Source organism: Streptomyces sp. NPDC001941, from assembly GCF_040296945.1.
Lineage (GTDB): Bacteria > Actinomycetota > Actinomycetes > Streptomycetales > Streptomycetaceae > Streptomyces.
Genome location: NZ_JBEOYE010000063.1, coordinates 1 through 56434, shown reverse-complemented (window position 1 = coordinate 56434; position 56434 = coordinate 1). Strand labels below are relative to the sequence as shown.

The window sequence follows — 56434 nt, the reverse complement described above, 5'->3', positions numbered from 1 at the left end:
CGGGGCCTGCGCGGCGGGGGCGGCGGCCGGGGCCGGAGCGGCGGCCGGGGCCTGCGGGGCGGCCTGGGCCGCTGCGGGGGTCGTGGTCACCGGTGTGCCTTCGGTCGCGGGCTTCTTCTCTGCGGTGCCGGTCGCCTGGGCGCCCGGCTTGTAATCGGCGAAGAAGTCCCACCAGGCTCGGTCGACCGAGTTCGGGTCCTGGAGGTACTGCTGGTAGATCTCGTCGACGAGCCACTCATTGGGACCGAAAGCGGCGGCAGGGGACTTTCCCTGCCCCTCTTGGTCGGTCGAGATGCTCGAGTTACTGGGGGACTGAGACGACACGGCGGCAACCGCCCTCTTCCGCTTCACAAGGTGATGGACAGCGGAAATAAAGGCTACGCCTCCCCGGCCGAGAGGTGCAGGCCGGGCATGCCATCGTCGCGCAAGTCACACTTGAAGGCGTGTTTCGGCGTAAGAATTGGCGGGAAACAAGCGTGGTTCCGCTCCGTTTGGGTACGCGGCACCGCGGCTACGGCGCCCCCGCGCCGCACCCCTGACCCCGTTCCACGTACGTACACGCAGAACGGGCGCTTCCGGTTCGAACCCTACGTCAACCGCGAGCTTGGGGAATCCCCGGAAGGGTGACCTGGATCCGGCAGCCGCGAGCCGATTCGGCCACCCCGATCCGGCCGCCGTGCAGATCCACCGCCCAGCGGGCGATCGCCAGGCCGAGCCCGGTCCCGCCGTCGCTGCCCGGACCGTGCGGGGAGGACTTCACGCCCCGGTTGAAGCGCTCGAAGACCTTGTGGCGCTCCTGCTCCGGGATGCCGGGGCCCTCGTCGCGCACCTCCAGGTCCAGCGACTCCGGCTGCGGGCCGCGCCGGGCCCGCACGGTGACCCGGCCGTGCGGCGGCGAGTGCTTCACCGCGTTGTCGATCAGGTTGGCGACCACCTGGTGCAGCCGCTCCACGTCCGCGTGCGCGGTCAGCTCCGGCGGCGACACGTCCAGGTGCAGGTGCACGTCGGTCCGGGTGTGGTGGCCCGAGCCCGAGGTCAGGCCGCGCTGCGAGGCCGCCAGGTTGGCCTCCTTCAGCACCCCCGACAGATAGGGCCACACCTCGAAGCGGCGCGCCTTGAGCGGTACGACGCCGTTGTCCAGGCGCGACAGGTCCAGCAGCGTCTCCACCAGCCGGCCCAGCCGCTCGGTCTGCTTCAGGGCGGTGCGCATGGTCTCGGGGTCGGCGGCCGACACCCCGTCCACCACGTTCTCCAGCACGGCGCGCAGCGCGGCGATCGGGGTGCGCAGCTCGTGCGAGACGTTGGCGACCAGTTCCTTGCGGTGGTGGTCGACGGCCTCCAGGTCGTCCGCCATGCGGTTGATCGTGGAGGCCAGGTCGCCCAGCTCGTCACGGCGGTCGGCGCCGCGCACCCGGCGGGTGTAGTCGCCGTGCGAGATGGACTTCGCGACGGTGTTCATCTCGTCCAGCGGCGCGGTCAGGCCGTGCGCCACGAACTGGGTGATCAGCAGGGTGGCGATCACCGAGAAGACCGTGATGAAGCGCAGTTCCGTCTCGGTGCGCAGGGCGACCATCAGCAGCCCCGTCGTGATGAACACCGAGACCACGACCAGCGTGCCCAGCTTCGTCTTGATCGAGATCGTGAGCGACCTCCTCAGCCGGGACCGGGGTGACGCCGACGACCTGCTCATGGCGCGGGGGTCTCCAGCGCGTAGCCGACGCCGTGGACCGTGCGGATGCGCTCGGCGCCGATCTTGCGGCGCAGCGCCTTGATGTGGCTGTCGACGGTGCGGGTGCCCGAGGCGTCCGCCCAGTCCCACACCTCCGCGAGCAGCTGCTCGCGGGAGAGGACCGCGCGCGGGGTGTTCGCCAGGCAGACCAGCAGGTCGAACTCGGTCGGGGTGAGGTGGACGTCCTCGCCGCGCACCCGCACCCGGCGCTGCGCGTGGTCGATCTCCAGCTCGCCGAGGCGCAGGATGCCGCTGCGCGGCGTCACGGCCGCCAGCGCGGCGCGCTCGACCCGGCGCAGCAGCACGTGCACCCGGGCGGCGAGCTCGCGCATCGAGAAGGGCTTGGTCATGTAGTCGTCGGCGCCGACGCCCAGGCCGACCAGCATGTCGGTCTCGTCGTCACGCGCCGTGAGCATCAGCACCGGCACCGGGCGCTGGGCCTGGACCCGGCGGCAGACCTCCAGGCCGTCGAAGCCGGGCAGCATCACGTCCAGGACCATCAGGTCCGGCTGCCAGGCCTCGGCCGCGTCGACCGCGGCCGGGCCGTCCGTCGCCGTCTGGACGAGGAAGCCCTCCGCCCGCAGCCGTGCCGAGATGGCCTCGACGATGGTCGCGTCGTCCTCGACGACCAGCACCCGGCGCTGGGCACTGGCCGCCGGGTACTGCGCGGCACCGTTGTGGCTGGTGTGTGTCTGCTCCATCGCCCCGCCCCTGTCGCGCGTGTTGATTCCCGCGTCGCTTCCCGCACCGCGCGCGAACCGCGTCCGTAGATCGTGGTGTCCGGTCAGCAGCGTAAGGGCAGTGGAGGAGTTACGGCTACGCAGGGCGAACGCCGAGATGGACCACGTCGGGAACTCCCCGGGCAACCCGCACCTCTTCGGTCCTTACCCCGGTGAATCCGGCATTCCGCAATGACTCTTCGAATTCCCCGGAGGGCTGTGCGGACCACACCGCGAGCACCCCTCCGGGCGTCAACCGCGCGGCGCAGCACGCCAGTCCGACGGGTGAGTAGAGCGACCCGTTGTCCTCGGTGACGGTCCAGTCGGGGCCGTTGTCGATGTCGAGGCAGAGCGCGTCGTATGTGTCCGACGCCTCACGCACGTACCGCACCAGGTCGGTGTGGAGGACCTCGGCGCGCGGGTCGGCGAGCGCCGCCGCGGACAACTCGGCGAGCGGGCCGGTGCGGTGCCACTCGATGATCGCCGACTCCCTTTCCACCACGGCGATCCGGCCCCAGCGCGGCTCGGCCGCGGCGTGCGCGAGCGAGAAGCCGACCCCGAGTCCGCCGATCAGCACGGTGGGGGCGGGCCGGTCGTCCAGGGCGGCCAGCGCCGCGTCGACGAGCAGCCGCTCGGAGCGCCCGTCGGAGGTGTCCATCAGGAAGGTGCCGTTGGCGATGATCTCGTAGTGCGGGCCGTTGCGCCGCAGCACCACTTCGCCGTGCGGTCCCTCGCGGCGGTCGAGTGTCGTAGCCATGACGGCAACGTAGCCGGGTCCGGCGGGCCGGCGCGCCGCCTTTTCCCCGGGGGTGCCGGTGCCGGGGGGAGCCCCGTTGACGTGTGCGCGACGCGCGCGGCCGTGCGATGGTTGCTCCGGGTGGTCGCGGTGTGACGCAGGTCATGGCCGATCCCGGTGATCGTCACGTGGGGCGTGGGGCAGGGTGGTCCGGGGGGCTTGCACAACGGTACGGACGTAAGGAGCCTCGGCGTGGCACAGACGCAGTCGTACGAGCAGTCGTACGCGACGGCGGCCGGGGGTGTCCGCCTGCTCGACGCCATCCCCGCACAGCGCGGCGCCACCCTCCCGGCGTCCCTCGCCACCCCCTGGTGGCGACACGCGCTGCGCCTCCTGCCCACGCCCAAGGGCACCCCGTTCACCTTCGGCTACGCCCTCGTCCTGATCGGCACGTCCCTGTACGCCCAGTACGGCGACCCGGACACGGTCGACTCGCTGCTGCGCGGCTCCAGCACCGACGTGGCGCACCTGGTGAGCAGCCCGCTCACCGTGCTGCTCGGCAGCGCGCTGTGGATCGCTGGCGGGCTGACCTCGCCCTTCGCGCTGGCCTTCCTCTTCGTCCTGACGGCGCTGGAGCGCCGGGTCGGGGCGTGGCGCACGGCCGCGCTGTTCGCCCTGGGGCACGTGGTGGCGACCCTGGCGACGGAGGTGCCGGTGGGCCTGTCCGTGGTGGCCGGCCACCTCCCGGCCAGCTCGCTGCACCGCCTCGACTACGGGATCAGCTTCGGCCTGATGGCCAGCCTGGGGGCGCTGGCGGGCCTGCTGCGCCCGCTGGCCCGCACCGCCGTCCTCGCGGTGGTCTCGCTGATGGTGCTCCAGGACCTGCTGGCCTTCTCCGACCCGCTCTCGGACTGGGGCCACCTGCTGGCCCTGCTGATCGGCGTCGCGAGCTGGCCGCTGGCCCGCCGCTGGGTCGGGGCGTACGGATCCGCCGCGGCCTGAGTCGCGTACGAGGAAGGGCCCCGGAGCGCCGCTCCGGGGCCCTTCGCCGTTGGCCCGGCCCGCGCCCCTGACCTGCGCTTCCCCCTGATCGCTCAGAGCGAACAGCCGTCGGGGAACACTGGGCGGCTCATGTGCATTGAGTCCGTACAGCTCAACTTGACTGCCGAAGGGGAGATCATGGCTTCCACGTCCGCACCGCTCACCCTGCCTGTCCTGCCCCTGGACGACGAGGTCGTCCTGCCCGGCATGGTGGTGCCGCTCGACCTGTCCGACACCGAGGTGCGCGCCGCCGTCGAGGCCGCCCAGGCCGCCGCCCGCGCCGGCGGCAAGCCCCAGGTGCTGCTCGTCTCGCGCGTCGACGGCACCTACGCGGGCACCGGCGTGCTCGGCACCGTCGAGCAGGTGGGCCGGCTCTCCGACGGCGACCCCGGCGCCCTGATCCGGGCCCGCCGCCGGGTCCGCATCGGCGCCGGCACCACCGGACCCGGCGCCGCCCTGTGGGTGGAGGGCACGGCCGTCGAGGAGGACGTCCCCGACCCGCTGCCCGGCCAGGTGGCCGAGCTGGTCAAGGAGTACAAGGCCCTCGCCACCAGCTGGCTGAAGAAGCGCGGCGCCTGGCAGGTCGTGGACCGCGTCCAGCAGATCGACGGCGTCGGCGCGCTGGCCGACAACTCCGGCTACTCGCCGTTCCTGACCACCGCCCAGAAGATCGCGCTCCTGGAGACCGAGGACCCGGTCGCCCGCCTCAAGCTCGCCGCCGACCAGCTGCGCGAGCACCTGGCCGAGCAGGACGTGGCCGAGTCCATCGCCAAGGACGTCCAGGAGGGCGTCGACAAGCAGCAGCGCGAGTTCCTGCTGCGCCGCCAGCTGGAGGCCGTCCGCAAGGAGCTGCGCGAGCTGAACGGCGAGTCCGAGGGCGAGGAGTCCGACGACTACCGGGCCCGCGTGGAGGCCGCCGACCTGCCGTCCCACGTCCGCGAGGCGGCCCTGAAGGAGGTCGAGAAGCTGGAGCGCTCCAGCGACCAGTCCCCGGAGGGCTCCTGGATCCGCACCTGGCTGGACACCGTCCTGGAGATCCCCTGGAACGAGCGGACCGAGGACGCGTACGACATCCGGGGCGCCCAGGCCGTGCTGGACGCCGAGCACGCGGGCCTGGAGGACGTGAAGGAGCGGATCACCGAGTACCTGGCCGTGCGCAAGCGCCGCACCGACCGGGGCCTGGGCGTCGTCGGCGGGCGGCGCGGCGGCGCGGTCCTGGCGCTGGTCGGCCCGCCCGGCGTCGGCAAGACCTCGCTGGGCGAGTCCGTGGCGCACGCGATGGGCCGCAAGTTCGTGCGGGTCGCCCTCGGCGGCGTGCGCGACGAGGCGGAGATCCGCGGCCACCGGCGCACCTACGTGGGCGCGCTGCCCGGCCGGATCGTCCGGGCCGTCAAGGAGGCCGGGTCGATGAACCCGGTGGTCCTGCTCGACGAGATCGACAAGGTCGGCTCCGACTTCCGCGGCGACCCGGCGGCGGCCCTCCTGGAGGTCCTGGACCCGGCGCAGAACCACACCTTCAGGGACCACTACCTGGAGGTCGAGCTCGACCTGTCCGACGTGGTCTTCCTGGCCACCGCCAACGTCCTCGAAGCCATCCCGGAGGCCCTGCTCGACCGCATGGAGCTGGTCCGCCTCGACGGCTACACCGAGGACGAGAAGGTCGTCATCGCCCGGGACCACCTGCTCCCGCGCCAGCTGGAGCGGGCCGGCATCGAGCCCGGCGAGGTGACCCTGGACGAGGGCGCCCTGCGCAAGCTGGCCGGCGAGTACACGCGCGAGGCCGGCGTGCGCAACCTGGAGCGCGCCGTGGCCCGGCTGCTGCGCAAGGTGGCCGCCCAGCACGAGCTGGGGCAGCGGGAGCTGCCGTTCACCGTCACCGACGGCGACCTGCGCGGGCTGATCGGGCGCCCGCACCACGTGCCCGAGTCCGCCCAGGACCCGGCCGAGCGGCGCACCTCGGTGCCCGGCGTGGCCACCGGCCTCGCGGTCACCGGAGCCGGCGGCGACGTGCTGTACGTCGAGGCGTCGCTGGCCGACCCGGAGACGGGCGCGGCGGGGCTGACCCTGACCGGCCAGCTCGGCGACGTGATGAAGGAGTCCGCGCAGATCGCGCTGAGCTTCCTGCGCTCGCACGGCGCGGAGCTGGAGCTGCCGGTGGGCGACCTGAAGGACCGGGGCGTGCACGTGCACTTCCCGGCGGGCGCGGTCCCCAAGGACGGCCCGAGCGCCGGCATCACGCTGGTCACGGCGCTGTCCTCGCTGCTCAGCGGGCGCCTGGTCCGCCCGGACGTGGCGATGACCGGTGAGGTCTCGCTGACCGGCCGGGTGCTGCCGATCGGCGGCCTGAAGCAGAAGCTGCTGGCCGCGCACCGGGCGGGCGTCACCACCGTGGTGATCCCCAAGCGCAACGAGCCCGACCTGGACGACGTCCCGGCCGAGATCCTGGAGAAGCTGGAGGTCCACCCGGTGACGGACGTGCGCCAGGTCCTGGAGATCGCGCTGGCCCCGGCGGAGGTGCCGGTCCCGGCCGCGGCCTGACCCGTACGCGTAGTGAGTGGGTAAGAGGGGAGGGGCCGCGCACACCGCGCGGCCCCTCCCCTCTTGTCCGTACGTACCAGGCGCGCGTCTTGTCCGTACGCCCTAGGCGCGCGCCGCCTTCTCGTACAGCGCCTTCGCCGCGTCGTCGAAGACCACCGCCGTCGTCTCCGCGTCGGTGTCGCCGCCGCTGGTCACGCCGATGATCCGGCCCCGGTGGCCGGCGTCCCGGTAGTCCGCCAGCCAGGGGCCGCCGCTGGTGCCGTCGAAGAAGCCGCCGCACTCCATCAGCATCGACCCGTCCAGGTCGGGGTCCTTGGTGGTGTCGGTGGTGCAGGCGATCGGGTGGTTGTCCGGGTTGTGCTCGGCGTTGGGGTAGCCGAAGACGGTGACCCGGCGCTCGGCCTTCGAGTTCCAGTCCGGCACCTCGGCCCCCACCACCTGCTGCACCTGGCGGCCCTTGGCGTCGGGATCCAGGGTCAGGAAGGCGAAGTCGGTGCTGTCCGCCGCGGTCTGCGCCGCGTCGGAGTCGTCCTGGTCGGAGGAGTCGTCGGAGTCGTCCGGCGGCGGCCACGCGCCGCCCACCTGGACGGCCCGCACCTTCCAGGTGCCCTCGGGCGCCGTCCCCTTGTCCTTGCCGTGGAAGCCGGGCGCGAAGGAGAAGTCCTTCATCGGCGCGCCCTCGTCGTCGAAGACGCAGTGCGCGGCGGTCACCACCACGTTGCCCTTGGGGCTGTCCACGACGCTGGCGCTGCACCAGTGGCCGCCCCCGTCGAGCAGGACGCCCATCGAGGGCAGCCTGGTCTCGGCCGGGACGGCCGACTTCTGGGGCTGGGGCAGCGCGGGCCTCGCCTGGGTGCCGGTGCCGTCCGGATCGACCGCCGCACCGGCGGCGGAGCAGGCGGCGAGCGTGGTGGCCAGGGCGGCGCACCACAGGGCCGCGGCCCCGCGGCGACCCGCGGGCCACGGGCCCGTCCGGCGGGACTGCGTGTTCCGGTCCATGGCACCATCCTCGCTCACCCGCTCCGCTTTCCCCTAGAGAGCGCCGGGTAACACGCGGGTCCTACTGTCCGCCGCCCCGCGGGTGCTACCGCTCCTCGGCGCGGCGGCGGGTGCGGAACATCACCAGGCCCGCCGCGAAGGTCAGGGCCGCCGCGCCGCCCGCGAGGGCCGGGGCCGCCGCGGAGCCGGCCGGGGAGGTCGCTCCGGCCGGGGCGATGGCCTCGCCGCCGCCGTGGCCGTGGTGGCTGACGGTGGACTTCGACGCGCCGGAGGCGATGGTCCGCTCGCTGGGGGCCGCCGCGGCGGCGGCGCCGGAGCCGTAGACCACGTCGGAGCAGCTGTAGAAGGCCTCGGGGCTGTCGTTGCGCTGCCAGACCTTGTAGACGACGTGGCGTCCGGTGCGGGCGGGCAGGGTGCCGGTGAAGTTGTAGTAGCCGTTGTCCGCGGTGCGCGAGGTCGCGTACGTGGCGACGGGCGTGGTGTCCAGGTCGGACCACTTCAGCGGCTTGGTGGGGTCGAAGCCCTGCTTGGTGATGTAGACGGTCATGGTGCCCGAGTGGGCGGCCGTGGCCCGGAACCTGAAGCCGAACGCGCCCGCCTTGACGCTGGTGGCCGGCCAGTCGGTGCGGGCCCAGTCCAGCGCGCGGTACTTCTCGCGGTTGGCCGAGCAGAGCTTGCCGTCCGGGATGAGCAGCTGGTGTTTGCCGTCGGCGTTGGCGATGTTGACCTCGTTCCAGTCGTACAGCGGCTGGGTGCCCGAGTCGGCGACGAGGTCCTTGCAGACCTGGGACTTGGGGGTCTCCGGGCCCTCCGCGTAGCACGCGGCGATCCGGCTGACCGGGTTGAACACCGCGCCGTGGGCGCTCGCCGTGCCGGGGGTGAGGACGACGAGCGCGGTGGCGGCCGCGGCGCCGAGGGCACCGGCCGTTCGGTAGGCGGACATGCGTAACTCTCCCTGGGCGTGGGGGTGTTGGCGTCCCGGAGAGCGTTGCATTGGTCTGGACCAACAGGCAAGAGGTCTGGACCGATCCGTTCACCCCGAGGACACCCCGGCGCCGCTCACGCCGGGGTGTCCTCTGCTGGGGTGGGTGCCGCGGCGTCAGCCGTTGGCCAGCGCCTGGACCCGGTCCAGCGCGCCGTTGAACCGGTTGTGGTCGCCGACGCCGGGGCCCGTGGAGGTGTACTGCCACATGGTGTGGAAGCCCCAGCCGGCCGGGAGTTCGCCCACGGTCGTGTTGTAGCGGGCGACCCACAGCGGGTAGGTCGCGCCGAAGGCGGCGGAGTTGCCGGTGCACTGCTTCCACCAGCTGGTCGCCGTGTAGATCACCGCGTCGCGCCCGGTGCGCGCCCGGTACTGGTTCAGGAAGTCCCGGATCCAGGTCACCATCGACGCCGCGCTCTTGCCGTAGCACGCGTCGCCGTAGGGGTTCCACTCGATGTCCAGCGCGCCCGGCAGGGTGCGGCCGTCGCGGGACCAGCCGCCGCCGTTGTCGACGAAGTAGTCGGCCTGCGCGGCGCCGCCCGTGGTGTCGGGGGTGGCGAAGTGGTAGGCCCCGCGGATCATCCCGACGTTGTACGACCCGTTGTACTGCTGCGCGAAGTACGGGTTCTTGTAGTACGTGCCCTCGGTGGCCTTCACGTAGGCCCACTTCACGCCGCTGTTCCACAGGCCCGCCCAGTCGACGTTGCCCTGGTGGCTGGAGACGTCGACGCCCTCGGTCTGGGCGGCGCGGTCCTGGCGCGGCAGGCCGCCGACGCCGTCGTGGGAGGGGACGCCCATGCCGAGGTGGGCGGAGCCGCGGGCGGGGCGGTCGGCCGCGCCGGCGCCGCCGGGCAGGGCGAGCAGCAGGGCGAGGGCCGCGAGCAGGGCGGCGGCCAGGGTGGCGCGGGTGCGGATGGTGCCGGGTCTGTGCGCGGGCATGGGGTGCCTCCGAACAGCATCGGTGGGGGGACTGGGGACCTGCCCTAGCGTGGACATGTCAGTCTTGAAGCTACGCACGTAGAACCCCGCGGTGGAAGGGCCCCGGGGTGCTGCCGTTGGTCTACTCCTGCGAAATACTTGCCCAGCTGCGGCGATGGGCGCCGCCGGAAGAAACTTTCAGTCTCGTAAGACGCGGCGAAGGGTGCTGACGTGCACGGAAGCGGTACGGGAAGTGAACCGGGGCCGACCGGCGGACCGTCCGGGCAAACTGGTGTGGACCACGAATTCCTGGCACTGGAGCGGGAGTTGGGGGTCTTCCTGCGACGCGCCCGGGCCTCCTCGGGGGAGATGGCCCGCGAGGTCCACCCCGATCTCGAACCCGCCGCCTACGGCCTGCTGGCCCGGCTGGAGGAGGCGGGCCGCCAGCGCGCCACCGAACTCGCCGGTTACTTCGGCGTCGGCAAGGCGACCATGAGCCGCCAGCTGCGCGCCCTGGAGGACCTCGGCCTGGTCGCCCGCGACCCCGACCCCGCCGACGGCCGCGCCTGGCTCGTCGGGCTGACCGAGGAGGGCCGGGCCCGCTTCATCCGGGTCCGCGACGCCCGCCGCGACACCTACGTGCGCAAGCTGGCCGGCTGGGACCGCGGCGAGGTCGCCGAACTGGCGCGGCTGCTGCACCAGTTGAACGCCCGCGCGGGCGAGCAGTAGGACGGGCCGACGGGGCCCGCCGCCCGGACCGGCGGCCCCATGAGGTCCTACGGCTCCACGAAGACGGCCGTCGCGTCGTCGTGCCGCTTCCAGCGCGGGGCCTGGCCGCGCTCCTCGGCCTCCGCGTCCTCCAGCGCCCGCACCCGCTCCACCAGGCCGCGCGGGCCCTCCTTGCGGAGCACCCCGAAGCAGTCCGCCCAGTCGCCCGCCGCGAACAGCTCCACCCAGCGCGAGGCCCCGTCGGTGAGCGCCGCCAGCGCCCGTACGTCGGCGCGCGGCGTCGTCCCCGTCACCGCGCGGGCCGCCACCGACGGGTCGGCCGCCGCGGTGAAGAAGCCGCCCTCGGCGTTGCGCAGCCGGTCGGTGGCCTCCAGGGAGCGCAGCACCTCGCGCGGGACCCGGTCGAGCCGGTCGTCGAGCACCGCCGTCACCCGGGCGTCGGGGGACTCCAGGAGCAGCGCCGAGTCGGAGAGGACCAGGTGCTCGACCGCCTCCTCGTCCCAGCGCACCAGGACCGCCGTCGCCTGGGGCGTACGGACGTGAGAAAGGTCACAGGTGCCGCGGTGGGCGTCGGCGGTGCGCCGGATTGCCTCGGCGAGGATATCGGCCAGGGTCATGTCACGCCGCGAACCGGACAGTTCGGTCAGCGCCCCGCCGAGCCGGGCGGTGAACCAGGGCACCGAGTGCACGCACCCGTCGTCGCCGCGCGGCGGTGTCACCCCGTCGAGCAGGACGACCGTCCCGCCCCGGCCGGAGGCGGGCAGTGCCACCGCCGCCCAGTCCTCGTTGGGGCGTTCGGGCAGGCCGGGGACCGTCACCAGTTCGCTGTGCATGATCCCCAGTCTGCAGGACTCCTTCACATCGCCCGCAAAGCGGCCGAAATTGGCCTGTACCAAGGGGCGGGGGCGTGGTCGGGGCCCGGAATCGAAGGCTCCGTGGAGCTGCGGGCGGGCATCCTGCCAAAGCCGCGACGGAAGTTCCAGCCCGCGTCCCACGGCGCCCCACGGGCCGCTCACCGGTGAGTTGTTCGCCAACTCCGGAGTGATGTTCACTCGTTCAGGTGGCGGAGCAGCCGATTCGCGCCTCCCTCCCAAATCCGCTGGAATGGTCTGAAGCCGTATCAGGGGCAGGCGGCTGGAGGTGCTTTCGTCAGTGACGTGTGTGACTGCGTGAGTGACCGGTCGTCACCTCTGCCTCCAGGGCGGACGAGTCGAGATTGCGAGCACCGGTGCAGAAGCGCAGTGACACTCCCGGCGACCCTCAGGCTCCGGGGGGCCGCAGCGTGCGGGTCCGCAGCCGGCTCGTCGTGGGCGTCGCCCTCGTCGGGCTGACCGTGGTGGCCGCGGGCGCGCCCGCCGTGCTCGCCGCCTCCGCCGAACTCAACGACGCCCAGAACCTGGTCACGCTCGCCGAGCTCGACCGGCAGGCCGTCTCCCTCGCGCACTCCCTCGCCGACGAGCGCGACACCGTCGTGCGGTACGTGGCCTCCGGCCGTACCGGCAAGGGTCTCGACGCCTCCGCCACCGCGCGCGTGGACCGCCAGGTCGAGGAGGTCCGCGCCGCCGCCCCCGACGCCCTGCGCCGCGAGCTGGCCAAGGTGCCCACCCTGCGCCGCACCGCCCTGACCGGCGAGGGCTCGGCCCTGGAGGCGCACCGCGCGTACTCCGCCGTCATCGTCGCCCTCCAGGCCGTCGCCGCCGACCTCGCCGAGCGCAACCCGGCGGGCGTCGCCGAGTCCGGCCGCGCCCCCGCCGCCCTCGGCATCGCCGTCGAACAGGCCTCCGCCACCCGCGGACTGCTCCTCGCCGCGCTCAGCGCCCGCTCCGGCGACGACGGCGGCCAGGACGGTTCCGGGCAGGAGGGTTCCGGGCAGGACGGGGCTGGGCAGGACGGTTCCGGGCAGAACGGTTCCGGGCAGGACGGCGAGGTCCGCGGGTCCAGCCCCGGCCGGCTCCGCGACGCCGCCACCGCCCTCGCCCAGCAGACCCGGGTGCGCGAGCTCGCCGCCCTCGCCGACTTCGACCAGGCCGCCTCCCCGGCGGCCCGCTCCTCGCTCTCCGGCACGCTCAGCGGGCCCGAGATCAAGACCGCCGAGGGGTACCTGGCCAGGCTCACCGACCAGCCCCGGCTCAGCTCCGGCGAGCGCGACACCGACCCGGCCCGGCTCAACACCGCGCTCTCCGCCCGCATCGAGCAGATGCGCGGCGTCGAGGCCGCCCTCGCCTCCGGCCAGGTCACCCAGGCCGCCAAGCTCCGCGACGACGACGTCACCGGCCTGGAGCTGCGCATCGCCCTGCTCGGCGGCTGCCTGCTCGTGGCCATCGGCGTCTCCACCGCCGTCGCCCGCACCCTCACCCGCCCGCTCGCCGTGCTCCGGCTCGGCGCCGCCCGGCTCGCCGCGGAGCCCGAGGCCGAGGAGCCGGTGCGCTTCACCGGCCGCAACGACGAGTTCGCCCAGGTCGTACGGTCCCTCAACACGCTGCACGGCAAGCTGCGCGACCTGTCGGCCCGGGCCGAGAGCCTCGACGCCGATCGCGACGACCAGGCCGGGGCCCGCGAGGCGCTCGCCGCCGAACTCGCCGAGCAGGCACGGCAGGCGCGCGAACGCACCGGGCAACTGGCCACCGAGGTGGAGCGGCTGCGGCACACCGTCCACCACACCTTCGTCAACCTCTCGCTGCGCACCCTCGGCCTGGTCGAGCGCCAGCTGGGCGTCATCGAGCGGCTGGAGGAGAAGGAGCAGGACCCGGAGCGCCTGGCCACCCTCTTCAAGCTCGACCACCTGGCCACCGTCATGCGCCGCCACAGCGAGAACCTGCTCGTCCTGGCCGGCCACGAGCACGTGCACGGCCACCCCGGGCCCGTACCGCTGGTCGACGTGCTGCGCGCCGCCGTCAGCGAGATCGAGCGGTACGAGCGGGTGGCCATCGAGTCGCTGCCGCCGCACGCCCACGTGGCCGGGTTCGCCGCCGACGACCTGAGCCACCTGATCGCCGAACTCCTGGAGAACGCCACCTCGTTCTCCCCGCCCGACTCCAAGGTCCGCATCTCCGGCTGGCTCCTGGAGGGCGGCGAGGTGATGGTCACGCTGGCCGACGACGGCATAGGGATGGCCGCCGAGCGGCTGGCCGAGCTCAACGCCCGGCTCGCCGACCCCGACCCGGACGACCACGGGGGCGAGGGCCTGGGCATCCGGGTCACCGCCCTGCTCGCCGCGCGCCACGGGGTCCGGGTGCAGCTGAGGGAGCAGCAGCAGGGCGGCGTGGCCGCCGTGCTCGTCCTGCCCAAGGCGCTGCTCCCGGCCGCCCCGCCCACCACGCTGCTGCCGCCGGTCGTCACGGTGCCGGGCGCGCCGCCCGCGCTGAACCTGCCGGGGTCGGTCGCCGAGGCCAACTCCAACGCGCTGCCCGCCCGTACGCGCGGCGAGTCGGAGAGCGAGACCACGCTCCAGTTCCGTTTCCCGGCGCCGTCCGCCGAGGAGCGGCCCGCACCCGCGCCGGAGCCCGAGCCGTCGGCCGTACGGGACGAGCCCGGGTCCGTACGGGACGAGCCCGCGCCCGCACCCGTACCGGAAGAGCCCGCGGGCCACGGACCCGTACGCGACGAACTCGTACGCGATGAACTCGTACGCGACGAATCCGTACGCCACGAACCCGTGGGCGACGAACCCGTACGGGAAGAGGCCGCTTCCGTGGCCGAGCCCGTGCACGAGCGGCCCGCCGAACCCGGGCAGGAGCCGCCGCGCACCACCGACAAGGGGCTGCCCAAGCGCACCCCGAAGAACGTCCGGCCCGCCGCCGCCCCCGTACAGAGGCGCGGGGGCGTCGACGCCGAGGCCCTGCGCCGCAAGCTCGGCGGCTTCCAGCGGGGCGCCGAGGACGGCCGCCGCGTCGCCGAGCGCGAAGCGGGGAACACGCGGTCCGGGGGATCCACCACCACTCAGACGTCGGGGGAGACAGCCGAGGAGGCACGCAGTTGACTGCGACCGGCACATTCGGACTGAGCAGCGAGGCCCGCAACCTCCACTGGCTGCTGGGGAACCTCGTGGAGGAGGTGCCCGGCGTCGTCTCGGTGGCCGTGGTCTCCTCCGACGGGCTGCTCCTGCTGTCCTCGGACCCCGAGCGGCGCGTCGGCCCGGCCGACGGCCGCCCCGACGGGCCGCGCGGCTCCAGCGCCGACCTCGCCACCATCGTCTCGGGCATCGCCAGCCTGACCATCGGCGCCGCCCGGCTGATGGACGGCGGCGAGGTCAAGCAGACCATGGTCGCGATGGAGCAGGGCAGCGTCTTCGTCACGTCCATCAGCGACGGCTCGCTGCTCGGCGTGCACGCCGCCCCCGACTGCGACATGAGCGTCATCGCCTACCACATGGCGCTCTTCGTGGGCCGGGCCGGACACGTTCTGACCCCCGAACTCCGCAGCGAGCTGCGCAAGTCGATGGAGGGGAACGACCGGTGACGTCCGCCACCCACAGGCTCCCGGTGCGCGGCGAGGGCCGCAGGCCCGCCCGGGTCCGTCCGTACTCCCTGACCGGCGGCCGCACCCGGTTCGGCCACGTGCTGCTCGTCGAGACGTTCGTCTCCAGCGCGCCCGCCCTCGAAGCACCGCCCGAGCGGCGCGAGCTGACCGGCGGCGCGCTCGCCTCCCGGGTGATGCCCGAACTGCGCGCCATCGTCGAGCTCTGCCGCCGCATGCGCACCGTCGCCGAGATCTCGGCGCTGCTGCGCATGCCGCTCGGCGTGGTCCGGGTGCTGCTCAGCGACCTGGCCGACCAGGGGAAGATCCGCGTCTACGGGACCGGCCACGGAGAGGGCCGCCCCGACCGCGCACTGCTCGAAAGGGTGCTCAGTGGACTCCGCCGTCTCTGACGTCTCCGACCCCGGCCTCCGCGACCCCCGCGCCGCGGACCCGCTCGGCGCCGCCGTACCGGCCCAGCCCGGGGCCGCCACCCAGGAGGTCCTGCAGCCCTGGGAGCTGGACCACACCCGGGCGCCGGTGGCCACCAAGGTCGTCGTCGCGGGCGGCTTCGGCGTCGGCAAGACGACCTTCGTCGGCGCCGTCTCGGAGATCGCGCCGCTGCGCACCGAGGCGCTGATGACGCAGGCCAGCGAGGACAGCGACGACCTGTCGGGCACGCCCGACAAGCTGACCACCACCGTCGCCATGGACTTCGGTCGGCTCACGCTCGACGACGACCTGGTGCTGTACGTCTTCGGCACGCCCGGCCAGCAGCGGTTCTGGTTCATGTGGGACGACCTGGTGCGCGGGGCGATCGGCGCGGTCGTGATGGCCGACACCCGGCGCCTGGCCGACTGCTTCCCGGCCCTGGACTACTTCGAGAGCTGCGGACTGCCGTACGTCGTCGCGGTCAACCACTTCGAGGGCACCGAGCGCTTCGAGGCCGAGGACGTGCGCGAGGCGCTGTCCGTGGCCCCGGACGTACCGGTGGTGATCATGGACGCGCGCAAGCGGTTCACCGTGGTGGAGACCTTGCTGTCCCTGGTGGGGCACGCGCTGGACGCCACGCCGGAATAGCGGCCGCCCCGGAAGATCGGCGCCCCCCCCCGCACAGCCGGCCAGGCGGGCGCCGGGCCACCCCCACTCCCGGCCACCCCCCACCCCCGTCCCCGCACACCTCACCGAAAGACACCACCGCCATGCGGAAGATACTCATCGTGGGGGCCGGCCAGTCCGGCCTCCAGCTCGCCCTCGGCCTCCAGGCGCGCGGCTACGAGGTCACCCTGATGTCCAACCGCACCGCGGACGAGATCCGGTCCGGCCGGGTCATGTCGACGCAGTGCATGTTCCACACCGCGCTCCAGCACGAGCGCGACCTCGGCATCAACTTCTGGGAGACCCAGGCCCCGCGCATCGAAGGCGTCGGCGTCTCGATCGCCGGGCCCGACTCCTCGCGGCCCATCGACTGGGTGGGGCGGCTGCGCGGGTACGCGCAGTCCGTCGACCAGCGGGTGAAGATGGCGGGCTGGATGGAGACCTTCGCGCAGCGCGGCGGCCAGCTCGTCATCCACGGCGCCGCCGTCTCCGACCTCGACTACTTCGCCCGCGCCTACGACCTGGTGCTCGTGGCCGCGGGCAAGGGCGAGCTGGTGTCGATGTTCGGCCGCGACGCGAGCCGCTCGGTGCACACCGAGCCGCAGCGCGCGCTGGCGGTCGCGTACGTGCACGGCATGGGCCCGCGCCCGGAGCACCCGGAGTTCGACGCGGTGCGGTGCAACGTGGTGCCGGGGGTGGGCGAGCTGTTCGTCATGCCGACGCTCACCACCTCGGGCCGGGCCGACATCCTGTTCTGGGAGGGTGTGCCGGGCGGCCCGCTCGACGCGTTCCGCGGGATCAAGGACCCGGCCGAGCACCTGTCGCTGACCCTGGAACTGATGGAGCGCTTCACGCCCTGGGAGTACGCGCGCGCCACCCGGGTCGAACTCACCGACGCGGGCGGCACCCTGGCGGGCCGCTACGCGCCCACGGTCCGCAACCCGATCGGCCGGCTGCCCGGCGGCGGCGCGGTGCTCGGCGTCGCCGACGTGGTCGTCGCCAACGACCCGATCACGGGCCAGGGCTCCAACTCGGCGGCCAAGTGCGCGGCTTCCTACCTGGACTCGATCGTCGAACGCGGCGACAAGCCGTTCGACGAGGAGTGGATGGGGGCCACGTTCGAGCGCTACTGGGACACAGCACGCCACGTCACCAAGTGGACGACGGCGATGCTGGGCGCCCCGCCGGAGCACGTGCTGAACCTGTTCGGCGCGGCGGGGGAGGTCCCGGCGGTGGCGGACCGCATCGCGAACGGCTTCGACGACCCGTCGGACTTCGAGGGGTTCTTCTACGACCCGGAGAAGGCGGGGGCGTACTTGGCGGGGTTGGGGGACTGAGACGGGCGGGCTCGGGTTCGGGCTCGGGCTGGAGGCTGGGGGGCTTGCGCCGGGCCTGGGTTTGCACTGGGGCCGAGGGCCGAGAGGCTTGCGCGGCCCGGAGCCTGGGCTGGCGGCCGGGTGGTTTGCGGGGGGCCAGGAGGCTTGGGCTTGGCCTGGGCTGAGGGCCGGGTGGTTTGTACTGGGCCCGATGGCCTCACCCGGCGTGCCTCGTGCGGGGTGAGCCTGCGGGGTGGTGAAGGGCTGTGCGGCGGTGCTGCCGCAGTGCGCCTGGGACCGGCCAGGCGTGCCTCGTCCAGGGCTTGTTGGTCAGGTAGTCGCGGGGTGCGGGGGCGGCAGCCCCGCTGGGGGTGCTGGGGGCGAAGCCCCCGCGGGGCGGTGCTCTTCGCGGCCAGTTCTTCGCGTGTGCGTTGTGGGCCTGTGGTCGTGGGGCGGGCCGGATCGAGGGTTGCGGTTCCGCTGGGTGCTCGCGGCCGCGACGGACCGGGCCCGTGTGGCGGCCAAGGCTGGGGCAGGCCCTTTCCCGCCCTTTCCCCAAAACCTCCGGCAGTTGGGGTGGATGCTGCTGTGCCCTCCGCAGGACCGGTGTACCTCGTGTGGGGTGCCGGGGCGAAGCCCCGCTGGTTCGCTGCCCGCACCAGCTGCGCCGTTCCCCCCGCCGCCGGAGGCTTTCGGGAAGTGGCGGGGCGGGGACTGCCTGGCCTCGGGTGGTGGAGCGGCGCCGCGACTGCCGGGACCACGAGTTCTACCCGACTACGCCAATATTGGCGTCGGCGCATGGACGCCCAACTGCCCCGGCTCGTAACGTCCTCGCGACCGGTCCGCAGCAGGCCGGACCGAGGGGCATCATGGCTCGTGAGGAACTGATCCGCCTTACCGGCAGCGGAACCGGCCTCTGACGGACAAGGACTCGTCGAGATCTCCGAGGAGACGTTGAAGGAGGCGCTCCGTGCTCTTGGCTGGTGAGGAGTGGGCCGCGCGCTTCGAGAGCTTCACCCGTGAAGCGTGGCGACTTGAGACCCTGCCGCAGTACCTCATGCCGCAGGAGGCCGAAGAGATCCAGGCTTGGCGCGACGGCGCACGAGTCGACCCCCGCACCGTAGCGAACGAGTACACCGAACGGTTGCGACGGCAGGCGTCGGAGGGACGTGTGCAAGGGCGCGTTCACATCGTCACGCGCCCGCTTTCCGAGTACCTGCGTTTCGAATTCCACCAGTATTACTTCGCCCATGCTCTGGCCGGTGAAGACATCCGCATCATGGACGTGACCGGCAGACCCAATCCGCTGGAAGGCGTCGGGGACTTCTGGATGTTCGACCACTCCGAGGTGGTCCACATGAACTACCACCCCGACGGAAGGCAGATCAGTCGGGAAGTCCATGAGGGTGACGTTGCACCGTTCGTGGAATACCAGCGAATCGCCGTAGCCGGGTCCGTGCCCTTCGAGGAGTACGTGAAGGATCTTGACACTTGAGCCTGAGCGGCTGGGACAGTCCAGATCCGACCTGGCCGAAGCGTTGCGTACGGAGCGCAAGCGAGCCGGTCTCAGCCAGACCGCGCTCGCTCGGCGCTGCAACATGTCGCAAACCAAGATCAGCAACATCGAGAGCCGGAAGCTCACTCCGAACATTGTCGACGTCGAGATCATCCTAGAAGCGCTGCGGACCAGTCGTGAGCTCGCTCAGGAAATACTGGCCATCGTTCGCTCGGCCAATACCGCATGGGAAGACGACTGGTCGTCCCGCAAGCGCGGTCTCGACAAGAAGCAGTAACAACAGAGTTCAGGTTCTTCCTGCCCACCATGGTGACGGGACTGCTCGCCACACCCGAGTACGTCCGGGCCAGCCTTTCCCGCAACAGCGGCGAGGTCCGCAGCGGGCCGGAACGAGGGGGTTTGATCATGGCTCGTGAGGAACTGACCCGCCTTACCGGCAGTGGTACCGGCAACTGCGACAACAAAGACTGCCCCAACGTGTACAGGTCCCCTGACGGCTCCATCGTTGTCCAGGGCGACAGCGACACAACGTTCCAGCCGCCAGCTGGCGAGGCCCTCGTCTGTATTCCCGAGAGCGTTCTGAAGGAGGCCGTTCGTGCTCTTGGATGGTGACGAATGGGGCCGGTACTTCGACTCCTTCACTCACGACGCGTGGCGCTTCGAAGCCCAGCCCACCTACACCATGCCGTCCGAGCAGGAGAACATCGCGCGGTTCCTCCGGGGCGAGCCGAAGCCGGAGGCGCACAATGCCGGCTGGCACCGGGACGTACGCACGTACAAGGCCACCGGGCGCACCATCGGGCGCGTGCGCATCGTGCGGCAGCCGTTGACGGACTACCAGCGCTACCAGTTCGCCTGGGGCATCCCCGGGAACATCGCGGCCGGGGAGGACATCCGCGTCCTCGACGTCACGCACGACGACCACGGCCTTCCGCTCACCGGCCGGGACTGGTGGATGTTCGACGACGCCAGGCTCGTACACCTGAACTTCCGGCCGGACGGGACGCAGATCGACCGCGCGACGTTCGACGGTGACCTGGCCCCGTACCGGGAGTGGAGGCGCGTCGCCGTCGAGCGGTCCGTGTCCTTCGCGGAGTACGTGAAGGACCTTGGCGCCTGAGCAGGAGCGGCGGGGCCCCGGGCGCCACGCCCTACACCGCGTCGAACCCCGCGTCGTCCCCCGGAGCCGTCCTCGGGAGCGTCGGGAGCGCCGGGGCCCGGTAGGACGACAGTGGGCCCGCCGTCGGGTCCGGGCGGACCGCGCCCAGCAGGGGGTTCGCCGCGATCGGGGAGACCTTCACGCGGGAGCCCGGGCGCGGCGCCTGCACCACCATTCCGTCGCCCAGGTACATCGCCACGTGCGTGGCCTTCGGGTAGTAGACGACCAGGTCCCCGGGGCGCAGTGAGCGCAGCGGCACGTGGGGGAGCGTCGCCCACTGCTCCTGGCTGGTGCGCGGGATCGCCCGGCCCGCGCGCTGCCAGGCCCGTGACGTCAGCCCGGAGCAGTCGTACGCCTGCGGGCCCTCGGCCCCCCACACGTACGGCTTGCCGACCTGCTCCAGCGCGTACCGCAGTGCCGCGCCGCCCTCCTGCGACGGGTTGCGGACGCCGTCCAGGACCCCGGAGGAGAGCAGCTGGTCCTGGGCGCGCGCCGTGTCCTTGCGCTCCAGCGCCGCCACCTGCGACAGCTCCTGCGTCGAGAGCGAGGCCAGGAGCTGTTCGACCCGCCGCAGCCGCTGCTGCACGGCGTCCCGGCGCACCCGCTCCTTCGCGGCCAGGTTCTGGGTGCGGTCCAGCGCCTTGCGGGACGTGGACGCCAGCTGGTCCGCCCGCTTCTCGCCGCGCTCCAGGCGGGCCAGCGCGGCCAGCCGCTCCCGGGACTCACGGTCCATCAGGTGCCGCTGGTCCATGGCGCTCTGCGGGTCGTGCGCCAGCAGCACCCGCAGCACCGAGGAGAACTCCGTGCGCCCCTGGTACTGCTCCCGGGCCAGCCGGCCGACCGCCCCCCGGCTGCGCTCCAGCGCCGTGCGGGCCCGGTTCAGCTGCCCGTTGGCCTTGTGCGTCTGTGCCGTCTGCTTCTTCAGCTCCTGGGCCGCCGCGTTGTACGCCTCCGTCGCCTCCTCCGCCTCCTGGAAGAGGGTGCGCAGCGCCGTCAGCATCTCGGGGACCGTGGTGGGCTCGGGGAGCGGCGTTTCCAGGGCCGCCGCCGGGTCCGGTGCGGCAGCCGAGGGGGCCGTCCCCACCGCCGCTGCCGGGTCCGGTAGGGCCGCTGCCGGGTCCGTCCCCGCCGTCGCCCACGGATCTGTTCCCGCCGTCGCCGCCGGGTCCGGTACCGGCTCGGCCGCGGCCGGGACCGCGGCCACCGTCGTCACGGCGACCAGGGCCGCCGTACACACCGTACGCAGCAACCTTCCTGACACTCCATCACCTCCGCCTGGGGCGGGCCGGGCGCGGCCCACGGCGCCGATGATGGGGCGGTCCCGGTACGACCACCTGACGAGTGGTCGGTTCGGCCCAAGGCTTCCACCCGTGCGGGCGGAGCGCTTCCCTCCGCCCGCGCGGCGCCGTCAGCCCAGCGGCAGCGCGTAGTACGCGGCGCCCCGGCCGACCACGGCCGTGGCCTTCGTGGCCAGCACCCGGTACGGCTCCGGGGCCGTCTCCGCCCGCCCCGCGTCCCGTACGCCCGCGTCCTGGAACTTCCACAGCCGCTTGCCGTCGGCCGCGCCGAACGCCGTGACCTGCGTGGTGTCCGCCACGAACAGCGTCGCGCCGCCCGGGGCGAGGGCCAGCGAGGCGGCCGGGGCGCCCGTCGGCGCGGGCGGCGCCTCGGTGGTCCGCTTCCAGCGCAGCGCGCCGCCCGCCGACTCCACGGCGTACAGCGTCTGCCCGCCGTGCAGCGCGTACAGCGCGGGCCCCGCCACCAGCGGGCGCCCGAACGGCGCGGTGGTGCTGCTCGGCTGGCGCCAGGTCTGCGCCGCGGTGGTGGTGGCGAAGGCGTACAGGTCGCCGCCCGCCGCCGCGTACAGCCGCCCCTCGGCGTCCCCGGCCGCCGGCGCGGTGGGGGAGACGGTGCCGAACTGGCGGGTCCACAGGACCTTCCCCGAGCTGCGGTCGAACGCCTGGAACACCCCGCGCCCCTTGGCCGCCGCGACCTGCGCGGGCGCCAGGGTGCCCGCGTCCTGGCGCAGCACCACGTCGGCGGCGCGCACCGCGACCAGCTCGTACGTGCCCCGGGGCACCGCGGCCCGCCACAGCTCCTTGCCCCGCGCGGTGTCGTACGCGATGAGCACGCCCGGGGCCGAGCACCACACGACCGGGCCCGCCTGCCCCGCCACCCCCGTCACGCCCGGGTTCGGCGCCCGGCGCACCACCTTGCCGCCGGCCGGCGAGAGCCAGAGGAACTCCCGCTCGCCCACCACGAACACCGAGCCGTCGCCCGCGGGCAGCGCCGCGTACGCGGACGCCGCGTCCCGCTGTGCCCAGGTCCGGCGGCCCGAGCCGAGGTCCACGCCGGAGGTGCCCGAGGAGTCGGTGAGCACCAGCAGCCGGTCGCCCACCAGGGCCGCCGCGGCGGGCCCGGGGTGCCGGTAGACCCAGGAGGGCGCCGGGGCGAGCCCCGCCACCGGCTTCGGCGCCGGGGCCTTGGGCGCTGCCTTGGGCGCGGGCGCGTCGCCGTCGGGGGCCAGGGCGAAGCCGAGCACCCCGCCGACGAGCAGCGCGACCCCGCCGCCCACGAGCAGTGAACGCCGGTCCAGGGCCGGGGACTTGGTGGCCGGGGCGGGTGCGGGGGAGGGGCCCGGGGGCAGTGCGGGCAGCGCCACCGAGGTGACCGGCGGCGCGGGCCGTCGCGGCTCCTCGGGGGGCAGGACGAGCTGCGTGGTGGTGCGGTCGCCGCCGCTGAGCGCGCTCTTGATCCGGGCCAGCCGGGTGGTGCGGTGGTCGTCGGCCCCGGTGGGCCCCGCGGGCCCGGTGCCGAACTGGGTGGTGGCGCGGTCGGGTCCGGGGGGCGTGATCGTTCCCGTGCTCGCGCCCGCGCCCGCGCCCATGCCCGCGTCCGTGCTCGCGACCACGGGGAGCGGCGCGTCCGAGGGTGCCGCCTCCGCCCTCGCCGCCGGGAGTGCCGCCGGGGGGAGTGCTGCTGCGGCAACAGGCGCCGGGGGAAGCGGAGTTGCCGGGGCATCGGCAACGCCCTGGGGCCCCCGCGCCCCGGGCGCCGCACCGCCACCCGCGACCGCCGCGACCGCCGCCAGCGCCGCCCTCGCCTGCGCCTCCTCCCGGGCCAGCTCCTTCAGCACCGGCTCCGGCAGCCAGCCGTCGCGGGCCAGGGCCGCCGCGCCCTCCAGCGCCAGGTCCGCCGCCGCCGTGCCCGCGGACGGGCGGGCCGCCGGGTCCTTGGACAGGCAGCGGGCCACCAGGGGGCGCAACCCCTTGGGCACGGAGGCGAGTTCGGGCTCGTCGTGGGCGATGGACGCCTCGTCGCCCAGCGGGGCCGTGCCCGTCGCCGCGTGCGCCAGCAGCAGCCCGAGCACGAACAGGTCCGAGGCGGTGCCCGGCCGCTCGCCCGCCACCTGCTCCGGCGTGAGGTAGCCCAGCCGCACCGACAGCTGCCCGTCCGGGCCCGCCTGGGCGGAGGCCGCCGCGCCCAGTGCCCCGAACGCCGTCAACCGCGGTCCGTCGGCGGCCAGTTCCACGGTCTGCGGGGTCAGCCCGTGCAGCACCGCGCCCGTCGCGTGGAGCCGGGAGAGGATCTCGGCGAGGCCGGCGCCCAGTATCCGTACCGCCCGCTCGGGCAGCGGCCCGGCCAGCGCGACGGCCCGGTCCAGCGGCACCGAGGGGGTGTAGGGGTACGCCGTCCACTCCGGGCGCGAGGCGAGCGGGGCCGGCACCCAGCCGCCCGCGAGGCGTTCGGCGGTGCGGGCCTCGGCCTGGAAGCGCCGCCGGAAGGCGGGCAGGGACGCCAGCTCGGGCCGGGGCACGGTGAGCACCGCGGGGTTGCCGCGCGCGTCGCGGGCGAGGTAGCGCACGGCGCTCGCCGTCTCGCGCAGCCGCGCGACGGCCGTGTACGGCCCGATCTCACGCGGGTCTGACTGCTCCAGCGGCCCCATGGGTCCCCCTCGGTATCCCCCGGCACGGTCGTGACCGTCGATCTTATGGGGTCGGCTTCGGCTTGGACCAGGGCCACCGGATCTCGCGCCGCTCCCTGCCGCCGGGCGCGTACTCGTACGTCCAGCCGCGCTGGATGCCCAGGCGCCTGGAGTGTCCGGCCGGGACGCGCTGGTACGCGTACACGGTCGGCGGGCCCCCGTCGGCGGCGGGCACCGGCACCGTGTACCACTTGGGCGGGTGCCCGGTCGGGCCGGTCAGGACGGGCAGCACGCGGCCGTCCAGCGGGCCGCCGCGGAAGGGGGTGTTCTCGCTCCTCATGCGTCCAGTCTCATATGAGGTGGGCGGCCTCGCTCACGAGGGGGATCACCTGGCGGGCCAGCCGGCCCACCGGACCGTCCGGCCGCTCCTGCGCGATCAGCGCCCGCACCGCCCGCGCGGTCTGCTCGTCGGTCGCCGAGGTGGCGGTCAGCAGCGCCGTCAGGTGGTCCACCAGCCAGTCCCGCAGCTCCTCGGCGGGCGGCTGCTTGGCGCCGCCCTCGCTCTCGTCCAGCCAGATCAGCGAGGCGGCCTCGACGGCGGCGATCCAGGTGCGCACCATCATCCGCATCCGGGGTCCCGGCTCGCCGACGCCCAGGTGCACCAGGATCTGCTCGGCGCCCGCCCGGCGCACCTCGTCGACGATGGCGCTGGTGCGGGAGGTCCCGGCGACGCTGCCGCCGCGCAGCAGCGCCGAGAACCCGGCGTCGTGCTCGTCCACGAAGCGCAGGTAGCGGTCGATGACCCGGCCGAGGCGCTCGGTGGGCGCCCCGGCGGCCGGTTCGGCGAAGCAGACCTCCAGCTGGTCGGCCGCCGAGCGCAGCGCGGCCTCGTACAACTGCTGCTTGCCGCCCGGGAAGTAGCGGTACACCAGCGGCCGCGACACCCCGGCGGCCTCGGCGACGTCGTCCAGCGAGACCTCTTCCGGGGCCCGGTGCGCGAAGAGCGTGAGCGCCGCGGCCAGGAGCTGGGCGCGGCGCTCGGCGACGCTGAGCCTGCGGTAGGCGGGAGTGGTCATGCCCGCAGCGTAACCCCGTGCTCACCGGGGCGTACCGGACCGGTGCGGGTCCTCCGGCGGGGGCGCGGGGCGGCGGCTCAGGCGAGCAGGCCCGAGGAGCGCCACAGCCGCCGGCCGGGGCCGCGCAGCACGCCGATGTCGTCGAGGAAGTCGGTCAGCCGCCGGGCGCCGGACTGCATCACCTCGCGCCGGTGGCCGCTCTCCCTGACCTGGGCGACGGCCTCGCGGCGGTCCAGGCCCACGTTCTCGTACACCCTGGGGTTGACGAAGCAGTCGGCGAAGACGCGGGCGGCCTGGCCGCAGCTGATCCGGGTGAACTCCTGCTCCCAGCGCGGCGCGGTGACCATCTGGCGGCGCAGCTCCTCGCGGGCGTAGCGCACGTGGCGGGCCTCCTCCACGACGTGGATGCGGGTCACTCCGCGCACCAGCGTCTGCACCCGCTCGTCGGGGAAGGTGAGCCGCTGCATCCAGTCCAGGACCTCCTCGCCGAGCAGCGTCGCGGCGAAGGAGCCGGGGGTGGTGGAGACGGTCTTCAGGACGCGCGCGAGGTTGTGGTAGACGCGCGGTACGGGGTAGGTGGGCGCCCCGCCCTTCTGGATCATCCGCGCGAACATCATGGAGTGGCGGCACTCGTCGGCGATCTCGGTGAGCGCGTAGCGGACGTGCTGGCTGGTCACGGACTTGTCGTAGACGTGGCGCACCAGCAGCTGCATCAGGATGATCTCGAACCAGATGCCCAGCGAGGCGAGCGAGGCGGCCTCGTGCCGGGCCAGATCCATGCGCTGCTCCTCGGACATCCGCCGCCACAGCGGGGTGTCGTAGAGGGAGACCAGCTCCGGCGGCCAGTACCACTTGCCCTCCTCCTCGGGGGCGTCCCAGTCCAGCTCCTCGTCCGGGTCGAAGGAGTGCTTGGCGGAGGACTCCAGCAGCCGGAGCGCGACCTGCTCGCGGTCGCGGAGGGGGCCGAGGGCGTCACGCAGCGCCGTGAAGTCGGGCTCGGTCAGGGTGGTCATGCGGGGCACCTCGTCAGTGAGTTACCGGCGGTCACTTCTCCTGTCCCTTATGAGACTGCCTGTCAGCAAGGCCGTCAATCCCCCGCGCGCGACTTGTTGACGGGCGTTATACCAACGTGTGAGCCTGCCAATTACCGTCCCCGCATGGGACTTTCGGGGACCCACGTGACGCGCCCGAGGTTTGAAGGAGCCGCCGGTGTCCACGCACGACCTCTACTCGCAGCCGCCCTCCGAGCCCATCTGGCAGGTGCCCGCCACCGGCGCGGCCCGCTTCAACTGGGACTACGACGACGGGCGCGACCGTCTCCTCGCCCTCTACCAGAAGGGCAAGGACAAGCAGTGGGACGGGGCCAAGCGGATCGACTGGGACCTGGAAGTGGACCCGTACGACCCGCTGGGCACGCCCGACGACGTGCTCACCCTCTACGGCACCCGCCACTGGGCGAAGATGACCGAGAAGGACAAGGCCGACCTGCGCAGGCACTACGCCTCCTGGCAGTTCAGCCAGTTCCTGCACGGCGAGCAGGGGGCGATGATCTGCGCCGCCCGGATCGTGGAGTCGGTGCCCGACCTGGACGCCAAGTTCTACTCCGCGACCCAGACCATGGACGAGGCCCGGCACGCCGAGGTCTACGGGCGGTTCCTGCACGAGAAGATCGGGATGCTCTACCCGATCAACGACAACCTCCAGGGCCTGCTCGGCGACACCCTGCGCGACTCCCGCTGGGACATGCCCTACCTGGGCATGCAGGTCCTCATCGAGGGCCTGGCGCTGGCCGCCTTCGGCATGATCCGCGACACCACCGACAAGCCGCTGCCCAAGCAGATCCTGGCGTACGTGATGCAGGACGAGGCCCGGCACGTGGCCTTCGGGCGGATGGCCCTGCGCGACTACTACAAGCAGCTGACCGACGCCGAACTGCGCGAGCGCGAGGAGTTCGTGATCGAGGGCTGCTACCTGATGCGCGACCGGCTGCGCGGCATCGAGGTCCTGGAGAACTTCGGCATCCCGAGGAAGGAGGCGGAGGAGTACTCGGAGCAGTCCGAGTTCCTGCACCTCTTCCGCAAGCTGCTGTTCAGCCGGATCGTGCCGTGCGTCAAGGACATCGGCCTGTGGGGCGAGCGCCTGCAGAAGGCCTACGTCGACATGGGCGTCTTCGACCTCGGCGACTCCAACCTGGACCTGCTGATGACCCAGGACGAGGAGATCGCCGAGCAGCTCGACCGCGACCGCTTCGCGGCCGAGGAGGCGGCCCGGGTCGCCGAGGTCGAGGAAACCATCGCCCAGGCCTGAAGCCCGGGCCTGAGCCCGAGGGCCCCTCCGGTCACCCCCGGAGGGCTGCTTCCATGACCGCGCGGGCGATCGGGGCCGCGTTGCCGCCGCCGCTGACGTCCGCGCGGTTCGCCTCGGCGTCCTCCACCACCACCGCGACCGCGACCGCCGGCAGCGGGGAGCCGTCGGCCTGGGCGTAGGCGATGAACCAGGCGTACGGCGTACCGGCGTTGCCCACGCCGTTCTGCGCGGTCCCGGTCTTGCCGCCGACCGTGGCGCCGTCGATCCGGGCGTTCTTGCCGGTGCCCTCCTCCACCACCTTCACCATCATCTGCTGGAGCTGCTGCGCCGTCGCCGGGTTCATCGCCTGCTGGTAGGAGGTCTGGTGGGCGCTCTCCAGGGTCTCGCCGCCCTTGGTGGTCGTGCGGTCCACCAGGTAGGGGTAGCGCAGGTCGCCGCCGTTGGCGACGGCCGCCGCGACCATCGCCATCTGCAGCGGCGTCGCCGTGGTGTCGAACTGCCCGATGGAGGACATCGCCACCTGGTCGGGGCTCATCCGGGTGTCGAAGTTGGACTTCACCACCCGGGACGGGATGCGCAGCCCGGTGTCGTTCCAGCCGAACCGGCCGACCGCGTCCAGCATGCCGTGCAGCCCCACCCGCACCCCGAGCTTGGCCATCACGGTGTTGCAGGACCACTGGATCGCGTACGCGAGGGAGGCGTTCTCGCAGCCCGTCGCCTCGTTGGGCAGGGTCCGCAGGGTGCCCGGCAGCGGATAGGGGTCCGGGGTGTCGGTGGGCGCCTCCGGGTCGGTGACCACCCCGGCGTCCAGAGCCGCCGCCGCGGTGACGACCTTGAAGGTGGAGCCGGGCGGATAGGTCTGGCGGATCGCCCGGTTGAGCATCGGCTGCGCGTCGGAGGCGTTCAGCCGCCTCCAGGCGTCGGTGACGGACGCGCCGTTGCCGGAGAGCACCCCGGGGTCGTACGAGGGGCTGGAGACCAGGGCCAGCACCTTGCCGGTCGCGGGCTCGATCGCGGCGACCGCGCCCCGCTTGCCCGCCAGGCCCTCGAACGCGGCCTCCTGCATCGAGGAGTTCACCGTGGTGACCGCGTGCCCGCCGGGCCGGCGGGCCCGGCTGAGCTCGGTCCAGAACGGGATCGCGGACAGCAGCGGGCTGGTCCCGGCGAGCACCGCGTCCTCGGCGTCCTCCAGCAGCGTGGTGCCGTACACCTGCGAGGAGAACCCGGTCACCGGCGCGTACAGCGGGCCCCGGGTGTAGGTGCGTTCGTAGCGCAGCTGCTGGCCGGTGTCCTTGGAGCCGGTCACCGCCTTGCCCGACACCAGGACGTCGCCGCGCGGCTGGGCGTAGCGCGCGATCACCCCGCGCCGGTTGGCCGGGTTGTCGTCGAGCGAGGGCGCCTGGACGACCTGCACGCGCGCCGCGTTGACCAGCAGCGCGGCCAGCAGGAGCAGGCAGCAGGCGGCGGCGCGGCGGATGTAGCGGGTCACGGCGCGTCCTTCCGTACCAGGGCGGTCCGCCCGGTCTCCGCGGTGTCGGGCAGCGGGGCGCGGGCGGAGTCGCTCATCCGGATGAGCAGCGCCACGATGATCCAGTTGGTGACGACGGACGAGCCGCCCTGGGCCAGGAAGGGCATCGCCATGCCGGTCAGCGGGATCAGCCCCATCACCCCGCCCGCGATCACGAAGACCTGGAGCGCCAGGATCGACGCCAGGCCGATCGCGAGCAGCCGCCCGAAGGGGTCGCGCAGCGCGAGGCCGGTCCGGAAGCCGCGCTCCACCAGCAGCGCGTACAGCAGGAAGATCGCGGTGAGCCCGGTCAGGCCCAGCTCCTCGCCCGCCGTCGCCAGGATGAAGTCGGACTTGGCGGCGAACCCGATCAGCACCGAGTGGCCGAGTCCGAGGCCGGTGCCGAGCATCCCGCCCGCCGCGAACGCGAACAGCGACTGCACCAGCTGGCTGGGCCCGAGCCCCCGGTCGATGGTGTCGAAGGGGTTCAGCCAGTCCACCACCCGGCCGTGCACGTGCGGCTCCAGCGAGCCGACGGCGAACGCGCCGACCCCGGCGAGCAGCAGGCCCACCGCGATCCAGCCGGTCCGCCCGGTCGCCACGTACAGCATGATCACGAAGAGGCCGAAGAACAGCAGCGAGGTGCCCAGGTCCCGCTCCAGGACCAGCACCCCCACGCTGACCAGCCAGATCGCCACGATCGGGCCGAGCACCCGGCCCGCGGGCAGCTGCAGCCGCCAGATCCGGCGGCCGGTGTGGGCCAGCGCGTTGCGGTTGGCGGCCAGGTAGGCGGCGAAGAAGACGGCGAGCAGGATCTTGGCGAACTCACCGGGCTGGAACGAGAAGCCGCCGAGCCGGATCCAGATCTTCGCGCCGTTCACCGCGGGGAAGAAGATCGGCAGGATCATCAGGCCGAGCGCCGCGGCCACGCAGACGTACGCGTACCGCTGGAGCAGCCGGTGGTCGCGCAGCAGCACCACCGCGGCCGTGAACAGCGCCACCCCGAGCGAGGACCAGATCAGCTGGGTGGAGGCCGCCTGGTCGTCGGGGCTCTCCAGGTCGAGCCGGTAGATGAGCACCAGGCCGAGGCCGTTGAGCAGTACGGCGATGGGCAGCAGCAGCGGGTCGGCGAACGGGGCCCGCAGGCGCACCGCCAGATGGGCCATCAGGGCCAGCAGGCCCAGGCCGGTGCCGTAGCGGCTGGCGTCGTGCGGCACCGCGCCGGTCCTGGCGAGGCCGACCGCCGCGTAGCCGTACACGGAGATCAGGACGGCGCAGACCAGCAGCGACAGCTCGACGCCGCGCCGCCGGGGCAGGCGCACGCCGGGCGGGGGAGCGTCGGCGGGCGGCTTCGTGGTCATGCTGCAACGTAGCAACCGGGGACGGAAACTCCCCGTACATCCGCTTATGCAACGTATGACCCGCCGCTCGGGCCGACGCCTCCCGGCTCCGGGCCGTCAGCACCAGCGGGGCGCGGCCCCCAGGTTGGCGATGTAGGCGGCCGAGCCCCAGGCCCAGGTGCCGTCCGTCAGCTGGTACCAGCGGTCGTTGCCGTCGACGCTCTGGCCGCGGGTCTTGCAGAAGATGTGCACCACCTTGCCGTACGGCTCGGTGCGCACCACCCGGCTGCTCCGGGTCGGGTTGTCCCGCAGCAGCAGACCGCTGCGCGCGGTCACCTTGCCCAGGTAGTCGTGGTGGACCGCCTCCGCGGCGAGCGCCGAGGGCGCGGCGGCCAGCGTCGCGGTCAGGGATATCGCGGCGGTGGCGAGGGCGAGGGAACGCGGTGACATGGCGCCTCCGGAGTGGGGGGAGCCCGGCGGGCTCCGGCGTGGGGGGTCGACCGACCGCGGTGACCGACCACGGTCAGGTCTGCTTCACCGTAAGATCGCCACTCGGTGATCGCAAAGGGTCACTCCGCGTGAAGGGTCACTCCGCGTGAGCGGCGTCCGGGTCCCCGTCGTGGTCGTCCTCGGTGAACTCCGTGAGCGTCAGCCGCGCCCTGGCCCCGCCGTCGGGCGCGTTGTCGAAGCCCAGGGAGGCGCCGATGACCGCCGCCTGGCCCACCGCGATGGTCAGCCCCAGGCCGTGCCCCTTGCTGCCGCTCTCGGTGCGGAACCGCTGCGGGCCGTGCTCCAGGAGGTACTCCGGGAAGCCCTCGCCGTGGTCCCGCACCGTCACCACCGGGCCGTCCACCACCACCCACACCGGCTGCCCGCCGTGCTTGTGGGCGTTGGCGATCAGATTGCCCAGCACCCGCTCCAGGCGGCGCCGGTCGGTCTCCACCCGGGCGTCGCGCAGCACCAGCACCTCGGTGGCCGTCCCCGACGCCCGCACCACCCGCTCGGCGAGCCGCGCCAGGTCCAGGACGTCCATGTCGACGGTCTCGTTGCGCGCGTCCAGCCGGGAGATCTCCAGCAGGTCCTCGGTCAGCGCCCGCATCGCCCGCACCCGGTCCTGGACCAGCTCCGCCGGGCGGCCCTCCGGGAGCAGCTCTGCCGCCGCCGACAGGCCGGTCAGCGGGGTGCGCAGCTCGTGCGCCACGTCCGCGGTGAAGCGCTGCTCGCTCAGCAGCTTGCCCTGGAGCGAGGAGGCCATGGTGTCCAGCGCCCCGGAGACCGTGGCCACCTCGTCCTGCGGGCGCGTGGGGTCCTTGGTCCGCGGGTCGTTGACCCGCGCGTCCAGGTCGCCCGCGCTGATCCGCCGGGCCACCTGCGCGGTCAGGTGAAGCCGCCGGGTCACCCGGGTCACCGCGAACGCCCCGACCAGCAGGGTCGCGCCGATCGCCAGCACCGAGGACCCCACGATCGCCTGGTCCAGGCCCGAGATCGTGCTGGCGCTGAGCGAGTAGTCCACCCGCACCGCCAGCGCCCGGCCGTCCGCCGGGCCCGCCGCCCACATCGTGGGCCTGCCCCGGTAGTCGGCGACCATGGTGCCCCGCTCGCCGCGCACGGCCAGTGCCCGCAGCGCGGCGGGCAGGCCGTCGGGGTCGATGCCGCCGAAGCGCGGGACCGGTTCACCGGATTCGTACGACCGGGTGATGTCCGAAAGACGTGACAGCGCCTTCTCGCGCGCCTGGTCCACCGTCTGGCGGGTCACCGAGACGTGCACCAGGGCGCCGAGCAGCGCGGCCAGCGCGCAGCACATCACCGTGATGAAGACGGCCGCCTTCCAGGTGAGCGTCGCGGTCCAGCGCGGCAGCCGCAGCAGGCGCGGCCGGGCGGGCGGCGGGGTCCCCGGGCTCACCGGTCGGCCGCCGTGAGGTCGTCGGGGGCGTCCGGCAGCACGCCGTCGCGGGGGTCCGGCGCGGCGGCCGGCGGCTCGGGCGCGCCCGCCGCGGGCCCGGGCTCCTGCGAGGCGCGCGGCTTGACCCGGATGATCTCGTCGCGCTGCGGCAGCATCACGCGCTGCTGGTCGTCCCAGGACCAGGCGGTGCGGTACTCGTAGCCGGGGATGCCCGCCGAGACCGCGCGGGTCACCAGGTCGCGCCCGGCGAGCTCGACGCTGACGATCTGGTCGGAGGTGGACATGATCCGGGTGAGACCGCCCTTCTCGGGCATGTAGACGCGGACGGCGGTCTGCTGGCCGGGCATCTTGATGCCGACGACCAGGTCGTCCTTCCCGTCGCCGGTCAGGTCCCGGTAGTACGGCTTGAGCACCGGGCACTTCGCCGGCGCGCTCCCGCAGGCGTCCAGCTGCCGGACCGTCTCCTCGTACAGGCCGTCCGCCCCGCTGTACGAGTCCGGGTGCGCCGAGGCCTCCGCCTGCACGACCTTCACCGCGTCGACCTTGTGCACGTCGTCACCGGGCACCTCGACGCCCGGCACCCGCTCGGTGTCGGACTCGCCGTAGTCGTTGGGCGGGGTGGTGACCGGCGGCAGGTCGGGCCAGAGCCGCACCGGCCCGACCGCGGTGGGCGTCGGGCCCGCGCTGCGCAGGTCGCCCGCGTCGCCGCACCCGCCGAGCAGGCCGGCCAGCAGCAGCGTGCCGGCCGCCACGAGCGGTGTCGTGCGCGAGCGTCGGTGCGGGCTCAATGGTCTCCTCGTGGCTGCCCCGGTGGGTCCTGCTGTTCTATTTCACCAGGCGGGCCGTGCTTCCGGGGACCGGGCCACCGTCCCCGTGGAGAACGGGAGGCATCAACGCACCAGGTCGGCGTAGAGGATGATGTTGTCCGCGCGGTGGCCGCCCTCGATCGGGCCGCCGCAGGTGATCAGGCGCAGCTCGGGCCGGTCCGTCGCCCCGTAGACCTTCCGCGTCGGGAAGGCCTTCTTGTCGACCTGCTGGATCTCGCGGATCCGGAACTCCGCCGTCGTGCCGTCCGCGCGGCCCACCTCGATCAGGTCGCCCGTCCTGACCCGGGCCACGTTCCGCATCAGCGCCGGGCCCTCGGCGGTGTCGTAGTGCGCCACGAGCACGGAGGCGCCCTTCTCGCCGGGCGTCACGCTGCCGGTGTACCAGCCGGGCCGCTCCGCCTGCGCCACCGAGGGCACCTGGAGCTCCTGGTTCGCGTCCAGGCCCAGGTCGAGCACGGGGGAGGCGTCCACCCCGGCGGACGGGACGGCCAGCCGGACCGGCTTCGACCGCTTCATCGGGCGGCCCGCGGTGTCCTTGCCCGGCCGGGTGGTCGCGCTGTCGGTCACCGAGACGTCGGGCGCCGGGGAGCCGCTCGCGGAGCCCTGGCCGCAGGCGATCAGGCCGCCGCCCAGCGCGACGGCCAGCGCGGAGGCGGCGACGATCGTGCCGCGCCCGGGCCGCCGGGGGGCCCGGGGCTCCGGCGCGGGCGCGCCGGGGGCGGGACTGCTGCTCATCGGGGGTTCCGGCGGTACGGGACCGGGCTCGGGGGCGCGCACGGCTCAGCGGTCCGTGCGGCCGCGGCGGAGCATCGCGAAGCCCATGCCCGCGGCGCCGAGCGCGGCCAGGCCGCCGCCCGCGGCGATCAGGGTGGCGCTGTCCCGCGCGGGGGCGTAGTCCTCGGTACCGGCCTTCACCGGCCCCTTCGGGACGACGTGCACGGCGCCGGACTCCTGCGGGGTGACGGTCGCGTCCGTGGCGAAGGCGGCCGCCGGGACCGCCAGGGCGCCGCTCGCGACGACGGCGACAGCGGCGGCGCGGAAGAGGCTGCGGTGGCGGGAGTGGCTCACGGTGGGTCCTCACTGCTGTGCGCTTGCTGACGCCTTCGAGGCTATGTGTCCGCTGTTGCGGCATATCGTCAGCTGTGTAACAGCGGGCCATAGGTGTACGCACGGCGGCGTCAACGATCGCGGCCGCGCCCGGGGCCGGAGAACGCCCGGGCCGGAGAGCCCCCGGGCCGGAGCAGCCCGGATCAGAGCAGCCCTGGCCGGAGAACGCCCGGGCCAGAGCGCCTCGGGCCAGATCAGCCCGGGCCAAGGGACCCCCGGGTCAGAGCACCTCGGGTCAGAGCCCCCCTGAGTCAGAGGACCCCGGGGCAGAGGCCCCCAGGGCAGAGGACCCCCGGGTCAGAGGACCCCCGGGTCAGAGGACCCCCGGGTCAGAGGCCCCCGGGTCAGAGCACCCCCGGTTCCTCGCCGAGACCGGCCAGTGCCTCCCGGCACAGCGCCAGCAGCCGCTCGTCCTCGTCGATGTCGTGGCTGCCCGAGCCGCCGTCCACCACGTTGTGCCGCCGCCGCCGGGCCAGCTCCGCCCGCAGCGCCGCCGCCGCGCCCGTCGCCCACGGGCCCATCAGCACCAGGCAGCGCGCCGCCTCCACCCGTACGTAACGGTTCTCCTCCCAGGCCGCCAGCAGCGCGGGCAGCGCGTCCCGCTCGTCCCCGCTCACCCGCCACAGGGCCGCCGCCGCGTCCGTGCGCACCCACACGTCAGGCGCCGTCAGACAGCCGCGCAGCGCGCCCGCCGCCCCGGCCGCCCCCGGACCCATCGAGCCCAGCGCCCGGGCCGCCGCCCGCCGGTCGCCCGGCGCGCGCGAGCCCAGCCAGCGGCCGAGCACCGGCAGCACCGCGTCCGTGTCGCCCTCGATCCGCCACAGCGCCCGCGCCGCCCCGGTCGACAGCGCGGCCGTGTCCTCGCCCAGCAGCGCCCGCAGGTCCGGTACGGCCTCACGGGCCGCCGGACCGAACGCGGCCAGCGTCCGCAGTGCCGCCTCGACCACCCAGTGCCGGCGGAACGCGGGTGCCCCCCGCAGCACCCGCAGCACCTCCGGCAGCGCCTCCGCGTGCCCCAGGCCCGCCAGGGCCCGCAGCAGCGGCGCCGCCCGGTCGTACAGCTCGTCGTCCAGCGCGACCCGGCCCAGCCTGCGGCGCAGCCCGGGCGCCAGCGGGGCCGCGTGCCCGCCCAGGAACGACACCGCGTGCGCCAGCTGGTCGCGCAGCTCGCCCTCCTCCAGCGCCGCCGCCAGGGCCGGCACCGCCCTGGGGTCCCCGCAGCGGGCCAGCGCGAGCAGGGCGCTGCCCAGCGCCGCCCGGCTGCCCTCGTGGCCGCGGGCCCACGGCTCGGGGTCCAGGGCCACCCGGGCCGCCAGCGCGTCGGCGGCCGGCCGGGCCAGCACGAACAGGCCCTCCAGCCAGCCGGTCGCCGCCTCGCGCGGCCGTGGGTCCGGCTCCATGAGCTGCGTCCCGACCAGCCGCACCACCTCGTCGTACCGCCCGCGCCAGGTCCGTATCAGACTCCCGCACATCCAGATCGCGTCCGTGCGCTGTGCCGGGTCCGGGTTGTGCAGCTGGGCGGTGACCAGCTCGATGCGGTCGTCGACCCGGTCGTCCAGCGCGGTGTGCAGGGTGCGCAACAGGTCGTCCGTCCACGGCGTCCCCGGCCCCGGCGGGTGCTCCTCGCGCAGCTCCCGCAACTGACCCACCAGGGTCGGCGCCGGCCGCACCCCGTCGCCCGGGACCTCCGGGGCCGCCTCGGGAGCGCTCTCGGCCGGACCTTCGGCGGGCGGCGGCGGGAGCGGGAGCGGCAGGGCCGGTTCCGCGCGCACCGCGCGCAGCAGCCCGGTCGTGGTGGCCACGATGTCGCGCGGCAGCCGCTCCGGCGCGCAGCGCGCCAGCTGGGCCAGCACCGCGAGCCGCAGCACGGGCGACTGCGCGGCGCCCATCAGCCAGCGCAGCCAGTCCACGGTCTCCTCGCGCAGCGACCCGTACCGCAGGGCGATCCGGCCCACCGCGTCCACCAGCGCCAGCCGGACCTCGGTGTCGGTCTCCACGGTCAGCCGCTCGCGCAGCAGCTCCAGGACCCGCTCCGGCTCGCCGTGCAGCGAGGCGAGCGCGCCCGGAGCGGTCAGCCGCACCTCCGGGTCGTCGTCGCGCAGCAGGCCCAGGAAGACGTCGGCGCCGGCCGCGACGGCCGCGGCCGCCATCGCGTAGTTCGCCGCGTCCTCGAACTCCTCGTCCTCCGGGTCCAGTTGCTCCGTCTCGTCGTCGCCGGCCAGGTCGATGGAGCCGATGCTGGTCAGCAACTCCACCAGACCGCCCCGGTCCTGGACCGCCGGGTCGGCCACCAGCTCCAGCAGGAAGGGGATGCAGGCCAGCGTCGAGTCGTACACGTCGCCCTGGTGGTGCACCGTGCCGTACAGCGCGTCCAGGGCCAGCTCGCGCTCCGCCTGGTCGGCGGAGGCGAGCGCGCGCAGCATGCCGGGCACGTCGTCGGCAGGCCCGAAGGCGTGACCGAGCGAGGGCCAGTCGACCTCTTCGATCCCCGTGAACATGCCCTTCCCTCCCCGCGAGCACTGCACTTGGGGGCCAGTGTGCACCACCCGACCGACAACCAGGACCCGGCAATCGGACACCGCTGGCGCAGTTCCCCTCCCTGGATATTGCCCACTCGGGGTCGGGACTGTTCCCATGGTCCGTGGGGTGATGGGGGATGACCGCACTGCGTGTGACACCGGCCCACGGACACGGCGGGGACCGGCTCTACGTGAGCCTGCCGAACGGGAGTTGCGTCGCCTGGTTCGACCGTGGCTCCGGCAGGATCAGCCTGCTCACGGGCGTGGACGAGGCCGAGGTGATGGCCGCGCTGGCGCCCTTCGTCACCGGTTCGGTGACCGTCGGGCCGCCTCCGGTGCCGACCGCCGCGGACCTCGCGCGGCTCTCGCTGCACCCCGACGACGACCTCGCGCCGAACCGTCCGGGGGAGGCGCTGCTGGTCGACCTGGACCGGGGCGCGCCGTCCCGGCGCCTGCTGCGCGCCGACCCGCGCCGTGCGGAACTGGCCGCCCACCAGGAGATCGGCGCGGCGCTCGACGGGCTCGAGGGGGCCGGGTGGCGGGCGCTGCACTGCGTCCCGCTGCCGGGCGGCGCGCGGGTGGACCACCTGCTCATCGGGCCCGCGGGCGTGCTGGTCCTGCGCACGCTGGCCGCCCACCGGGCCCGGGTGCGGGCCGCCGACCCGCTGGTCGCGGTGGGCAGGGGCGAGCCGCTGCCGTGGATCCGGTGGGTCCGCAGGGACGCCGAGCGGGCCTCCCACGCGCTGGCGACGGCGGTCCGGCCGGTGCTCGCGGTGGTGGGCGCGAGTCGGCTGGAACTGATCCCTCCGCCCGTCGGCGTACGGGTCCTGGAGGGCGGCGAGATACAGTCCGTGCTCGCGCGGGCGGGCGGCGTCCTGAAACCGGCGGACATCGAGTCGCTGTACGCGGTGGCGCGGGACCGCAGGACGTGGCTGCGGGCGTGAGGCGGCCGGGCGGGGGCGCGGGCGCGCGTGCTCGAAGGGCGCGCCCCCGGGTGCTCCCGTACGCCCTCGCGGGGTGGACAGCGGCGCCCTCCGTCCCGTATGGCCCTCCCTCGGGGCCTCAGGCCCGGGGCAGCCGGCCCGCGCGGTTGAGGTTGATCAGCGGGCCCATCAGGTCCCCGTACCGGGCCAGCCGCGCCGCGATGTCGCCGAGCCGGAAGACCAGCCGCGCCGGGCTGCCGCACTCCTCCACCTCCGCCCAGGTCACCGGGGTGGAGACGGTCGGCTCGGCGCGGGCGCGCAGGGTGTAGGGGGCGGCGGTGGTCTTGGCCGCCGCGTTCTGGCCGTGGTCCACGAAGACCTTCCCGGGGCGCAGCGCCCGGGCCATCTTGTGCACGACCAGCCCGGGCAGCGCCGCCTCGGCCTCCACGGCGAGCCCCTTCGCGTACGCCGAGACGTCCTCCGAGGGCGTGGGCCGCAGCGGGACGAGCAGGTGGAGGCCCTTGGACCCGGAGGTCTTCGCGTACGCGTGCAGTCCGTCCGCGGCCAGCCGGTCGCGCAGCCACAGGGCCACCGCGCAGCACTCCACCACGGTGGCGGGCGCGCCCGGGTCCAGGTCGAGCACCAGCCGGTCGGCCCGGGCGGGCTCGTCGGCCTGCCACTGCGGGGTGTGGAACTCCACCACCAGGTTCGCCGCCCACATCAGCGACGCCAGGTCCTGCACCAGGACCTGGCGGGCGACGGCGTGCGCCGAGCGGGGCACCTCGGCCGTCCTCACCCAGGCGGGGGTGCCGGGCGGCGGGTTCTTGGTGAAGAAGCGCTGGCCCCCGGGGCCGTCCGGGTAGCGCAGGAAGGACACCGGGCGGCCGTAGAGGTGCGCGAGCAGGGATCCGGCGGTGGTGGCGTAGTAGTGCAGGACCTCGCCCTTGGTGGTGCCGGTGGCCGGGTAGAGGACCTTGTCGAGGTTGCTGAGCGGGAGCCGCCGCCCCTCCACCTCCGTGATCGGCGTCATACGATGAGAATCCCATCGAATCCCGGCATTCGCGACGAAAGGGACTGATCGTGCGATCCATATGGAACGGCGCCATCTCCTTCGGCCTGGTCAGCATCCCGATCAAGCTCGTCAACGCCACCGAGAGCCGCTCGGTCTCCTTCCGGCAGATCCACACCGCCGACGGCGGGCGCATCCGCTACCGCAAGGTGTGCGAGCTCGACGAGGAGGAGGTCGCCGCCGCCGACATCGGCAAGGGGTACGAGGACGCGGACGGGACGGTCATCCCGATCACCGACGCCGACCTGGCCGCCCTGCCGCTGCCCACCGCCAAGACGATCGAGATCGTCGCCTTCGTGCCCGCCGCCTCCATCGACCCGCTCCAGATGGACGCCGCCTACTACCTCTCCGCCAACGGCGTCCCGGCCGCCAAGCCCTACACCCTGCTGCGCGAGGCGCTCAAGCGCAGCGAGAAGGTGGCCGTCGCCAAGTTCGCCCTGCGCGGCCGCGAGCGGCTCGGCATGCTCCGGGTCGTCGGCGACGTCATCGCCATGCACGGCCTGCTGTGGCCCGACGAGATCCGCGCGCCCGAGGGCGTCGCCCCCGACACCTCCGTCACCGTCCGCGACGCCGAACTCGACCTGGCCGACGCCCTGATGGACACCCTCGGCGAGGTCGACCTGAACACCCTGCACGACGACTACCGCGCCGCCGTCGAGGAGATGATCGCCGCCAAGGCGGGCGGCGGGGAGGTCCGCGCCCCCGCCGCCGAGAAGGGCGGCGGCCAGGTCATCGACCTGATGGCGGCCCTGGAGGGCAGCGTGCGCGCGGCCCGCGAGGCGCGCGGCGAGGAGCCCGCGGGGACGGCGGACGGCGAGGTCGCCGAGGTCACCCCGATCCGCAAGCGCGCCGCCCGCAAGAAGAGCGCCCCCGCCGCCCCCAAGGAGACCGGCGCCAAGAAGTCGACGGGCACCGCCAAGAAGACCGCGGCCAAGAAGACGGCCGCCGTGAAGTCGACGGCGAAGACGGCGAAGAAGGCGCCCGCGAAGAAGGCGGCCCCGAAGAAGCGGGCCTCGGCGTAGCGCGCGGGCGTAGTCGTAGAAGAACGAGCGCGCCTCGGCGCAGCGCGCACCGGGGCGCCCGCGTCCGTGATCGGGCCCCGTCCGTGATCGGGCCCCCCGTCCCCGCACCCCCGTCCCTCAGTAGGCTGGCCCGGGCAACGGGTACCGCGGACGGGGAGGCAGGCCGAGATGGGCGCGTGGACCAGGACGTTCCACCCGGTGGCGGACGGCGAGGAGACCGTACGACTGGTGTGCTTCCCGCACGCCGGGGGCGCCGCCGGCGCCTACTACGACCTCTCCGCCGCCCTGCGCGGGCGCGCCGAGGTCGTCGCCGTGCAGTACCCCGGCCGCCACGACCGCTTCCAGGAGCCGACGATCCCCGACGTACGGGCGCTGGCCGCGGCGGCCGTCGACGCGCTGCCCGACGGCGAGCGGTTCGCCCTGTTCGGCCACAGCATGGGCTCCCTGGTCGCCTTCGAGGCGGCCCGGCTGCTGCGCGACCGGGGGCGCCCGCCGCTCGTGCTGTTCGCCTCGGGGCGCCAGGCCCCCGCCCTGCCCTGGCCGCCCCGGGGCGTCCCGCACGTCAGCACCCTGGACGACGACGCGCTCCTGGACGAGCTGGTGAAGCTCGGCGGCACCGACCCCGCGCTGCTGGAACACCCCGAGCTGCTGCGGGTCGTGCTGCCCGCCCTGCGCGCCGACTACCGGGCCGTCGACGACTACGCCCACCGGCCCGCCGCCCCGCTGCCCTGCCCGCTGGTCGCGCTCACCGGCGACCGCGACGAGCGCGCCGGAGCGGCGGCGGTCGGCGCCTGGGAGGCCGAGACCGAGGGGCCCTTCGAGCTGCACGTGCTGCCCGGCGGCCACTTCTACCTCAAGGAGCAGCTGCCCGCCCTGGTGCGGATCATCGGCGACCGGCTGCCGGACCGAACTCCACCGGCAGCGCGCTGACCCCGCGCACGAAGTTCGACGCGATCCGGGGCGCCGGGCCCGTCACCCGGAACGAGCCCACCTGGAGCCGCAGTTCGGACAGCAGCGCCCGGACCTCCACCCGGGCCAGCCGGGCGCCCAGGCAGAAGTGCGCCCCGAAGCCGAAGGTGACGTGCCGGTTGGGGGTGCGCCCCACGTCGAAGGCGTCCGGCAGGGCGAACTCCTCCTCGTCGAAGTTGGCCGAGGCGCACCACAGGGTCACCGCGTCGCCCGCCGCGATCCGCACCCCGCCGAGCTCGGTGTCCGCCAGCGCCGTGCGGCCCACGTGCGCCACCGGGCAGGTCCAGCGCAGCACCTCCTCCGCCGCCCGGTCCACCAGCGAGGCGTCCGCGCGCAGCCGCTCCCACTGCTCCCGGTGCTCGGCCAGCGCGAGCAGCCCGCCCGCGATGGCCAGCCGGGCCGTCTCGTCACCGCCGATGACGAGGTTGTAGCAGTTGAGCAGGACCTCCTCCTCGGACAGCGGGCGGCCGTCCACCTCGGCGCCCACCAGCAGGCTGATCAGGTCCGAGCCGGGCGCGTCCCGGCGCTCGGCTGCCAGCCGCAGGTAGTACCGCATGATCTCGCTGCGCGCGATCCGCGTCTCCACCGACGCCTCCCGCGACTCGTCGCCCAGCATCGCGGTGCCGGTCAGCTCCAGGACCCGCGCCCGGTCCGCCTCCGGCACCCCGAGCAGCTCGCAGATGGCGCGCAGCGGCACCTGGGCGGCCACCTCGGCGACGAAGTCCCCGCTGCCGCGGGCCACCGCCTCGGCGAGCAGCGCGCGCGTGGAGCGGGCGACCGACTCCTCCACCGCGCCGAGGCCGCGCGGCCCGAACCCGGCGGACAGCAGCCCGCGCAGGGCGCCGTGCCGGGGGCCGTCGGTGACCACGAGCATCTTGTCGGCCCCGGAGTCGTACCCCCTGAGCAGCGTCGCCAGCATGTTGCCGCCCCGCGAGGAGAAGCCCCGCGCGTCGCGCAGCACCCGCAGCACGTCCGCGTGCCGGGTCACCACCCAGAAGCCGGGCACCGCCAGGCCCGCCGAGGCGTCCACCGGCTGCCGGCGCACCGGCTCGGTGCGCCGCAGCTCCCGCCACAGCGGGCGCAGGTCCCGCCCGGCGTGCAGCCGCGGGTCCAGGAGGTCCACGGCCTGGCTCACCCGTTCGCCTCGAACTCGTCCAGGAGCGAGGCCAGTTCGTCGTCGCCCGGGCCGCCCGCCGCGATCCGTCCGGCCAGCTCGCGCAGCGTCAGCTCCTCCAGGAACAGGTCCACGGGCACGTCCAGGCCCAGCTCGTCGCGCAGCCGCCCGACCAGGTGCACCGCGGTCAGCGAGTCGCCGCCCGCGCCGAAGTAGCTGCCGTCGAGCTCCTCGGGGCCCGTCAGGCCCAGCGCCTCGCACAGCACCGCGCCCACGGCCGCCTCCGCCCCGCCGTCCGGCGCGTCCTGCGCGTCACGGGGCCCCGGCTCCGGCGCGTCCCCGTGCGGCGCGGTCAGCGTGAGCGCGCCGTGGGACTCCCCGGCGAACGGGTAGCCGGGCAGCGTGACCCGGCGCGCGCCCGCCACCACCGGCCACCGCACCTCCTCGCCGCGCAGCCACGCCTCGCCCAGCGGGTGCGGGTCGCGCACCCCCGCCGCCAGCTTCGCGGCCGCCTCGGCGGCGTCGGACGCCACCACGTAGGTGCGCGCCGGGAGCGGGGTGCGGCCGGTGCGCAGGGTGTGCGCCACGCCGGCCAGCGCGGGCGCGTCCGCGGCGCCCAGGACCCGTACCAACTCCGCGACCAGCACGTTCAGTTGCCCGGGCGTCGTGGCCGAGACCGGCAGCACCTCGGGGGTGCGCGGTACGGGGGCGGGGGCCGGGAGCGGCGGGGCCTCGGCCAGCACCACGTGGGCGTTGGTGCCGCCGATGCCCACCGAGGTCACCCCGGCCAGGCGCGGGCCGCCACCCGGCGGCGGCTCCCAGGGCAGCGCCCGGTCCACCAGCCGGAAGGGCCCGGCGGCGGGCGCGGTCACGTTCACCGTGGGCACCAGCGTGCGGTGCTCCAGCATCAGCACCGACTTGATCAGGGCGGCCACCCCGGCCGCCGCGTCCAGATGGCCGACGCTCGCCTTGACCGCGCCGAGGTAGGCGCGCGGCTCGGGCCCGAACACCTCGGCCGCCGCCGCCAGTTCGATCCGGTCGCCCAGTTCCGTACCCGTGCCGTGGGCCTCCAGGTGGCCCGCGAGCGCCGGGTCGAGCCCGGCCGCCGCCCACGCCTCGGCCAGCGCGGCCGCCTGCCGGTCGACGCCCGGCGCGGTGAAGCCGACCTTGGCGGCGCCGTCGTTGGTGACCGCCGTGCCCCGCACCACCGCCCGCACCGGGTCCCCGTCCGCCAGCGCGTCCGCCAGCCTGCGCAGCACCACCAGGCCGGCGCCGCTGCCCGGGACGGTGCCCGCGGCCTTCTCGTCGAAGGGGCGGCAGCGGCCGTCGGGGGAGAAGATCCCGCCCTCCGCGTGCAGGTAGCCCGCCCGGCGCACCACGTCCACCGAGGCGCCGCCCGCCAGCGCCGTGTCGCACTCGCCGAGCAGCAGCGCCTGCGCCGCCAGGTGCACCGCCGTCAGCGAAGTGGCGCACGCCGTCTGCACGTTGACGCTGGGCCCGGTCAGTCCGAGGCGGTACGAGATCCAGGGCGCCAGGAACTCGCGGTCGGTCAGCACCCGCACCTGCATCGCGCCCACCGACGCCGCGAGCCGCGCCGAGGTGGCCGCCGCCAGCATGTGCTCGGTCGGGCTGCCGCCCACGTACACCCCGGTGCGCCCCGGCACCCGGCGCGGGTCGTGGCCCGCGTCCTCCAGCGCCGCCCAGGCGGTCTGCAGCAGCAGCCGGTGCTGCGGGTCGAGGACGGCCGCCTCGGTCCGGTTGAAGCCGAACAGCGGCGCCTCGAAGCGGTCCGCGTCCGCCAGGAAGCCCTTCGACGGCACGTGGCCGGGGTGCGCGAGCACCGCCGGGTCCGCGCCGTCGGCGAGCAGCTCCGCCTCGGTGAAGTCGGTCAGCGCGCACACCCCGTCGCGCAGGTTGGCCCAGTAGGCGGCGAGGCCGGGGGCGCCGGGGAAGCACCCCGCCATGCCCACGACCGCGATCGCGCCGTCCGGCTCGTGGGCGCCGTCGAGGTCGGCGTGGTCGGCGGGGGTGCCGTGCGTCAGGTCGTTCATCGGGCTGTGCCCTTCCGGGATCGGAGCTGGTGTGCGGCGGCGGCCCGGCGGCGCCGCTCGGCGCCGCGCCGCGCGGCCTCGGCGCCGGTGTCGGTGGCGGCGCCGGGCGCCGGTGCCGGGCCGTCCAGGTGCGCGGCGAGCGCGGCCACGGTGGGGCGGCGGAACAGGTCCACCAGGGTGAGCCGGTCCTCGCCGAGGCCGAACCGCTCGCGCAGCGCCCCCAGCACGGCCAGCAGGCGCACCGAATTGCCGCCCAGGTCGAAGAAGTTGTCGTGCGCGCCGACCCGGTCCACGGTCAGCACCCGGGCCCAGGCCCCGGCCACCGCCTCCTCGGTCCCCGGCCTCGGCGCCGTGAACTCCTGGTCGAGACGGGGCCGTTCGGCAGGCGGGTCCGGCAGCCGGGAGCGCTCCAGCTTCCCCGAGCGGTTCAGCGGCAGCTCCGGCAGGCGCACGAAGGCCTCCGGCACCATGTACCCGGGCAGCCGCTCGGCCAGGTGCGCGCGCAGCACCTCGTCGGCCACGTCCGCGCCCACCGCGTACGCCACCAGGCGCCCCTCGCGCACCGCCGCCGCCGCGTGCCGCACCGCCGGGTGCGCGGCCAGCAGGGTCTCCACCTCGCCCAGCTCGATGCGGATGCCGCGCACCTTCACCTGGGTGTCGGCCCGGCCCAGGTAGTGCAGCACCCCCTCGGCGTCGAACCGGCCCAGGTCCCCGGTGCGGTACATCCGGGTGCCCGCCGGGCCGTGCGGGTCGGCGACGAAGCGCTCGGCGGTCATCGCGGGCTGCCCGGTGTAGCCCCGGGCCAGCGTGGCGCCCGCCAGGTAGATCTCGCCGGTCACCCCGCACGGCACCGGCCGCAGCCGGGCGTCCAGGACGTAGGCGCGCGAGCCCGGCACCGGGCGGCCGATCACCACCGGGCGTCCCGGCCGGAGCACCGCCGTCGTGGAGTACACGGTGGCCTCGGCCGGGCCGTAGGCGTCGACGATCCGCCGCCCCGGCGCGCTGAGGCGCTCCACGAACTCCGGCGGGCAGGCCTCGCCGCCCACCGCCAGGGTCCGCAGGTGGGGCAGGTCCCCGGGCGGCAGCGACATCCCGGCGGACGGCGGCAGGAACACGTAGGTGATCCGCGACTCCCGCAGCCGGGCCAGCAGCGCGTCGCCGAGCCGCTCGTCGTCGCCCGCCAGGTGCAGCTCCGCCCCGGCGACCCAGGGGAAGAACAGGTCCGAGACGGCCACGTCGAAGCCGGTCGAGACGTACTGCAGCACCCGGTCGTCCGGGCCCACCGGGAACTCGGGCCGCACCGCCACCGCCAGGTTCGCCAGCGCCCGGTGCTCCACGGCGACGCCCTTGGGCACCCCGGTCGAGCCCGAGGTGTACAGCACGTACGCCAGGTCCCCGGGCCGCACGGCCACCGGCTCGGCCCGCGGCCCCGAGGGGTCGTCCTCGTCCGCCCGCAGCACCTGCGCGCCCAGGCCGAGGGCGGCCGGTGCGGTCACCGCGTCCGCCAGGAGCAGGCCCGCGCCCGCGTTCCCGACCATGTACGCGAGCCGGGCCGGCGGGTGCGCCCGGTCCAGCGGGACGAACGCGCCGCCCGCGCGCAGCACCGCGAGGGCCGCCACCCCCAGCGCCGGGGAGCGGCTGAGCAGCAGGGCCACCCGGACCCCGGGGCCCACCCCGGCCGCCCGCAGCCGGTGCGCGAGCCGGTCCGCCCGGCCGAGCAGTTCGCGGTACGTCAGCGAGACCGCACCGCACACCAGGGCCGTGGCGTCCGGCCGCTCGGCCGCCCGGTCCGCGACCAGCCGGGGCACCAGCCGGTCCACCGGGGCGGCCAGCGCCGTGCGGTCGGCGTCCGCCAGGGTGCGGGCCCGCTCGTCCGCCGGGACCGCCTCGGCCCGGGACACCGGAGCGCCGGGCGCGCCGAGCAGGGCGTCCAGCAGGGTGCGGAAGGCCGGGACCCAGCGCCGTACCGTCTCCGCGTCGAACAGGTCCCGGCGGAAGATCAGCTGCGCGGCCAGCTCCCCGCCGCGCCGCTCCACCTGGAGGTGCAGGTCGAACTTGGCCGTGTCCAGGGTCAGTTCGCACGGCTCCACCCTGGCGCCCGCGAGCCGCAGGCCCAGGTCCGTGTCATCGTCGTAGCCGAACACCACCTGCACCAGCGGGTCGTGGCTGGTGTCGCGGACCGGCGCCACCGCGTCCACCACCGCCTCGAACGGCGCGTCCTGGTGCGGGCGCCCGGCCGCGACCCGGTCCCGCACCCGGGCCACCAGGGCGCCGAAGGACGGGTCGCCCGACAGGTCCAGGCGCAGCGCCAGGGTGTTGGTCAGCATCCCGGCCAGCTCCTGCAGCTCGGGGCGGTCCCGCCCCGACACCGGGAAGCCGATCACCAGGTCCTCGCGGCCGGTCAGCCGGGCCACGAGGACCGCGTACGCCGCGAAGAGCACCGTGAACGGCGTCGTGCCCGCCTCCCGGGCCAGCGCGGCCAGCCGTTCGCGCACCCCCGCCCCCAGCGGGAAGCGCACCGTGCCGCCCGCCGCCGAGAGCACCGCGGGGCGCGGCCGGTCCAGCGGCAGCGCCGCCGTCTCCGGCGCGCCGCGCAGCTCCCCGGCCCAGTGCGCCACCGCCGCCGCGTAGCCGCCGGCCGCCAGTCGCTCGCGCTGCCACGCCGCGAAGTCGGGGAACTGCAAGGGGAGTTCGGGCGCGTCCCAGGGGGTGCCCGTCAGCTCCGCCGCGTACGCCCGCTCCAGGTCGCGCAGCAGCACCCCCAGCGACCAGCCGTCGCACACCAGGTGGTGGGCCACGAGCAGCAGCCGGTGCGAGCCGTCGTCCAGGGCCAGCAGCACGCAGCGCAGCAGCGGGCCCCGCGCCGGGTCGAACGGCCGCGCCGCCTCTTCCCGCAGCAGCCCGTCCGCCGCGCCCGCGGGCACGTCCCGCAGCACCCGGAGCCCGGCCCGCCCCCGCGCCGCCACCAGCTGCACCGGCGTCCCGTCCGCTCCGGTGCGGAACACCGTGCGCAGCGCCTCGTGCCGGGCCACCAGCGCGTCCAGTGCCCGGCCCAGCGCCGCCGGGTCCAGCGGCCCGGACACCCGGAAGGCGGCGGGCACGTGGTACTGCGCGCCGCCCGGGTCCAGCTGGGCCAGCACCAGCAGCCTGCTCTGCGCCTCCGACACCGGGAACTCGTACACCTCGTGCTCGTCCATGCCCCTCAGCCCCCCGCGAGCGCCTTCTCCACGACGGCCGCCACCCGCGCCGCCGGCTCCGGACCGAGCACGCCGCCGTGCTCGCAGTCCAGCTCGTGCACGTCCACCGCGGCCGAACAGGCCCGCCAGGCCGCCGTCTTGTCGGCGGTGGACGCCTCCGCGCCGCGCGTCGCCGAGAACAGCGTCACCCGCCCGTCGTACCGCCCTGGCCGCCAGTGCCGCACCATCCGGACCAGCTGCCCGACCCCGTCCACCAGGCCCTCGAACCGCTCGGCGGGCAGCCCGGCGAGCACCGGGCTGCGCTCCCGCAGCCGCGCCACCACCGCGCCCCGGTCGGCCGGGCCGTCCTCCGGCGCCCCGCCCGGCAGCGCGTTGCGCAGCAGGACCCGCAGCGCCTCCCGCTCCACCACGTCCGGCGGGAGCGGTACGGCCGCCACGGCGTCCGGCTTCGGCATCGCGTCCAGGACCGCCACCAGGGCGACCTCCTCGCCGGCCGCCCGCAGCCGCACCGCGACCTCGTGCGCGGCGGGCCCGCCGAACGAGCGCCCGAGCAGCAGGTACGGGCCGCGCGGCTGGACCGCCCGGATCAGCCCGGCGTACTGCTCGGCCAGCTCCCCGAGGTCGTCCGGCACCGCGCGCCCCTGGTACGACGGGGCCTGGACCGCGTGCACCGGGCGCTCCGGCAGCAGGTGCGGCAGCAGCGCCGCGTACGCCCAGCCGAGCCCGAACCCCGGGTGCAGGCAGAACAGCGCGGGCAGCGAAGGGTCGCCGCGCCGCAGCGTCACCAGCGGCCCGAACGCGTCCTGCTCCGCCCCCGCCCCGGTCAGCCGCGCGGCCAGCCCGGCGGGCGTGGGCGCCTCGAACAGCGTCCGCAGCGCCAGCTCGGCGCCCAGCTCCGCCTCGACGCGCGTCACCAGGCGCAGGGCCAGCAGCGACTGCCCGCCCAGCGCGAAGAAGTCGTCGTCCGGGCCGACCCGCTCCACCCCGAGGACCGAGGCGAACAGGGCGCATAGCCGCAGCTCCCGGCCGGGCCGCGCGGGCCTGGCCGCCACCGGGGGCGCCTCGGGCTCCCGCGGCTCCGGCAGCGCGGCCCGGTCGACCTTGCCGTGCGGGGTCAGCGGCACCGCGTCGACCAGGACCCAGGCCGAGGGCACCAGGTGCGCGGGCAGCAGCCGCGCCGCGTGCTCCCTGACCCGCTCCGGGTCACCGCCCACCAGGTGCGCGACGAGCCGCTTGGTGCCGTCGGGCCCCGGCCGGGCGCCCACCACGGCCCGGGTGACCCCGGGGCAGGCCGCGAGCACGGCCTCCACCTCGGCGGGCTCCACCCGGAAGCCCCGCACCTTGACCTGGTCATCGGTGCGGCCCGCGAACTCCAGTTCGCCATCGGCGCGTTGGCGGGCCAGGTCCCCGGTGCGGTACATCCGGGAGCCGGGCGGGCCGTAGGGGTCGGCGAGGAAGCGTTCCGCCGTCGGTCCGGGGCGCCCCAGGTAGCCCAGCGCGAGACGGGGCCCGGCCAGGTACAGCTCCCCGGCCGTCCCCCGCGGCACCGGGCGCAGCAGCTCGTCCAGGACGTAGGCCCGGGTGCCGTCCAGCGGCCGCCCGATCGGCAGCGGTCCGTCCGCCGCGCCCACCGGGTGGGCGGTGGCGAAGACGGTCGCCTCGGTGGGTCCGTAGCCGTCGACCACCCGCAGCCCCGGGCAGTGCTCGCGCACCGCCCGCACCGACTCCGGGGGCACCACGTCACCGCCGGTCCACAGCTCGGGCAGCCCGGAGAGCGCGCCCGGGTCCAGGTCGGCGACCGTGCGCAGGAGTTCGGCGGTCAGCCAGAGCGCGTCGGGCCGGGCCGCGGGCAGCAGCCGCCGCAGCAGCTCCGGCGAGGTCCGCTCCCCGGGCGGCGCCACCAGCACGGTGCCGCCGCCGAGCAGCGGCACCCACACCTCGTACAGCGCGGCGTCGAAGGTGTGCGCGCTGTGGAACAGCACCCGCCGGTGCCCGGCGAACCGGCGGTCCCTGGCGAGCCCCGCGACGGCCCGGTGCGGCACGAGGACGCCCTTGGGGGTGCCGGTGGAGCCTGAGGTGAACATCAGGAAGGCGGGGGAGTCGGGGTGGTTCCGGACGGACTGATGATCCGTCACCTCGGTTGTTCCGTCCGGTAGTCGGCTGAGATCCGCACCTGTCCCGTACGGTATGCGGCGCACGTCCGCCGGCAGGTCCACCGCCTCCGCCACCACCGCCGCCCGCGCCCCCGCCGCCCCGGTCAGCGACGCCAGGCGGGCCGGGGGCTGGGACGGGTCCAGCGGCAGGCAGCACGCGCCCGCCTTCAGGACCGCCAGCTGGGCCACCACCAGCTCCGCCGAGCGCGCCAGCGCGACCGCCACCACCTCACCCGGGCGCACCCCCGCACCGGCGATCCCCGCCGCCAGCGCGTCCGAGGCCTCGTCCAGGGCGCGGTACGTGAGCGTGAGCGGCCCGCACTCCACGGCCGGGGCGTCCGGTGCGGCGGCCACCCGGGCCGCGAACGCCTGCGTGAGCGTGTCCGGGCCACCGGCGAGCGGGTCCCCGTGCCAGGACCGGCGCACCTCTGCCGCCTCCGCCGGGGGCAGCACGTCCAGCGCCCCCACCGGGCGCGCCGGGTCGCCGGCCAGCTCGGCCAGGGCGCGGCCCACGCGCGCGGCCGTGCGGGCGGCCGGGACGCCGCGCGTGTTCACCCGCAGCAGCATCCGCTCCCCGGCGACCACCGCCAGCGACACCGGGTAGTGCGTGCCGTCGAGGGTCGCGACCGGGCGCAGGACGGCCTCCGCGTCGGCGCGGGGCTGCGGGAAGTTCTCGAACGCCAGGACGCTGTCGAAGAGTTCGGCCCGCCCGGCCGCCCGCGCCACCTCGGTGAGCCGCGCCTGGTAGTACGGCGCCAGCGCGACCCGCTCCCGCTGGATCCGGGCGAGCAGCTCGCCGACCGGCTCCTCGGGGCGCAGCCGCACCCGGACCGGAAGGGTGTTGATGAACAGGCCGACGATCTCGGCCACGCCCGCCAGTTCGTGCGGACGGCCCGAGACCACGCCGCCGAAGACCACGTCCCGCGTCCCCGTGGTCCGGGCCAGGACCAGCGCCCAGGCCGCCTGGGCCAGGGTGTTGAGGGTGACGCCCGCCCCGGCGGCCCGGTCCGCGAGGGCCGCCGTCAGGTCGGTGGGCAGCTCCAGGTCTGCCGTGTCCACGCCGGTCCCCGGGTCCACCGCCAGCGGCGCCGGGCCGTCGAGCCCTTGCAGGGTCGCCGCCCACCGCGCCTCGGCCTCGCCCAGGTCGCGCCCGCGCAGCCAGGCCAGGTAGTGCCGCAGCGGCACCGGCGGGGGCAGCGGGAGGCCCCGCGCCAGGGCGTCCAGGTCCCCGTACAGCACCCCCAGCGACCAGCCGTCGACCAGCAGGTGGTGCAGGGTCAGCAGCAGCTCGGTACCGCCGTCGTGGCGGATCACGGTGCCCCGCACCAGCGGCGGGCGCCGCAGGTCGAAGCGGACCAGCCGGTCCTCGGCGAGCACCCGCTCCACCGCGCCGGGGCCCCGCCCGCGCACGTCCGCCTCCCGCCACGGCACCACCGCCTCGCGCGGCACCACCGCCACCGGCCGCTCCAGGCCCTGGTGGCGCAGGCACGCCTTGAGCACGGGGTGCCGCTCCAGGAGCCGGTCCACCGCCGCCCGCACGTCCACCGCGCCGCGCACCTCGAACCGCGCCTGCACCAGGTACGGGTCGGGCCCCTCCGGGTGCGCCAGCGCGTACGCGTACAGGCCCTCCTGCGCGGGCCCCAGCGGCAGTACGTCGGCGACCCGGCCGCCCCCGCCCGCGCGCCCGGCCCCGGCCCCCGCCCCGCTCACAGGTCCAGCTCCAGCGCGTCCAGCTGCTCCGGGCTCAGGTCCACCAGCGGGAAGTCCGACGCGGTGTGCCCGCCCGCCTCCGGGTCCGCCGCGTGCGCGGCCAGGTCGGCCAGCGCCGCCCCCCACAGCGCGGCCAGCCGCTCCACCTCAGCGGCGTCGAGCAGCCCCCGCGGGTACGACCACGTCGCGCACAGCCGCCCGTCCACCGCGACCACGTCCACCTCCAGGGCGTGTCCGAGCGGGACGCCGTCCGGGTCCCCGCCGAGCAGTTCGCCGCCCGCCACGTCGGAACCGGACAGCCGCCCGAGGTAGTTGAAGCGCACGTCCGGGACCGGCAGCGCGGCCAGCCGCGGCGCCGTGCCCGGGTTCAGGTACCGCAGCAGGCCCCAGCCGAGGCCGCCGCGCGGCACCGCGCGCAGCTGCTCCTTCACCCGCTTCAGCGCCTCGCCGGGACCCGTGGCCGCGTCCCCGGGGTCGAGCCGCACCGGGTACTGCGTGGTGAACCAGCCCGCCGTGCGCGAGACGTCCACCGGCTCGGACAGCTCCTCGCGGCCGTGGCCCTCCAGGTTCACCAGGAGCCCGCCGCCGTCGCCCCGCCAGCGCGCGCAGGCCGTCGCCAGGGCGGTCAGCAGCACCGCGTCAGGACCGCAGTGGAAGGCGTGGGGCACCCGGCCGAGCACCGCCCCGGTCAGCTCGGGGTCCAGCTCGCTGTCCACGGTGGCCCGGGTCCCGCCGGCGCCCCGGCCGCCCGCGATCCGCGCCTCCGGTCCCGCCAACCCCCCCTCCCACCAGGCGGTTTCCTCCTCCGCCCGGTCCTCGTGCAGGGCCTCCTGGCGCAGCAGCAGGGCCCAGGCGCGGAACGGCAGGCCGGGCGCGGGCGGCTCCCCGCCCGCCAGGGCCAGCGCCAGGTCCGGGCCGAGCACCCGCCACGAGACGCCGTCCACGGCCAGGTGGTGCGCGGTCAGGAGCAGCCCGCCGGGGCGGTCGGGGCCCGCGTCCAGCCAGGCCGCCCGCAGCGCCGGACCGGTGTACGGGTCGAGCCGGGCCGCCCGTGCCCGCCCGGCCGCGAGCTCCCGCAGGTCCTGCGGGCCGGAGGCGTCCACCCGTACGAACTCCGGTACGAGCACGCCCGGTTCGGCGACCTCCAGCTCCTCGTCGCCCGGCAGCAGCCGGATCCGCAGGGACCCGTGCCGCTCGGCCAGGCCCGCCACGGCCGCCCGCAGCCGCTCCTCACCGGTGCCCGGCTCCACCGGGAACAGCATCGACTGGGTGAACGCGGACCGGTCGCCGCCCTGCTCGCGCCACCAGCGCATCACCGGCGTCAGCGGCAGCCGCCCGGCCTCCGCCCAGCCGGCCGCGGCGGGCGTCCTGGCCTCCCGCGCCGCCACCGCGAGGCCCGCCGGGGTGCGGGCCAGGAACACGTCGTGCGGGCCGAACGCCAGACCGGCCGCCCGGGCCCGCCCGGCCAGCAGGATCGCCATGATGCTGTCCCCGCCGAGCCGGAAGAAGTCGTCCTCCGCGCCCACCCGTTCCAGCCCCAGGACCTCCGCGAACAGTGCGCAGAGCGCCTCCTCGCGCCCGGTGGCGGGCCGCCGCGCGCCCGGGACCACCGGCCCCGGCGCGGGCAGCGCCGCCCGGTCCACCTTGCCGTTGGGCAGCAGCGGCAGCGCGTCCAGCACCACCGCGTCGGACGGCACCAGGTGCGCGGGCAGCAGCGCCGCCGCCCGCGCCAGCAACTCGCCCGGCCCCACCCCGGCCTGACGCAGGGTCACATAGGCGACGAGCCGGGACCCGTGCCCCGCCACCACCGCCCGGTCCACCGCCGGGTGCGCCGCCACGGCCGCCGCCACCTCGCCCGGCTCCACCCGCAGGCCCCGCACCTTCAGCTGGTCGTCGGCGCGCCCCAGGAAGTCCAGCGCCCCGTCCGCCCGCAGCCGCACCAGGTCGCCGGTGCGGTACATCCGCGCGCCGGGCGGGCCGAAGGGGTCCGCGACGAACCGCTCGGCGGTGGCCCCGGGCAACCCGTGGTAGCCCAGCGCCAGGCCCTCGCCCGCCACGTACAGCTCGCCCCGCACCCCGGCCGGCAGCGGCCGCAGCCGCGCGTCCAGGACGTACGCCCGGGTGCCCGCCACCGGGGTGCCCAGCGGCGGCGCGGTGCCGTCCGCCACGGCCGGGCCGCTCAGCGTCGCGGCCACCGTCGACTCGGTCGGCCCGTACGCGTTGTGCACGCGCCGCCCGCCCGCCGACCAGCGCTCCACCAGCCCGGGCGGGCACGCCTCCGCCCCGGTCGCCAGGGCCCGCAGCGCCGGGTAGGGACCCTCCGGCAGGGTCGCCAGGACCGACGGCGGCAGCATCGTGAACGTCACCGCCCGCTCCGTCAGCACCCGCGCCAGCTCCGGGCCCGCGAGCGCCCCCGGCCCCGGCAGGACCAGCGTGCCGCCGGAGCCGAACGCCATGCACAGCTCGCCGATCCAGATGTCGAAGGCGGGCGAGCCCAGCTGGAGCACCCGGCTGTCGGGACCGAGCCCGTACCGCTCGCACAGCGACCCCGCGAGCGCGGCGATCCCGGCGTGCGGGACCACCACGCCCTTGGGGGCGCCGGTGGACCCGGACGTGTAGATCACGTAGGCGGGGTGGCCGGAGGCCGACTCCCGCCGCGGCAGGGGCTCCTCGTCGTACGCCCGCTCGTCGAGCACCAGGACCGGCACGTCCGCGGCGCCCACGGCGTCCTTCAGCGCGCGCGCCGCGGCCTCCGGGTCGTCGGTGACCAGCAGCGCGGGCCGCGCGTCCGCCAGCGTCGCCCGCACCCGCGCCGCCGGGTAGTCCGGGTCCACCGGCACGTGCGCCGCGCCCGCCCGCTGCACCGCGAGCGCGGCCACCACGGCCAGCGGGCCCCGGCCGAGCAGCAGCGCCACCCGGCGGTGCGGGCCCGCCCCGTGGCGTACCAGGAGGGCGGCCAGGCGGTCGGTGCGGTCGGACAACCCGGCGTACGTCAGCGAGAGTTCCGGCGCCTCCAGGGCCACCGCCCCCGGTTCCCCGGCGGCCCGGCGGGCCACCAGGTCCGGCAGCGAGGACGGGGCGGGCGCCGCCGGGCCGCGCCCCGCGGCGAGCAGCCGGTCCCGCTCACCGGGCGGCAGCAGCACCAGGTCGTCCACCGCCGTGCCGGGCGCCCGCGTCACCTCCCGCAGCAGCTGCGCGAAGCAGTCCGCCCAGCGCTCCACCAGCGCCGGGTCGAACAGCTCCGCGCGCACCTCGAAGCTGGCGTCCATCGCCTCCGAGCCGTCCTCGGCGTCCCGCACCACCGCCACCAGGTCGTGCTCGCCGCCGGTGTGGATCCGCTCCGGCCGGGAGAACTCCCGCAGCGTCGCCACACTGCGCTGGCGCGCCAGGTGCATGAACACCCAGCGGAACAGCGGCGACCGCCCGGCGTCCCGCTCCGGCGCCACCGCCGACACGATCCGCCCCACCGGCACGTCGGCGTGCGCCATCAGACGAGGGAAGTCGGCCGTGAAGCCCGCGAGGACCTCCTCGAAGGAGTCGCCCGGCCGGATGCGCCAGCGCGTGGGCACGGCGTTCATCACGTACCCGATCACCCGCTCAAGGCCCCGGGCCGAACGGTTCGCCGTCGGCGTGCCCAGGACCAGGTCCCCGGCCCCGGTCAGCCGGTGCGCCAGCACCGCGAACGCCGCCATCAGCACCACGTACACCGACGCCCGGCGCTCCCTGGCCAGCGCCCGCACCGCCCGCGCCACCGGCTCCTCCAGCCGGAAGCGGACCTGGGCGACGCCCGCGCCCGGCCGCCCGGACGGACCGCCCGGCACGGTCAGCGGCCCCGGCGGCCCGGCCAGGTACTCCCGCCAGAAGTCCAGGCGCGCGTCCAGCACCCCGGACTCCGCCAGCTCGCCCTGCCAGGAGGCGAAGTCGGCGTACTGGACCGCGGGCCGGGCGAGCGCGGGCGGCCTGCCGTCCCTGACCGCCCGGTAGGCCTCGGCGAACTCCGCCTGGAGCACGTCGAAGGACCACCAGTCGGTGACGATGTGGTGCAGGCCCAGCATCAGCGTCGAGCGGTCCGGACCCGTCGTGACGTACCGCGCCCGCATCAGGTGGTCCCCGGCCAGGTCGAACGGGCGCCGCCGGAACGCGTCGAAGGCCGCCGCCACGTCCCGCCCGGAGCCCCGCAGGTCCTCCCGCTCCAGGACCAGCGGCCCGGTCTCGGGGAACTCCAGGAGCAGCTGCCCGGGCTCCCCGGTGATCCGCGCCCGCAGGACGTCGTGCTGCGCCCGCACGTGCGTCAGCGCCGCCGCCAGGTGCTCCGGGTCGACCGGCCCGTCGAAGTGGTAGGCGGCGCACAGGTTCAGCGCCCCGGTCCCCGGATACAGCGAGTCGTACACCCACAGGTCCTGCTGCGCCGGGCTCAGCGGCACCGGCCCGTCCGCGCCGCGCGGCGGCACCACGGCGGGCACCGACTGGACCTTCCCCGCCGCCACCAGACGGCGCAGCAGCGCCACCCGCCGCTCCCGGTCCAGCGCGCCGAACCGGTCGGCGAGCGAGGCGGCACGGACCGCCCCGGGCCCGGCGGCCGGGCCCCCGCCGCTGCCGGCCGGCCCCCGGCCCCCCGCGAACTCCCCGGCCATCAGACGTCCTTCCGCAGCGCGGCGAGCCGGCGCAGCCCGGCCATGACGGTGTCCCGGCCGAGGCCGAAGTCGATGAAGCAGGCCACCTCGTCCACGCCCAGCTCGCACAGGTCGGCGAGCATCTTGCGGCAGGACTCGGGCGAGCCGAGCAGCGAGCCCCAGCGCAGGTAGCGGCGGAACGCGAACTCGGCCATCAGCGCGGTCTGTTCGCCCGACAGCTCGGCGGTGCGCCGGTCGGCCGTGCGGTTGGCCGACGTCTGGCGCACGTACGAGCGCAGGTACGCCTTCAGCGGCGCGGCCACCAGCCGCACCACCTCCGCCTCGTCCGCGCCGACGTAGGCGTGCGTCATCAGCGTCACCCGGCCGTGCGCGTCCGTGCCGCCCTGCTCGGGCGCCCCGGCGCAGGCCGCCCGGTAGCGGGCGATCTTGTCGGCCAGTTCCTCGCGGGTCTGCCCGACGACCGCGCCGAGCACCCCGGCGCGCAGCCGCCCCGCCGTCTCCCAGGTCGCGGGGGAGCCCGACGTGGTCAGCCACAGCGGCAGCCGCTCGCGCACCGGCCGGGGCTGGGTCCGTACGGACGTCAACGCACCGGTTCCGTCGGGCAGTTCGACCTCCTCGCCGGCCCACGCCCGACGCAGCACCGGGACGTCCCGCAGCAGCCGGGCGCGCCGGTCCTCATACGCCTCGGGGCGCACCACGAAGTCGGCGGAGTGCCAGCCGGTCGCCACCGAGAGGCCGACCCGGCCGTGCGAGAGGTTGTCCACCACCGCCCAGTCCTCGGCGACCCGCAGCGGATGGTGCAGTGGCAGCACCACGCTGCCCGCCCGGATCCCGATCCGCTCGGTGGCCACCGCGAGCGCCGCGCCCAGCACCGGCGGGCTCGGGAAGACCTGCCCCACCTGCTGGAAGTGCCGCTCGGGCGTCCACACGGCGTGGAAGCCGAGCCGGTCCGCCTCGCGGGCCAGCGCCAGCACGTCCTCGTACGCCCGCGCGTGCCCGCTCTCGCCCACGTCCGCGCCGAAGAACATCACGCTGAGGTCCACGGCACCCCCTCCCGCCGCTCGTCGCCGTCTCCCGCGTCCCCGTCCCGCCCGGCGCCCGGCGGCCCGGGGCGCGGCACCCGGGCGCGGCGGGGGATGGGCGCCC

At 75.2% G+C, this 56434-nt stretch carries 44 protein-coding genes; 16 read left to right on the top strand and 28 right to left on the bottom strand.

Annotated elements, in window-relative coordinates; translation table 11 throughout:
* From ABT160_RS32575 to ABT160_RS32560, 4 genes are all read right to left on the bottom strand, one after another.
* On the bottom strand, positions 1–324 hold a 324-nt coding region (locus ABT160_RS32575), incomplete at its 3' end, for a 2-oxoglutarate dehydrogenase E1 subunit family protein (protein ID WP_351651535.1).
* A 268-nt stretch (positions 325–592) separates the two neighbouring features.
* Positions 593–1690 (bottom strand): HAMP domain-containing sensor histidine kinase, encoded by a 1098-nt coding sequence (locus ABT160_RS32570; RefSeq protein ID WP_351651534.1) that lies wholly within the window; start codon positions 1688–1690, stop codon positions 593–595.
* Positions 1687–2430, bottom strand: coding sequence for a response regulator transcription factor (locus tag ABT160_RS32565; RefSeq protein WP_351651533.1), 744 nt, complete (start codon positions 2428–2430; stop codon positions 1687–1689). The genes ABT160_RS32570 and ABT160_RS32565 overlap by 4 nt, the downstream gene beginning before the upstream one ends.
* Before the next feature lie 115 nt (positions 2431–2545).
* Positions 2546–3205, bottom strand: coding sequence for a spermidine synthase family protein (locus tag ABT160_RS32560; protein WP_351651532.1), 660 nt, complete (start codon positions 3203–3205; stop codon positions 2546–2548).
* A 231-nt stretch (positions 3206–3436) separates the two neighbouring features.
* Between ABT160_RS32560 and ABT160_RS32555 the strand changes: the two genes are divergently transcribed.
* Both ABT160_RS32555 and lon read left to right on the top strand, forming a co-directional pair.
* Positions 3437–4186 carry a rhomboid-like protein gene (locus ABT160_RS32555; RefSeq protein WP_351651531.1) on the top strand — a complete coding sequence of 250 codons (750 nt, stop codon included), beginning with the start codon at positions 3437–3439 and terminating at the stop codon, positions 4184–4186.
* Between the two features lie 177 nt (positions 4187–4363).
* Positions 4364–6763 carry an endopeptidase La gene (lon, locus tag ABT160_RS32550; protein ID WP_351651530.1) on the top strand — a complete coding sequence of 800 codons (2400 nt, stop codon included), beginning with the start codon at positions 4364–4366 and terminating at the stop codon, positions 6761–6763.
* A gap of 102 nt (positions 6764–6865) precedes the next feature.
* Here the strand turns inward: lon and ABT160_RS32545 are convergent, their stop codons facing one another.
* The 3 genes from ABT160_RS32545 to ABT160_RS32535 all read right to left on the bottom strand — a co-directional run bounded on the left by ABT160_RS32545 (position 6866) and on the right by ABT160_RS32535 (position 9683).
* Positions 6866–7762 (bottom strand): trypsin-like serine peptidase, encoded by an 897-nt coding sequence (locus tag ABT160_RS32545; RefSeq protein ID WP_351651529.1) that lies wholly within the window; start codon positions 7760–7762, stop codon positions 6866–6868.
* An 85-nt stretch (positions 7763–7847) separates the two neighbouring features.
* On the bottom strand, positions 7848–8705 hold the full coding sequence (locus tag ABT160_RS32540; RefSeq protein WP_351651528.1) for a lytic polysaccharide monooxygenase auxiliary activity family 9 protein: 858 nt from the start codon (positions 8703–8705) through the stop codon (positions 7848–7850).
* Positions 8706–8861: 156 nt separating this feature from the next.
* The gene (locus ABT160_RS32535; protein ID WP_351651527.1) at positions 8862–9683 is read right to left on the bottom strand and encodes a lysozyme; all 822 of its coding nucleotides are present in this window, start codon (positions 9681–9683) and stop codon (positions 8862–8864) included.
* Positions 9684–9893: 210 nt separating this feature from the next.
* On the opposite strand from ABT160_RS32535, the gene ABT160_RS32530 reads away from it, so the two are divergent.
* On the top strand, positions 9894–10391 hold the full coding sequence (locus tag ABT160_RS32530; protein ID WP_351651526.1) for a MarR family winged helix-turn-helix transcriptional regulator: 498 nt from the start codon (positions 9894–9896) through the stop codon (positions 10389–10391).
* Between the two features lie 47 nt (positions 10392–10438).
* Here ABT160_RS32530 and ABT160_RS32525 read toward each other — a convergent pair whose 3' ends face one another.
* Entirely contained in the window at positions 10439–11224 is a 786-nt protein-coding gene (locus tag ABT160_RS32525; RefSeq protein WP_351651525.1) for a hypothetical protein, read from the bottom strand.
* Positions 11225–11607: 383 nt separating this feature from the next.
* Here ABT160_RS32525 and ABT160_RS32520 point away from each other — a divergent pair, with 383 nt between their 5' ends.
* From ABT160_RS32520 to ABT160_RS32480, 9 genes are all read left to right on the top strand, one after another.
* Entirely contained in the window at positions 11608–14370 is a 2763-nt protein-coding gene (locus ABT160_RS32520; protein ID WP_502984339.1) for a sensor histidine kinase, read from the top strand.
* A complete protein-coding gene (locus ABT160_RS32515) occupies positions 14367–14849 on the top strand; it encodes a roadblock/LC7 domain-containing protein (RefSeq protein ID WP_351651523.1) in 483 nt (160 codons plus the stop codon). Before ABT160_RS32520 ends, ABT160_RS32515 begins: the two co-directional genes overlap by 4 nt.
* The gene (locus ABT160_RS32510; RefSeq protein WP_351651522.1) at positions 14846–15259 is read left to right on the top strand and encodes a DUF742 domain-containing protein; all 414 of its coding nucleotides are present in this window, start codon (positions 14846–14848) and stop codon (positions 15257–15259) included. Before ABT160_RS32515 ends, ABT160_RS32510 begins: the two co-directional genes overlap by 4 nt.
* Positions 15240–15926 (top strand): GTP-binding protein, encoded by a 687-nt coding sequence (locus ABT160_RS32505; protein ID WP_502984338.1) that lies wholly within the window; start codon positions 15240–15242, stop codon positions 15924–15926. The genes ABT160_RS32510 and ABT160_RS32505 overlap by 20 nt, the downstream gene beginning before the upstream one ends.
* A 122-nt stretch (positions 15927–16048) precedes the next feature.
* The gene (locus tag ABT160_RS32500; RefSeq protein WP_351651521.1) at positions 16049–17281 is read left to right on the top strand and encodes a styrene monooxygenase/indole monooxygenase family protein; all 1233 of its coding nucleotides are present in this window, start codon (positions 16049–16051) and stop codon (positions 17279–17281) included.
* A gap of 949 nt (positions 17282–18230) precedes the next feature.
* Complete coding sequence (locus ABT160_RS32495) at positions 18231–18755, top strand: DUF6879 family protein (RefSeq protein ID WP_351651520.1); 525 nt, start codon at positions 18231–18233, stop codon at positions 18753–18755.
* Complete coding sequence (locus tag ABT160_RS32490) at positions 18745–19053, top strand: helix-turn-helix domain-containing protein (RefSeq protein WP_351651519.1); 309 nt, start codon at positions 18745–18747, stop codon at positions 19051–19053. The genes ABT160_RS32495 and ABT160_RS32490 overlap by 11 nt, the downstream gene beginning before the upstream one ends.
* Positions 19054–19181: 128 nt before the next feature.
* Positions 19182–19388, top strand: coding sequence for a hypothetical protein (locus ABT160_RS32485; protein WP_351651536.1), 207 nt, complete (start codon positions 19182–19184; stop codon positions 19386–19388).
* A complete protein-coding gene (locus ABT160_RS32480) occupies positions 19372–19896 on the top strand; it encodes a DUF6879 family protein (RefSeq protein ID WP_351651518.1) in 525 nt (174 codons plus the stop codon). Before ABT160_RS32485 ends, ABT160_RS32480 begins: the two co-directional genes overlap by 17 nt.
* Positions 19897–19927: 31 nt before the next feature.
* Here ABT160_RS32480 and ABT160_RS32475 read toward each other — a convergent pair whose 3' ends face one another.
* From ABT160_RS32475 to ABT160_RS32455, 5 genes are all read right to left on the bottom strand, one after another.
* A complete protein-coding gene (locus ABT160_RS32475) occupies positions 19928–21184 on the bottom strand; it encodes a C40 family peptidase (protein ID WP_351651517.1) in 1257 nt (418 codons plus the stop codon).
* A gap of 159 nt (positions 21185–21343) precedes the next feature.
* Positions 21344–23881, bottom strand: a complete 2538-nt coding sequence (locus ABT160_RS32470) for an outer membrane protein assembly factor BamB family protein (protein ID WP_351651516.1) — start codon at positions 23879–23881, stop codon at positions 21344–21346.
* 43 nt (positions 23882–23924) lie between these two features.
* Positions 23925–24200 (bottom strand): DUF8847 domain-containing protein, encoded by a 276-nt coding sequence (locus ABT160_RS32465; protein ID WP_351651515.1) that lies wholly within the window; start codon positions 24198–24200, stop codon positions 23925–23927.
* 10 nt (positions 24201–24210) lie between these two features.
* Positions 24211–24936 carry a TetR/AcrR family transcriptional regulator gene (locus ABT160_RS32460; RefSeq protein ID WP_351651514.1) on the bottom strand — a complete coding sequence of 242 codons (726 nt, stop codon included), beginning with the start codon at positions 24934–24936 and terminating at the stop codon, positions 24211–24213.
* A gap of 77 nt (positions 24937–25013) precedes the next feature.
* Complete coding sequence (locus ABT160_RS32455) at positions 25014–25949, bottom strand: AurF N-oxygenase family protein (protein WP_351651513.1); 936 nt, start codon at positions 25947–25949, stop codon at positions 25014–25016.
* A 196-nt stretch (positions 25950–26145) separates the two neighbouring features.
* Between ABT160_RS32455 and ABT160_RS32450 the strand changes: the two genes are divergently transcribed.
* Entirely contained in the window at positions 26146–27243 is a 1098-nt protein-coding gene (locus ABT160_RS32450) for a ferritin-like domain-containing protein (RefSeq protein WP_351651512.1), read from the top strand.
* Between the two features lie 31 nt (positions 27244–27274).
* Here ABT160_RS32450 and ABT160_RS32445 read toward each other — a convergent pair whose 3' ends face one another.
* The 8 genes from ABT160_RS32445 to ABT160_RS32410 form a co-directional block, all read right to left on the bottom strand.
* A complete protein-coding gene (locus tag ABT160_RS32445; protein ID WP_351651511.1) occupies positions 27275–28732 on the bottom strand; it encodes a penicillin-binding transpeptidase domain-containing protein in 1458 nt (485 codons plus the stop codon).
* Positions 28729–30111, bottom strand: a complete 1383-nt coding sequence (locus ABT160_RS32440) for an FtsW/RodA/SpoVE family cell cycle protein (RefSeq protein WP_351651510.1) — start codon at positions 30109–30111, stop codon at positions 28729–28731. Before ABT160_RS32440 ends, ABT160_RS32445 begins: the two co-directional genes overlap by 4 nt.
* 96 nt (positions 30112–30207) lie before the next feature.
* On the bottom strand, positions 30208–30540 hold the full coding sequence (locus ABT160_RS32435; RefSeq protein WP_351651509.1) for an SH3 domain-containing protein: 333 nt from the start codon (positions 30538–30540) through the stop codon (positions 30208–30210).
* A gap of 136 nt (positions 30541–30676) precedes the next feature.
* On the bottom strand, positions 30677–31993 hold the full coding sequence (locus tag ABT160_RS32430) for an ATP-binding protein (protein ID WP_351651508.1): 1317 nt from the start codon (positions 31991–31993) through the stop codon (positions 30677–30679).
* On the bottom strand, positions 31990–32781 hold the full coding sequence (locus tag ABT160_RS32425; RefSeq protein WP_351651507.1) for a hypothetical protein: 792 nt from the start codon (positions 32779–32781) through the stop codon (positions 31990–31992). Before ABT160_RS32425 ends, ABT160_RS32430 begins: the two co-directional genes overlap by 4 nt.
* A gap of 102 nt (positions 32782–32883) precedes the next feature.
* Complete coding sequence (locus ABT160_RS32420; protein ID WP_351651506.1) at positions 32884–33555, bottom strand: class F sortase; 672 nt, start codon at positions 33553–33555, stop codon at positions 32884–32886.
* Positions 33556–33600: 45 nt separating this feature from the next.
* A complete protein-coding gene (locus ABT160_RS32415) occupies positions 33601–33888 on the bottom strand; it encodes a hypothetical protein (protein ID WP_351651505.1) in 288 nt (95 codons plus the stop codon).
* Between the two features lie 383 nt (positions 33889–34271).
* On the bottom strand, positions 34272–36425 hold the full coding sequence (locus ABT160_RS32410; protein ID WP_351651504.1) for a HEAT repeat domain-containing protein: 2154 nt from the start codon (positions 36423–36425) through the stop codon (positions 34272–34274).
* Positions 36426–36583: 158 nt separating this feature from the next.
* Here ABT160_RS32410 and ABT160_RS32405 point away from each other — a divergent pair, with 158 nt between their 5' ends.
* Complete coding sequence (locus ABT160_RS32405; RefSeq protein ID WP_351651503.1) at positions 36584–37390, top strand: nuclease-related domain-containing protein; 807 nt, start codon at positions 36584–36586, stop codon at positions 37388–37390.
* A gap of 118 nt (positions 37391–37508) precedes the next feature.
* Here ABT160_RS32405 and ligD read toward each other — a convergent pair whose 3' ends face one another.
* Positions 37509–38399 (bottom strand): non-homologous end-joining DNA ligase, encoded by an 891-nt coding sequence (gene ligD / locus ABT160_RS32400; RefSeq protein ID WP_351651502.1) that lies wholly within the window; start codon positions 38397–38399, stop codon positions 37509–37511.
* A gap of 50 nt (positions 38400–38449) precedes the next feature.
* On the opposite strand from ligD, the gene ku reads away from it, so the two are divergent.
* Together ku and ABT160_RS32390 are read left to right on the top strand one after the other, a co-directional pair.
* Positions 38450–39460, top strand: coding sequence for a non-homologous end joining protein Ku (gene ku / locus ABT160_RS32395; RefSeq protein WP_351651501.1), 1011 nt, complete (start codon positions 38450–38452; stop codon positions 39458–39460).
* A gap of 168 nt (positions 39461–39628) precedes the next feature.
* The gene (locus ABT160_RS32390; RefSeq protein ID WP_351651500.1) at positions 39629–40390 is read left to right on the top strand and encodes a thioesterase II family protein; all 762 of its coding nucleotides are present in this window, start codon (positions 39629–39631) and stop codon (positions 40388–40390) included.
* On the opposite strand, the gene ABT160_RS32385 is transcribed toward ABT160_RS32390, so the two are convergent.
* Genes ABT160_RS32385 through ABT160_RS32360 form a run of 6 tightly spaced genes read right to left on the bottom strand, consistent with a single transcriptional unit; the run spans position 40344 to position 56331 of the window.
* Positions 40344–41564, bottom strand: a complete 1221-nt coding sequence (locus tag ABT160_RS32385) for a cytochrome P450 (RefSeq protein ID WP_351651499.1) — start codon at positions 41562–41564, stop codon at positions 40344–40346. The two genes, ABT160_RS32390 and ABT160_RS32385, sit on opposite strands and share 47 nt — an antisense overlap.
* The gene (locus ABT160_RS32380) at positions 41561–43594 is read right to left on the bottom strand and encodes a type I polyketide synthase (RefSeq protein WP_351651498.1); all 2034 of its coding nucleotides are present in this window, start codon (positions 43592–43594) and stop codon (positions 41561–41563) included. The genes ABT160_RS32385 and ABT160_RS32380 overlap by 4 nt, the downstream gene beginning before the upstream one ends.
* Positions 43591–46791: a non-ribosomal peptide synthetase gene (locus ABT160_RS32375; protein WP_351651497.1), complete on the bottom strand. Its 3201-nt coding sequence runs from the start codon at positions 46789–46791 to the stop codon at positions 43591–43593. The genes ABT160_RS32380 and ABT160_RS32375 overlap by 4 nt, the downstream gene beginning before the upstream one ends.
* A 5-nt stretch (positions 46792–46796) precedes the next feature.
* Positions 46797–50654 carry a non-ribosomal peptide synthetase gene (locus ABT160_RS32370; protein ID WP_351651496.1) on the bottom strand — a complete coding sequence of 1286 codons (3858 nt, stop codon included), beginning with the start codon at positions 50652–50654 and terminating at the stop codon, positions 46797–46799.
* Positions 50651–55288 carry a non-ribosomal peptide synthetase gene (locus ABT160_RS32365; protein WP_351651495.1) on the bottom strand — a complete coding sequence of 1546 codons (4638 nt, stop codon included), beginning with the start codon at positions 55286–55288 and terminating at the stop codon, positions 50651–50653. The genes ABT160_RS32370 and ABT160_RS32365 overlap by 4 nt, the downstream gene beginning before the upstream one ends.
* A complete protein-coding gene (locus ABT160_RS32360) occupies positions 55288–56331 on the bottom strand; it encodes a MupA/Atu3671 family FMN-dependent luciferase-like monooxygenase (protein ID WP_351651494.1) in 1044 nt (347 codons plus the stop codon). The genes ABT160_RS32365 and ABT160_RS32360 overlap by 1 nt, the downstream gene beginning before the upstream one ends.
* Positions 56332–56434: the final 103 nt, after the last annotated feature.

Excerpts from the sequence above, each read along its gene's own strand:
- ABT160_RS32570 (WP_351651534.1), bottom strand. The coding sequence starts at position 1,690 with ATGAGCAGGTCGTCGGCGTCACCCCGGTCCCGGCTGAGGAGGTCGCTC.
- ABT160_RS32565 (WP_351651533.1), bottom strand. The coding sequence starts at position 2,430 with ATGGAGCAGACACACACCAGCCACAACGGTGCCGCGCAGTACCCGGCG.
- ABT160_RS32560 (WP_351651532.1), bottom strand. The coding sequence starts at position 3,205 with ATGGCTACGACACTCGACCGCCGCGAGGGACCGCACGGCGAAGTGGTG.
- lon (WP_351651530.1), top strand. The coding sequence starts at position 4,364 with ATGGCTTCCACGTCCGCACCGCTCACCCTGCCTGTCCTGCCCCTGGAC.
- ABT160_RS32545 (WP_351651529.1), bottom strand. The coding sequence starts at position 7,762 with ATGGACCGGAACACGCAGTCCCGCCGGACGGGCCCGTGGCCCGCGGGT.
- ABT160_RS32540 (WP_351651528.1), bottom strand. The coding sequence starts at position 8,705 with ATGTCCGCCTACCGAACGGCCGGTGCCCTCGGCGCCGCGGCCGCCACC.
- ABT160_RS32535 (WP_351651527.1), bottom strand. The coding sequence starts at position 9,683 with ATGCCCGCGCACAGACCCGGCACCATCCGCACCCGCGCCACCCTGGCC.
- ABT160_RS32525 (WP_351651525.1), bottom strand. The coding sequence starts at position 11,224 with ATGCACAGCGAACTGGTGACGGTCCCCGGCCTGCCCGAACGCCCCAAC.
- ABT160_RS32500 (WP_351651521.1), top strand. The coding sequence starts at position 16,049 with ATGCGGAAGATACTCATCGTGGGGGCCGGCCAGTCCGGCCTCCAGCTC.
- ABT160_RS32485 (WP_351651536.1), top strand. The coding sequence starts at position 19,182 with ATGGCTCGTGAGGAACTGACCCGCCTTACCGGCAGTGGTACCGGCAAC.
- ABT160_RS32470 (WP_351651516.1), bottom strand. The coding sequence starts at position 23,881 with ATGGGGCCGCTGGAGCAGTCAGACCCGCGTGAGATCGGGCCGTACACG.
- ABT160_RS32465 (WP_351651515.1), bottom strand. The coding sequence starts at position 24,200 with ATGAGGAGCGAGAACACCCCCTTCCGCGGCGGCCCGCTGGACGGCCGC.
- ABT160_RS32460 (WP_351651514.1), bottom strand. The coding sequence starts at position 24,936 with ATGACCACTCCCGCCTACCGCAGGCTCAGCGTCGCCGAGCGCCGCGCC.
- ABT160_RS32455 (WP_351651513.1), bottom strand. The coding sequence starts at position 25,949 with ATGACCACCCTGACCGAGCCCGACTTCACGGCGCTGCGTGACGCCCTC.
- ABT160_RS32440 (WP_351651510.1), bottom strand. The coding sequence starts at position 30,111 with ATGACCACGAAGCCGCCCGCCGACGCTCCCCCGCCCGGCGTGCGCCTG.
- ABT160_RS32435 (WP_351651509.1), bottom strand. The coding sequence starts at position 30,540 with ATGTCACCGCGTTCCCTCGCCCTCGCCACCGCCGCGATATCCCTGACC.
- ABT160_RS32420 (WP_351651506.1), bottom strand. The coding sequence starts at position 33,555 with ATGAGCAGCAGTCCCGCCCCCGGCGCGCCCGCGCCGGAGCCCCGGGCC.
- ABT160_RS32410 (WP_351651504.1), bottom strand. The coding sequence starts at position 36,425 with ATGTTCACGGGGATCGAAGAGGTCGACTGGCCCTCGCTCGGTCACGCC.
- ABT160_RS32405 (WP_351651503.1), top strand. The coding sequence starts at position 36,584 with ATGACCGCACTGCGTGTGACACCGGCCCACGGACACGGCGGGGACCGG.
- ligD (WP_351651502.1), bottom strand. The coding sequence starts at position 38,399 with ATGACGCCGATCACGGAGGTGGAGGGGCGGCGGCTCCCGCTCAGCAAC.
- ABT160_RS32390 (WP_351651500.1), top strand. The coding sequence starts at position 39,629 with ATGGGCGCGTGGACCAGGACGTTCCACCCGGTGGCGGACGGCGAGGAG.
- ABT160_RS32380 (WP_351651498.1), bottom strand. The coding sequence starts at position 43,594 with ATGAACGACCTGACGCACGGCACCCCCGCCGACCACGCCGACCTCGAC.
- ABT160_RS32375 (WP_351651497.1), bottom strand. The coding sequence starts at position 46,791 with ATGGACGAGCACGAGGTGTACGAGTTCCCGGTGTCGGAGGCGCAGAGC.
- ABT160_RS32365 (WP_351651495.1), bottom strand. The coding sequence starts at position 55,288 with ATGGCCGGGGAGTTCGCGGGGGGCCGGGGGCCGGCCGGCAGCGGCGGG.